This window comes from Streptomyces sp. NPDC050528 (assembly GCF_044457795.1).
Taxonomy (GTDB): Bacteria; Actinomycetota; Actinomycetes; order Streptomycetales; family Streptomycetaceae; genus Streptomyces.
On record NZ_JBITHH010000002.1, the window covers coordinates 795,052 to 850,094 of the forward strand.

The 55,043-nt window shown below is 70.9% G+C and carries 56 protein-coding genes and 1 tRNA gene (2 of these 57 only partly in view); 32 read left to right on the top strand and 25 right to left on the bottom strand.

From position 1 onward, the window contains the following. A protein-coding gene (locus tag ACIBK4_RS10900; RefSeq protein ID WP_398994200.1) for a DUF5336 domain-containing protein crosses the window boundary here: on the top strand, nt 1-567 show its 3' portion. 204 nt of this gene lie to the left of the window's left edge; only the last 567 of its 771 coding nucleotides appear in the window; its start codon lies beyond the left edge, outside the window; the stop codon is at nt 565-567. Between the two features lie 119 nt (nt 568-686). After that, complete coding sequence (locus ACIBK4_RS10905; RefSeq protein WP_398994202.1) at nt 687-1,691, top strand: LLM class F420-dependent oxidoreductase; 1,005 nt, start codon at nt 687-689, stop codon at nt 1,689-1,691. Between the two features lie 32 nt (nt 1,692-1,723). Here ACIBK4_RS10905 and ACIBK4_RS10910 read toward each other — a convergent pair whose 3' ends face one another. Further along, nucleotides 1,724-2,299, bottom strand: a complete 576-nt coding sequence (locus tag ACIBK4_RS10910; protein ID WP_393757011.1) for a hypothetical protein — start codon at nt 2,297-2,299, stop codon at nt 1,724-1,726. A 162-nt stretch (nt 2,300-2,461) separates the two neighbouring features. On the opposite strand from ACIBK4_RS10910, the gene ACIBK4_RS10915 reads away from it, so the two are divergent. Then, a complete protein-coding gene (locus ACIBK4_RS10915; RefSeq protein ID WP_033281865.1) occupies nt 2,462-2,752 on the top strand; it encodes a hypothetical protein in 291 nt (96 codons plus the stop codon). Nucleotides 2,753-2,854: 102 nt separating this feature from the next. On the opposite strand, the gene ACIBK4_RS10920 is transcribed toward ACIBK4_RS10915, so the two are convergent. The 3 genes from ACIBK4_RS10920 to ACIBK4_RS10930 are packed head-to-tail and all read right to left on the bottom strand — an operon-like array spanning nt 2,855 to nt 6,050. Next, nucleotides 2,855-3,922: a prenyltransferase/squalene oxidase repeat-containing protein gene (locus tag ACIBK4_RS10920; protein WP_398994205.1), complete on the bottom strand. Its 1,068-nt coding sequence runs from the start codon at nt 3,920-3,922 to the stop codon at nt 2,855-2,857. After that, nucleotides 3,919-4,653, bottom strand: coding sequence for a class I SAM-dependent methyltransferase (locus tag ACIBK4_RS10925; RefSeq protein WP_318016035.1), 735 nt, complete (start codon nt 4,651-4,653; stop codon nt 3,919-3,921). The genes ACIBK4_RS10920 and ACIBK4_RS10925 overlap by 4 nt, the downstream gene beginning before the upstream one ends. Continuing rightward, on the bottom strand, nt 4,647-6,050 hold the full coding sequence (locus ACIBK4_RS10930; protein ID WP_398994207.1) for a glycosyltransferase family 4 protein: 1,404 nt from the start codon (nt 6,048-6,050) through the stop codon (nt 4,647-4,649). The genes ACIBK4_RS10925 and ACIBK4_RS10930 overlap by 7 nt, the downstream gene beginning before the upstream one ends. 210 nt (nt 6,051-6,260) lie before the next feature. Between ACIBK4_RS10930 and ACIBK4_RS10935 the strand changes: the two genes are divergently transcribed. Together ACIBK4_RS10935 and ACIBK4_RS10940 are read left to right on the top strand one after the other, a co-directional pair. After that, nucleotides 6,261-6,893: a TetR family transcriptional regulator gene (locus tag ACIBK4_RS10935; protein WP_398994209.1), complete on the top strand. Its 633-nt coding sequence runs from the start codon at nt 6,261-6,263 to the stop codon at nt 6,891-6,893. A gap of 42 nt (nt 6,894-6,935) precedes the next feature. Beyond that, nucleotides 6,936-7,559, top strand: a complete 624-nt coding sequence (locus tag ACIBK4_RS10940; protein WP_398994211.1) for a 1,4-alpha-glucan branching protein — start codon at nt 6,936-6,938, stop codon at nt 7,557-7,559. Nucleotides 7,560-7,569: 10 nt separating this feature from the next. Here the strand turns inward: ACIBK4_RS10940 and ACIBK4_RS10945 are convergent, their stop codons facing one another. Together ACIBK4_RS10945 and ACIBK4_RS10950 are read right to left on the bottom strand one after the other, a co-directional pair. Beyond that, nucleotides 7,570-8,469: a hypothetical protein gene (locus ACIBK4_RS10945; RefSeq protein ID WP_398994213.1), complete on the bottom strand. Its 900-nt coding sequence runs from the start codon at nt 8,467-8,469 to the stop codon at nt 7,570-7,572. Further along, nucleotides 8,466-8,840 carry a peptidase inhibitor family I36 protein gene (locus tag ACIBK4_RS10950; RefSeq protein ID WP_398994215.1) on the bottom strand — a complete coding sequence of 125 codons (375 nt, stop codon included), beginning with the start codon at nt 8,838-8,840 and terminating at the stop codon, nt 8,466-8,468. The genes ACIBK4_RS10945 and ACIBK4_RS10950 overlap by 4 nt, the downstream gene beginning before the upstream one ends. A gap of 234 nt (nt 8,841-9,074) precedes the next feature. Here ACIBK4_RS10950 and ACIBK4_RS10955 point away from each other — a divergent pair, with 234 nt between their 5' ends. Beyond that, nucleotides 9,075-12,206 (top strand): AfsR/SARP family transcriptional regulator, encoded by a 3,132-nt coding sequence (locus ACIBK4_RS10955; protein ID WP_398994217.1) that lies wholly within the window; start codon nt 9,075-9,077, stop codon nt 12,204-12,206. A gap of 24 nt (nt 12,207-12,230) precedes the next feature. On the opposite strand, the gene ACIBK4_RS10960 is transcribed toward ACIBK4_RS10955, so the two are convergent. Further along, nucleotides 12,231-12,464 carry a ferredoxin gene (locus tag ACIBK4_RS10960; RefSeq protein WP_366436071.1) on the bottom strand — a complete coding sequence of 78 codons (234 nt, stop codon included), beginning with the start codon at nt 12,462-12,464 and terminating at the stop codon, nt 12,231-12,233. 7 nt (nt 12,465-12,471) lie between these two features. Next, a complete protein-coding gene (locus ACIBK4_RS10965) occupies nt 12,472-13,929 on the bottom strand; it encodes an aldehyde dehydrogenase (RefSeq protein ID WP_398994220.1) in 1,458 nt (485 codons plus the stop codon). Nucleotides 13,930-14,054: 125 nt separating this feature from the next. Between ACIBK4_RS10965 and ACIBK4_RS10970 the strand changes: the two genes are divergently transcribed. Beyond that, nucleotides 14,055-15,080, top strand: coding sequence for an MBL fold metallo-hydrolase (locus tag ACIBK4_RS10970; RefSeq protein ID WP_398994401.1), 1,026 nt, complete (start codon nt 14,055-14,057; stop codon nt 15,078-15,080). A 59-nt stretch (nt 15,081-15,139) separates the two neighbouring features. Further along, complete coding sequence (locus ACIBK4_RS10975) at nt 15,140-15,592, top strand: nuclear transport factor 2 family protein (protein ID WP_398994222.1); 453 nt, start codon at nt 15,140-15,142, stop codon at nt 15,590-15,592. On the opposite strand, the gene ACIBK4_RS10980 is transcribed toward ACIBK4_RS10975, so the two are convergent. After that, a complete protein-coding gene (locus tag ACIBK4_RS10980; protein ID WP_398994224.1) occupies nt 15,586-17,721 on the bottom strand; it encodes an ATP-binding protein in 2,136 nt (711 codons plus the stop codon). The genes ACIBK4_RS10975 and ACIBK4_RS10980 overlap by 7 nt on opposite strands. Before the next feature lie 289 nt (nt 17,722-18,010). Here ACIBK4_RS10980 and ACIBK4_RS10985 point away from each other — a divergent pair, with 289 nt between their 5' ends. Further along, nucleotides 18,011-19,054 (top strand): PP2C family protein-serine/threonine phosphatase, encoded by a 1,044-nt coding sequence (locus ACIBK4_RS10985; protein ID WP_398994226.1) that lies wholly within the window; start codon nt 18,011-18,013, stop codon nt 19,052-19,054. A gap of 67 nt (nt 19,055-19,121) precedes the next feature. On the opposite strand, the gene ACIBK4_RS10990 is transcribed toward ACIBK4_RS10985, so the two are convergent. After that, nucleotides 19,122-19,847 carry an alpha/beta hydrolase gene (locus ACIBK4_RS10990; protein WP_398994228.1) on the bottom strand — a complete coding sequence of 242 codons (726 nt, stop codon included), beginning with the start codon at nt 19,845-19,847 and terminating at the stop codon, nt 19,122-19,124. Nucleotides 19,848-20,019: 172 nt separating this feature from the next. Here ACIBK4_RS10990 and ACIBK4_RS10995 point away from each other — a divergent pair, with 172 nt between their 5' ends. The 4 genes from ACIBK4_RS10995 to ACIBK4_RS11010 all read left to right on the top strand — a co-directional run bounded on the left by ACIBK4_RS10995 (nt 20,020) and on the right by ACIBK4_RS11010 (nt 23,072). Next, nucleotides 20,020-20,889, top strand: coding sequence for a helix-turn-helix domain-containing protein (locus ACIBK4_RS10995; protein WP_398994230.1), 870 nt, complete (start codon nt 20,020-20,022; stop codon nt 20,887-20,889). 350 nt (nt 20,890-21,239) lie between these two features. Next, nucleotides 21,240-21,656, top strand: coding sequence for a transglycosylase SLT domain-containing protein (locus ACIBK4_RS11000; protein WP_398994232.1), 417 nt, complete (start codon nt 21,240-21,242; stop codon nt 21,654-21,656). 71 nt (nt 21,657-21,727) lie between these two features. Next, on the top strand, nt 21,728-22,420 hold the full coding sequence (locus tag ACIBK4_RS11005; RefSeq protein ID WP_398994234.1) for a YoaK family protein: 693 nt from the start codon (nt 21,728-21,730) through the stop codon (nt 22,418-22,420). Between the two features lie 67 nt (nt 22,421-22,487). Beyond that, nucleotides 22,488-23,072 carry a TerD family protein gene (locus ACIBK4_RS11010; RefSeq protein ID WP_033281848.1) on the top strand — a complete coding sequence of 195 codons (585 nt, stop codon included), beginning with the start codon at nt 22,488-22,490 and terminating at the stop codon, nt 23,070-23,072. A gap of 77 nt (nt 23,073-23,149) precedes the next feature. Here the strand turns inward: ACIBK4_RS11010 and ACIBK4_RS11015 are convergent, their stop codons facing one another. After that, entirely contained in the window at nt 23,150-24,385 is a 1,236-nt protein-coding gene (locus tag ACIBK4_RS11015) for a cytochrome P450 (RefSeq protein ID WP_398994237.1), read from the bottom strand. 252 nt (nt 24,386-24,637) lie between these two features. Between ACIBK4_RS11015 and ACIBK4_RS11020 the strand changes: the two genes are divergently transcribed. Then, nucleotides 24,638-25,807 (top strand): steroid 3-ketoacyl-CoA thiolase, encoded by a 1,170-nt coding sequence (locus ACIBK4_RS11020; protein WP_398994239.1) that lies wholly within the window; start codon nt 24,638-24,640, stop codon nt 25,805-25,807. On the opposite strand, the gene ACIBK4_RS11025 is transcribed toward ACIBK4_RS11020, so the two are convergent. Then, nucleotides 25,791-26,690 carry a LysR family transcriptional regulator gene (locus ACIBK4_RS11025; protein WP_398994241.1) on the bottom strand — a complete coding sequence of 300 codons (900 nt, stop codon included), beginning with the start codon at nt 26,688-26,690 and terminating at the stop codon, nt 25,791-25,793. The two genes, ACIBK4_RS11020 and ACIBK4_RS11025, sit on opposite strands and share 17 nt — an antisense overlap. Before the next feature lie 148 nt (nt 26,691-26,838). On the opposite strand from ACIBK4_RS11025, the gene ACIBK4_RS11030 reads away from it, so the two are divergent. After that, nucleotides 26,839-27,726 (top strand): SDR family oxidoreductase, encoded by an 888-nt coding sequence (locus ACIBK4_RS11030; RefSeq protein ID WP_398994243.1) that lies wholly within the window; start codon nt 26,839-26,841, stop codon nt 27,724-27,726. Here ACIBK4_RS11030 and ACIBK4_RS11035 read toward each other — a convergent pair. Together ACIBK4_RS11035 and ACIBK4_RS11040 are read right to left on the bottom strand one after the other, a co-directional pair. After that, complete coding sequence (locus tag ACIBK4_RS11035; RefSeq protein ID WP_398994245.1) at nt 27,705-27,836, bottom strand: hypothetical protein; 132 nt, start codon at nt 27,834-27,836, stop codon at nt 27,705-27,707. The genes ACIBK4_RS11030 and ACIBK4_RS11035 overlap by 22 nt on opposite strands. Nucleotides 27,837-28,097: 261 nt before the next feature. Then, nucleotides 28,098-30,161 carry a bifunctional glycosyltransferase 87/phosphatase PAP2 family protein gene (locus tag ACIBK4_RS11040; protein WP_398994247.1) on the bottom strand — a complete coding sequence of 688 codons (2,064 nt, stop codon included), beginning with the start codon at nt 30,159-30,161 and terminating at the stop codon, nt 28,098-28,100. A 218-nt stretch (nt 30,162-30,379) separates the two neighbouring features. Between ACIBK4_RS11040 and ACIBK4_RS11045 the strand changes: the two genes are divergently transcribed. After that, on the top strand, nt 30,380-31,519 hold the full coding sequence (locus tag ACIBK4_RS11045; protein WP_398994249.1) for a DUF2330 domain-containing protein: 1,140 nt from the start codon (nt 30,380-30,382) through the stop codon (nt 31,517-31,519). A 60-nt stretch (nt 31,520-31,579) separates the two neighbouring features. Next, nucleotides 31,580-32,260 (top strand): O-methyltransferase, encoded by a 681-nt coding sequence (locus tag ACIBK4_RS11050; protein ID WP_398994251.1) that lies wholly within the window; start codon nt 31,580-31,582, stop codon nt 32,258-32,260. Nucleotides 32,261-32,283: 23 nt separating this feature from the next. Here the strand turns inward: ACIBK4_RS11050 and ACIBK4_RS11055 are convergent, their stop codons facing one another. Further along, on the bottom strand, nt 32,284-32,676 hold the full coding sequence (locus ACIBK4_RS11055) for a hypothetical protein (RefSeq protein ID WP_366436088.1): 393 nt from the start codon (nt 32,674-32,676) through the stop codon (nt 32,284-32,286). Nucleotides 32,677-32,758: 82 nt separating this feature from the next. Between ACIBK4_RS11055 and ACIBK4_RS11060 the strand changes: the two genes are divergently transcribed. After that, complete coding sequence (locus ACIBK4_RS11060) at nt 32,759-33,175, top strand: DUF1992 domain-containing protein (RefSeq protein ID WP_033281829.1); 417 nt, start codon at nt 32,759-32,761, stop codon at nt 33,173-33,175. 18 nt (nt 33,176-33,193) lie between these two features. On the opposite strand, the gene ACIBK4_RS11065 is transcribed toward ACIBK4_RS11060, so the two are convergent. After that, nucleotides 33,194-34,021, bottom strand: a complete 828-nt coding sequence (locus ACIBK4_RS11065; protein WP_398994254.1) for a hypothetical protein — start codon at nt 34,019-34,021, stop codon at nt 33,194-33,196. A gap of 5 nt (nt 34,022-34,026) precedes the next feature. After that, a complete protein-coding gene (locus ACIBK4_RS11070) occupies nt 34,027-34,665 on the bottom strand; it encodes a hypothetical protein (protein ID WP_398994256.1) in 639 nt (212 codons plus the stop codon). Nucleotides 34,666-34,842: 177 nt separating this feature from the next. Between ACIBK4_RS11070 and ACIBK4_RS11075 the strand changes: the two genes are divergently transcribed. Then, entirely contained in the window at nt 34,843-35,478 is a 636-nt protein-coding gene (locus ACIBK4_RS11075; RefSeq protein ID WP_398994258.1) for a dihydrofolate reductase family protein, read from the top strand. Between the two features lie 4 nt (nt 35,479-35,482). Further along, the gene (locus ACIBK4_RS11080) at nt 35,483-35,977 is read left to right on the top strand and encodes a GNAT family N-acetyltransferase (protein WP_398994260.1); all 495 of its coding nucleotides are present in this window, start codon (nt 35,483-35,485) and stop codon (nt 35,975-35,977) included. 515 nt (nt 35,978-36,492) lie between these two features. On the opposite strand, the gene ACIBK4_RS11085 is transcribed toward ACIBK4_RS11080, so the two are convergent. Continuing rightward, a complete protein-coding gene (locus ACIBK4_RS11085; protein ID WP_398994262.1) occupies nt 36,493-38,574 on the bottom strand; it encodes a DHA2 family efflux MFS transporter permease subunit in 2,082 nt (693 codons plus the stop codon). Between the two features lie 157 nt (nt 38,575-38,731). On the opposite strand from ACIBK4_RS11085, the gene ACIBK4_RS11090 reads away from it, so the two are divergent. Further along, nucleotides 38,732-39,781 carry a peptidoglycan-binding protein gene (locus tag ACIBK4_RS11090; protein WP_398994264.1) on the top strand — a complete coding sequence of 350 codons (1,050 nt, stop codon included), beginning with the start codon at nt 38,732-38,734 and terminating at the stop codon, nt 39,779-39,781. A gap of 285 nt (nt 39,782-40,066) precedes the next feature. Here ACIBK4_RS11090 and ACIBK4_RS11095 read toward each other — a convergent pair whose 3' ends face one another. Continuing rightward, on the bottom strand, nt 40,067-40,726 hold the full coding sequence (locus tag ACIBK4_RS11095) for an HAD-IA family hydrolase (protein WP_398994266.1): 660 nt from the start codon (nt 40,724-40,726) through the stop codon (nt 40,067-40,069). Between the two features lie 203 nt (nt 40,727-40,929). Continuing rightward, nucleotides 40,930-41,511 (bottom strand): TMEM165/GDT1 family protein, encoded by a 582-nt coding sequence (locus tag ACIBK4_RS11100; RefSeq protein WP_033286912.1) that lies wholly within the window; start codon nt 41,509-41,511, stop codon nt 40,930-40,932. A gap of 399 nt (nt 41,512-41,910) precedes the next feature. Between ACIBK4_RS11100 and ACIBK4_RS11105 the strand changes: the two genes are divergently transcribed. The 3 genes from ACIBK4_RS11105 (at nt 41,911) to ACIBK4_RS11115 (ending at nt 46,314) form a co-directional block, all read left to right on the top strand. Continuing rightward, nucleotides 41,911-42,558: an HNH endonuclease family protein gene (locus ACIBK4_RS11105; RefSeq protein WP_327404398.1), complete on the top strand. Its 648-nt coding sequence runs from the start codon at nt 41,911-41,913 to the stop codon at nt 42,556-42,558. An 88-nt stretch (nt 42,559-42,646) separates the two neighbouring features. Continuing rightward, nucleotides 42,647-44,278, top strand: a complete 1,632-nt coding sequence (locus ACIBK4_RS11110; protein WP_398994269.1) for an alkaline phosphatase D family protein — start codon at nt 42,647-42,649, stop codon at nt 44,276-44,278. A gap of 89 nt (nt 44,279-44,367) precedes the next feature. Next, on the top strand, nt 44,368-46,314 hold the full coding sequence (locus ACIBK4_RS11115; RefSeq protein ID WP_398994271.1) for an FAD/NAD(P)-binding protein: 1,947 nt from the start codon (nt 44,368-44,370) through the stop codon (nt 46,312-46,314). On the opposite strand, the gene ACIBK4_RS11120 is transcribed toward ACIBK4_RS11115, so the two are convergent. Beyond that, nucleotides 46,286-46,828 carry a superoxide dismutase family protein gene (locus ACIBK4_RS11120; protein WP_398994273.1) on the bottom strand — a complete coding sequence of 181 codons (543 nt, stop codon included), beginning with the start codon at nt 46,826-46,828 and terminating at the stop codon, nt 46,286-46,288. The genes ACIBK4_RS11115 and ACIBK4_RS11120 overlap by 29 nt on opposite strands. 244 nt (nt 46,829-47,072) lie before the next feature. Between ACIBK4_RS11120 and ACIBK4_RS11125 the strand changes: the two genes are divergently transcribed. After that, nucleotides 47,073-47,714, top strand: coding sequence for a DedA family protein (locus tag ACIBK4_RS11125; protein WP_398994275.1), 642 nt, complete (start codon nt 47,073-47,075; stop codon nt 47,712-47,714). A gap of 370 nt (nt 47,715-48,084) precedes the next feature. On the opposite strand, the gene ACIBK4_RS11130 is transcribed toward ACIBK4_RS11125, so the two are convergent. Further along, the gene (locus ACIBK4_RS11130) at nt 48,085-48,315 is read right to left on the bottom strand and encodes a DUF2277 domain-containing protein (RefSeq protein WP_398994277.1); all 231 of its coding nucleotides are present in this window, start codon (nt 48,313-48,315) and stop codon (nt 48,085-48,087) included. Between the two features lie 116 nt (nt 48,316-48,431). On the opposite strand from ACIBK4_RS11130, the gene ACIBK4_RS11135 reads away from it, so the two are divergent. Next, the gene (locus ACIBK4_RS11135; protein ID WP_398994279.1) at nt 48,432-49,337 is read left to right on the top strand and encodes a ketopantoate reductase family protein; all 906 of its coding nucleotides are present in this window, start codon (nt 48,432-48,434) and stop codon (nt 49,335-49,337) included. A gap of 8 nt (nt 49,338-49,345) precedes the next feature. Here ACIBK4_RS11135 and ACIBK4_RS11140 read toward each other — a convergent pair whose 3' ends face one another. Further along, nucleotides 49,346-49,846, bottom strand: a complete 501-nt coding sequence (locus tag ACIBK4_RS11140) for a GNAT family N-acetyltransferase (RefSeq protein ID WP_398994281.1) — start codon at nt 49,844-49,846, stop codon at nt 49,346-49,348. Nucleotides 49,847-50,009: 163 nt separating this feature from the next. On the opposite strand from ACIBK4_RS11140, the gene ACIBK4_RS11145 reads away from it, so the two are divergent. Further along, complete coding sequence (locus tag ACIBK4_RS11145; RefSeq protein ID WP_398994283.1) at nt 50,010-51,122, top strand: hypothetical protein; 1,113 nt, start codon at nt 50,010-50,012, stop codon at nt 51,120-51,122. Nucleotides 51,123-51,187: 65 nt separating this feature from the next. Next, complete coding sequence (locus tag ACIBK4_RS11150; RefSeq protein WP_366436105.1) at nt 51,188-51,538, top strand: hypothetical protein; 351 nt, start codon at nt 51,188-51,190, stop codon at nt 51,536-51,538. Between the two features lie 114 nt (nt 51,539-51,652). Here the strand turns inward: ACIBK4_RS11150 and ACIBK4_RS11155 are convergent, their stop codons facing one another. After that, nucleotides 51,653-52,015, bottom strand: a complete 363-nt coding sequence (locus ACIBK4_RS11155; protein WP_398994285.1) for a hypothetical protein — start codon at nt 52,013-52,015, stop codon at nt 51,653-51,655. 113 nt (nt 52,016-52,128) lie between these two features. Here ACIBK4_RS11155 and ACIBK4_RS11160 point away from each other — a divergent pair, with 113 nt between their 5' ends. Further along, nucleotides 52,129-52,968: a hypothetical protein gene (locus tag ACIBK4_RS11160; RefSeq protein ID WP_398994287.1), complete on the top strand. Its 840-nt coding sequence runs from the start codon at nt 52,129-52,131 to the stop codon at nt 52,966-52,968. Between the two features lie 42 nt (nt 52,969-53,010). Continuing rightward, entirely contained in the window at nt 53,011-53,757 is a 747-nt protein-coding gene (locus tag ACIBK4_RS11165) for an HAD family hydrolase (protein ID WP_398994289.1), read from the top strand. A gap of 14 nt (nt 53,758-53,771) precedes the next feature. Here the strand turns inward: ACIBK4_RS11165 and ACIBK4_RS11170 are convergent. Continuing rightward, nucleotides 53,772-53,846, bottom strand: a tRNA-Val gene (locus ACIBK4_RS11170). Between the two features lie 212 nt (nt 53,847-54,058). On the opposite strand from ACIBK4_RS11170, the gene ACIBK4_RS11175 reads away from it, so the two are divergent. Together ACIBK4_RS11175 and ACIBK4_RS11180 are read left to right on the top strand one after the other, a co-directional pair. Beyond that, nucleotides 54,059-54,838 (top strand): DUF4097 family beta strand repeat-containing protein, encoded by a 780-nt coding sequence (locus ACIBK4_RS11175; protein ID WP_398994291.1) that lies wholly within the window; start codon nt 54,059-54,061, stop codon nt 54,836-54,838. A gap of 71 nt (nt 54,839-54,909) precedes the next feature. After that, nucleotides 54,910-55,043 carry the beginning of a hypothetical protein gene (locus tag ACIBK4_RS11180; RefSeq protein ID WP_398994293.1) on the top strand. It continues 1,261 nt past the right edge of the window, so the window shows 134 of its 1,395 coding nt (coding positions 1-134); its start codon is at nt 54,910-54,912; its stop codon lies off the right edge, out of view.

Below are 55,043 nucleotides of genomic sequence, written 5' to 3' on the forward strand. Positions count from 1 at the left end.
CAGCCGCGCAAGGTCGTGGGCCTGGATCTCGGGACAGTCGGCGTGGCGTTCACGGTCCTCACCGCGTGGACCCTGTTCTGGACGCTGGTGGACGTCGGCGACAACCTCAGCGCCGGCGCCGGCCTCATCCTCGGCTTCATCGCCGCCCTCGTCATGGCCGGCGGCGCGATCGCGACGCCCCTCGTCCCGGCCCTCCAGGCCGCCCTCGTCCCGGCCCCCAAGCCGGCCGCCCCGCAGCCCTACGGCGCCCAGCCGCCCAGCGGTTACGGCTACCCGGGTGCCGGTCAGCCGCAGCCGTCGTACGGCACCCCGCCCCAACAGGCGCAGGCCGCGCAGCCGTTCGGGCAGCCCGCGCCGGCTCCGGCCGCGGACTTCTCGCCGTTCTGGTTCGCGGTGCCGGTGGCCCGGCCGCTGTTCGCGGAGGACGGTTCGCCGTCGCCGATCGCCGAACTGGCGCCGGGTACCTGGTACTTGGCCGTGGAGCAGCGTGGTCCGGCGCTCGTGGCGCAGACCCAGGACGGCCGTCGTGGCGTCCTTCAGGACACGTCGGGGATCCAGCGCGGCTGAGTCTCCCGCCGGCGTTCACCGCGGCCCCTCGCCCTTCCGGGCGGGGGGCCGTTGTCGTACAGTCGCAGCCGTCCGGCGACGGACTGACGGTCCGTCACATTCTTGGCTGTGGAGGCGATATGCGGCTCGGTCTCGCACTCGGGTACTGGGGGCGCGGGCCCTCCGCCGACCATGTGCCACTGGCCCAGGAGGCCGAAGGGCTCGGCTACGACTCCGTGTGGACGGCCGAGTCGTGGGGCTCCGACGCCTTCACTCCCCTCACCTGGATCGCGGCCCAGACCTCAACGATCAAGCTGGGTACGGCCGTTGCGCAGATGGCGGCCCGTTCACCGACGACCACCGCGATGCACGCGCTCACCCTCGACCATCTCTCCGGCGGGCGCGTGCTGCTCGGGCTCGGGCTGTCGGGGCCGCAGGTGGTGGAGGGCTGGTACGGGCGTCCGTTCCCCAAGTCGCCGCTCACCGCGACCCAGGAGTACGTCGAGGTCGTACGGCAGGTGCTGCGGCGGGAGGCGCCGGTCGAGGTGGCCGGACGGTTCCACGCGCATCCGTACCGGGGGGAGGACGGTACGGGGCTCGGCAAGGCCCTCAAGTCCATTACCCACCCGCTCCGTTCGGACCTGCCGGTGTTGCTCGGCGCGGAGGGGCCGAAGAACGTGGCGCAGACGGCGTCGATCGCGGACGGGTGGCTGCCGTTGTACTGGTCGCCGAGCCGGCCCGAGGTCTACGGCACGACGGCCTTCCGGGACGGGTTCATCGTGGCGCCCATGGCGCAGGTGAAGGTCTGCGACGACGTGGCCGAAGGCCTGCTCCCCGTGAAGATGATGCTCGGCTTCTACATCGGCGGGATGGGGCACGCGGCCCGGAACTTCCACGCCGATCTGATGGCACGCATGGGGTACGAGGAAGAGGCCCGGCGGATACAGGAGTTGTTCCTCGCCGGGCGCCGGGAGGAGGCCGTGCTCGCCGTGCCGGACGCGTTCGCCGACGAGATCTCGCTCGTCGGGCCGCGTGAACGCATCGCGGAACGGCTGGAGTTGTGGCGCAAGGGCCCGGTGACGGATCTCCTGGCCCTTGCGCCCGACCCGCACACGCTGCGGGTCCTGGCCGAGCTGAACTCCTAGGAGCCGCTCAACTCCCGGCCTCCGAAGGGCTCTTACCCTCCGGCGAGCTGCCCTGCCGATGGCACCTTGTCGGTCACCTCGGCGCCGGCGCTCTTACCGGCGTCCTTGACCTTGTTGATGATGTCGTCGAACGAACCCGCCGTGGCGTCGGTCGAGTCGCCCTTGCGGAGCTTGGACGGCAGGTCCTTGAGGGAGTCGATGCCGGCGCTGAGCGGCGCGACCGCCTTGGCGAGCGTGGGGTCGCCCTTGGCGTTCTTGGTGGCCGCCTTGAGCCGGTTGTACGCGAACGCGCCCGCGAGGCCCGCCTTGATGAGCGCGAACCTGCGCCCGCTCGCGCCCTTCTTGAACTTGCCCGCCTTCCAGGGCTTCACGATCCACTGGTAGGTGGCACCGGCGGCGAGACCCGCGTTCGCGACGAAACGGGTCTTGGCGAACTTCTGCCGTTCGGCGGAGGTACTGGGGCTCGGCGTCGCTGCGGCGGCCGCGGCAACGACGGCCGCGGTGTCCTGCGTGGCGTCATCGGTGGCGCTGCCGCAGGCCGTGGCTCCGGCGAGCAGGGCGCAGCACAGAGTGAGCGCCACGAAGAGGCGCCGTATCGGTACGGGCACGGGGTCCTCCGGGGTGTTCTCCCCGAGTGGGTGTCCTTACCCCGGCAGCCTCACCCGACTCGGCCACACGCGCCACCCGGCGGGGCCGTTCGGGTGCTGCGCGGCCGATTCGGGTTTCGACCGGCCGGGTTTCATCCCGTCGGAAGCGGCAATCCGCTTGGCATGTCCCCCTACTACCGACGCGGTTCGAATTCAGTCGGCAACGTCATCGTGATCATCGCCGACATCATGGCCCTCATCCTGGCCCTCTGGATTCTGATGTACCTGTTGGACGCCAACCGCGCGAACGACCTCGTGCAGTTCGTCCACCGCTCGGCCAACTGGCTCGCCGGCTGGTCCCGCGACCTGTTCACCTTCGACGAGGCGTGGGCGCGAGTCATTTGCGGCTACGGTCTGGCAGCGGTGGTGTACCTGTTCATCGGCCACGCGATCGCCAACAAGGTCCACCGTTAAGCGCAGGCCCGGTGGGGCAGTTCCCCGCGCCCTAAAGATACAGCGAGCCCGGGTTTTTAGGGGCGCGGGGAACTGCGCGACCAGCCCCCACCGGGCCCGCGCCTAACAACAATCCGGATCCAGCCCCAACGGCAAATGCTCGGCCCCGAACACCGCACAGGTGGCGTCATGCCCACCCAACGCCGCCACCGCAAGCAGCAACGACCCCGCAGTCCACGTGGTCAACTCCCGCGGCCACACCGCATCGTCGTCGAAGACGTACCCGGTCCAGTACAGCCCGCTCTCGGAATCACGCAGATGCTGAATGGACTGCAGAATCTCCAACGCCCGATCGGACTCCCCCAACACCCAGAGCGCCAGGGCGAGTTCAGCGGACTCACCACCGGTCACCCACGGGTTGGGAACGACGCACCGCACACCCAGCCCCGGCACGACGAACCGGCTCCAGCCCTCCTCCACCCGGGACTTGGCCTCCGCACCGGTCAACGCACCGCCCAGCACCGGGTAGTACCAGTCCATCGAGTAACGGTCCTTGTCCAGGAACCGTTCAGGATGCCGACGAATAGCGTGCCGCAACGCCCCGACCGCCAACTCCCAGTCCGGCTGCGGCTCTTCACGCTGCTCGGCGATGGCAAGCGCACACCGCAACGCCTGGTGGATCGAGGACGACCCGGTCAGCAGCGCATCCGCCGTGTCCGAACCGTCGTCCTCCCGCTTCCACCCGACCTGCCCACCCGGCTGCTGCAACCGCAACACGAACTCGACCGCGGCGAACACCGTGGGCCACAACCGGTCCAGGAACGTGTCGTCACCGGTGGCGAGGTAGTGGTGCCACACGCCTACGGCTATGTAGGCGACGAAGTTGGTCTCACGCCCCCGGTCGGTCACATCCTGCGCGTCACCGTCGGCGTAGGCCGCGAACCACGACCCGTCCTCGTTCTGGTGCCGCGCAAGCCAGTTGTACGCCCGCTCCGCCGCCTCGTGCTCCCCCGCCGCGTCCAGCGCCATCGCGGCCTCGGTGTGGTCCCACGGGTCGAGATGATGACCCCGGAACCACGGAATCGCCCCGTCCTCCCGCTGCACGGCGAGGATGCCGGCGACGGTCGCGGCGGCCTGCTCGGCGGTGAGGACCCCGGGCAGGACGAGGTGTTCTGTCCGGGGAGTGGTCACTTGGCTTCCGCCAGGGGCAGGTGCGGCTTGGTCGCGTAGGCCACGAAGCTCTTGCCGATCAGCGGGTTCAGCGCCTGTTCGGCGACCCGGGTGGCGAGGGGTTTCTTCATGATGTCCCAGACCAGGAGCTTGTGGTACGCCTGCACCGGCAGCGCCTTGTCGTTGTCCACGCCGAACGCGCACTTCAGCCACCAGTACGGCGAGTGCAGCCCGTGCGCGTGGTGCGTGCCGTACGGCTTGAGGCCCGCCTCGCGGATCTTGGCGAGGAGTTCGTCCGCCTTGTAGATGCGGATGTGGCCGCCCTCGACCTCGTGGTAGGCGTCGGACAGGGCCCAGCAGATCTTCTCGGGGCCGTAGCGCGGGACGGTGATGGCGATACGGCCGCCGGGCTTCAGCACCCGGACCATCTCGGCGAGCACTCCCTTGTCGTCCGGGATGTGTTCCATGACCTCGGAGATGATCACGACGTCGAACGACTCGTCGGGGAAGGGGAGTTGGAGCGCGTCGCCCTCCATCGCGGTGGCGGTGGCGCCGGCCGGGGCCTCGCCGGCCTCCTTCATCGCCGCGAACCACTTGGCGACCTCGCGGATCTCCTCGGCGTTCTGGTCGAGGGCGACGACCTGTGCCCCTCGCCGGTAGCACTCGAACGCGTGCCGCCCGGCACCGCACCCGAGGTCCAGGACACGGTCGCCAGGGGCGAGCGGGAACCGGGAGAAGTCGACGGTCAGCACGTGGCCCTGCTTTCGGGATAGACGCCGGTATCACTGGTCGAGCTGGGGGAAGGAGTGGGCGCGGGCGACAACGATGCCGAGGACGCGTTGCCCGTCGAGCCTGCGGCGATCGCCTCGCGGTAGCGGGCCGCCGTACCCTCGGCCGCCTTCGCCCAGGTGAAGCGGGCCAGGACGCGTTCCCGGCCCGCCGCGCCGAGCCGGGCCCGGAGCGCCGGGTCGGCCAGGAGTCGGCTCAGGGCGGCGGCCAGTGCACCCGGGTCCCCCGGCGGCACCGCCAAGCACGTGTCCCCGTCGCGCCCGGCGACTTCCGGGATCGCCCCGCCCGTCGTCGCGACGAGCGGCGTCCCCGTGGCCATCGCCTCCGCCGCCGGCAGCGAGAACCCCTCGTACAGCGAGGGCACGCACGCGACCTCCGCCGAGCGGACCAGGTCGACCAGTTCGGCGTCCGAGATGCCCTTCACGAACTCGACGGCTCCTTCGAGGCCGTAGCGCTCGACGGCTTGGGCGACCGGCCCTTCGGTGGGGCGCTTTCCTACGACGATCAGGTGGGCGTCGGGGTGTTCGGTGCGGACCTTCGCGAGGGCCTCGACCAGGAACACGAGGCCCTTGAGGGGGACGTCCGCGCTGGAGGTCGTGACGATCCGGCCCGGTACCTGCGGGACCGCAGGGTTCGGGGAGAACAGGTCGGTGTCGGCGCCGATGTGGACGACGTGGATACGGTCGTCGCGGACGCCGAGGTGGTCGATGATCTCCTGGCGCGAGGTACCGGAGACGGTGAGCACGGAGGGCAGGCGGCGGGCGACGCGCTTCTGCATCTGCGTGAACGCGTACCAGCGGCGCTTGGACATCCGCTGGCGCCAGTTCTCGGCCGCGTCCAGCTCCAACTGCCGGTCCACGGTGATGGGGTGGTGGATCGTGGTGACGAGGGGGGCGCCTACATCCCCCAACAACCCGTACCCCAGCGTCTGGTTGTCGTGCACGATGTCGAACTCGCCCTGCCGGGCGCGGAGATGGCGGCGGGCGCGGAGCGAGAACGTGAGGGGCTCGGGGAAGCCGCCGGTCCACATCGTCGCCACTTCGAGGGCGTCGACCCAGTCCCGGTACTCGTCGCGCTTAGGGGTGCGGAAGGGGTCCGGTGAGCGGTACAGGTCGAGCGAGGGCAGTTCGGTCAGGGAGATGCCGTCGTAGCCCTCGTCGAGGACCGGGTAGGGCTGCGAGCCGATGACCTCGACGCGGTGCCCGAGGCGGGCCAACTCGCGGGAGAGATGGCGGACGTAGACGCCCTGCCCGCCGCAGAACGGGTTCCCCTTATAGGTGAGGAGTGCGATACGGAGCGGTCGCTCGCCGTCGGCTGCCGAGTCCTCCTGGGGACCCGCCTGACTGGCCTCAGCGGTCACTCTGAGCCCCCTTCTCCCTGCACTGTCCCGCGAGATTACGCCGGGACGCTAATCTAGAACAAGTTTCAGACTTGATCGTCCAGGAGGTTCTGAATCTACCGGCCGGTACGGGCGCTCGGAGAAGTGGATCAGGTGATTCACACCACGGCCGCAGCCCTGCCATGATCGGTGCGATCACCCACCCTCACCGACAGTCACGGATCGGGAGCCATGCCAGCGCAAGCCAAGCCCGAAGCCACTGCGCGGACCTCGCCGCCCCTCACCGAGCGGCAGGAGGCCCGGCGGCGCCGCATCCTGCACGCGAGCGCGCAGTTGGCGAGCCGGGGCGGTTTCGACGCGGTGCAGATGCGGGAGGTCGCGGAGTCCTCGCAGGTCGCGCTCGGCACGCTGTACCGGTACTTCCCGTCCAAGGTGCATCTCCTGGTCGCCACGATGCAGGACCAGTTGGAGCACATGCACGGCACGCTGCGGAAGAAGCCGCCGGGCGGTGACACGGCGGCCGAGCGGGTCGCGGAGACCCTGATGCGGGCCTTCCGCGCGCTCCAGCGCGAGCCGCATCTCGCCGACGCGATGGTCCGCGCGCTGACCTTCGCCGACCGCAGCGTCTCCCCCGAGGTCGACCAGGTCTCCCGGCAGACCACGGTGATCATCCTGGACGCGATGGGCCTGGACGACCCGACCCCGGAGCAGCTCTCGGCGGTCCGCGTCATCGAGCACACCTGGCACTCGGCGCTGATCACCTGGCTCTCGGGGCGGGCGTCCATCGCGCAGGTGAAGATCGACATCGAGACGGTGTGCCGGTTGATCGATCTCACGGAGCCGGACGCCACCGGGGACCGATGATTCTCACCGGGCCGGGCGGGGCCAGGGGCCGATAATTCCCCCATGGCTGTCATTCACCAGACCTACGTCAGGCCCACCAAGCTCGAACTCCTCACCCCCTGGCTGCCCACCCGCCCCTGGTATCACGGCTCCCCCGAACCGGAGTTGACGAAGGCCGGCGGGTTCCGCCTCGACGACCCCGAGGGCGAGGTCGGCATCGAGTTCATGGTCGTCACCGACGGCAAGGGCGCCTACCTCGTGCCGCTCACCTACCGCGCCGCCCCGCTCCCCGGCGCCGAACACGCCCTCGTCGGCACCATGGACCACGGTGTGCTCGGCCCGCGCTGGGCCTACGACGGCTGTCACGACCCGGTGCTGACCGCCGGGTTGGCGGCGCTCATCGAGGGGCGCGTGGAGGCGCAGGCGCAGAGCGTCTCCCACACCCCGGACCGGGAGGTCGCCCGCTCCTGCGCCGACACGGCCCGCGTCCCCGCCCTCGGCACCCCGACCGACACCGCCGAGGCCACCGAGTTCGCCGCACCGGACGGCCCGACGCTGCGGCTGCACCGCGTGCTGACCCCCGGCTCCACGGCTCCCGAGGACGCGCTCGGCCAGGTCACCGGCGCCTGGACACAGCCCGACGGCACCCGGGTCCGAGCGCTGTTCGCCGCGCTCCGGCCGAGCTAGTCCCGGTGGCTCACGCGGTGGCGGAGGCCAGTGCCTTGTGCCGGTCCGCCACGTAACTCGCCACGGTCTTTCGGTCAGCGGCCGTCAACAGCCGTTTCTCGACCGCCTGTTGGACACCCCAGACGGCTTCGGACAGCCCGGTCCGCGTCTGGCACTCCGCGTCGGCGCGCGCGGTACGGATCTCGTCGTTGCCGAGCGCGCGGAGGGCCTTCTCGTCCGACGCGGCCTTGCGCAGGCGGGAGTTGACGGCCTCCCGGGGTGCCTGGAGGTCCTTCGCCGGGTGCCCCGCCTTCGTCATGCACGACGACCAACGGCGGACGGCGGCAAGGTAGTCGGGATCCTTCTCCACGGCTCCGAGGACGCGGTTCGCCAGGCCTATGGTGCGGGGTTCCACCGTGTTCCAGTCCGCGCCGTAGAGCTCGGTGCGGGCCCGGGCCACGCAGCCGTCGGTGGAGTAGGCGAGGGTGACTCCGTCGGGCAGGCGCAGGCTCACCCGGTGGGCCGGGGTGCCGGTCAACGCCCTTTGCCAGGACGCCTGGTGGGGTTCGCTCGCCGGGACGGGGGTGGACCGCTGGTAGAGGTACTCGCCGACGATGCCGTAGCCGTCCTGGGTCGCCTTCCTGACGGTGAGCAGGCCGTAGGGGTTGGTCTCCTCGCCGCGCGCGGACGCGGTGCGGGGCTCGGCCGTGTACGTCTGGCCGCGGGCGCGCATGCAGACGGCGACGGCGTGTTCCTCACGGTCGTGCAGGCGTACGGCGTCGGCGTAGGTGGACGCGGTGGCGCCCGCCAGGGGACGGACGTCGAGCGCCTCGGGCCCGCGGGCCGACTGCTCACCCCCGTGGGAGCAGCCGGCCGCGGACAGCACAAGGAACACCGCGAGCAGTGTCCGCCGCGCCGTGGTTGTGCTCACACGCACCAGTCGTTGGAGGCGACGTTGTGCCAGTACACGGTGTTCGCGAGCGAGCCGTTGTAGTAGCCCTTGGCGAGGATGTAGCTGGACCCCGTGTAGCCGGTGCCGGAGTAGATCCGGACGTTGCAGCTGTTGCCGTTGTTGTAGAGCGACTCGGCGTTGTTGAACTTGTTGTACTGGAGCAGGTTGGTGTTGTCGCCGTAGACCACGCCGGGGTCGCCCGCGCCGTTGACGCCGAGGTAGGCGCAGAGTCCTCCGGAGGGGCAGTCCGACAGTGCCGCGTTCGCGGGGGCGGCGGTGATGAACGCGCCGGTGGTGGCGAGGGCAACGCCCCCCAGGGCGATGCCGGCCTTGGCCAGGATCCGCTTCATTCTCGTGTTCCTCCATCACTCAAGGCGCCGCCCACGGGACGGAAGTCGTCCGTGGTGCGGGCGAGTTGCCGTGTCCAAGGTGGCGGAGGGAGGTGGCTGGGGATCTTGCGTAAACCTTGTCCCGCAGGTGGGCAGGTGATTGGGTGCGCGGTGGAGAACCTGTGGAGCGCGTGGGGTGGGACGGTGGAGACGGGCGTGAGGGGATTTCGGCTGCTGGGGCCCGTGGAGTTATGGGTGGCGGGCCGTCCGGTCGATCTGGGCCCCACCAAGCGGCTTACGGTCCTGGCGGCACTGCTGGTGGACGCGGGCCGCTGGGTACCGGCCGAGACGTTGATCGACCGGGTCTGGGGCGAGGACCCGCCGACGCAGGTGCGCGCCACGCTCTACGCCCACATCGCCCGGATCCGCCGGGTCCTGACGGAGACGGGGCCGCTGCTCGCCCAGGACGATGAGTCCTCTGAAGTCCCCTTGCTCTCCCCGGAGTTGGTACGCGGCCCTGCGGGCTATCGGATCGACATCGCGCCCGACCTGGTCGACATACACCGCTTCCGGAGCCTCGTCGCGCGGGCCCGTCGGGCCGAAGACGCCGATGCGGCAAGGGTGTTGACTCTGCGGGAGGCGATGGGGCTGTGGCAGGGAACGCCGTTGGCCGGGTTACCCGGTGAGTGGGCGGCGCGGACCCGGGAAAGCTGGCTGCGCCAGTACGTCGATGCCGTGCTCGGCTGGGCGGAGGCCGAACTCCGGGTCGGTGGGCACCTGGTGGTGGTCGACACGCTGTCCGTTCTCGTCGCCGAGCACCCGCTGGTCGAGCCGCTCGCCGTGGCGCTGATCCGGGCGCTCGCCGCCGCCGGGCGTGCCCCGGAGGCGCTCGCCTGCTACGCCGCCCTGCACAAGCGGCTGGCCGACGAACTCGGCACCGCTCCGGGGCCGGAGGCCCGACGGGCACACCAGGATGTCCTCGGCGGGAAGGCCGCCCCGCGCCCGCCGTTCGGCACCGGCGCCAGTCCCGGCGCCGGGCGCGGCAAGGTCGTACCCGCTCAGCTCCCCCTGGACCCGGCCGGGTTCACCGGTCGCGAGGACGAACTGGCCCGGCTGGAGAAGGCCTTGGGTATGGGCGCCGGCGCCGCGCGGCCGACCGCGATGGTGGTGTCGGCGGTGTCCGGGACGGCGGGCGTGGGCAAGACGGCTCTGGCGGTGCACTGGGCGCACCGGGCCCGGGACCGGTTCCCCGACGGCCAGTTGTATGTGAACCTGCGCGGCTACGACCCCGGCCGGCCGATGACCGCCCCCGACGCGCTGGTCCGGTTCCTGACCGCGCTCGGGGTGCCCGAGCAGGACATCCCGCCGGAGCCGGACGACCGGGCGGCGCGCTACCGCACCGAGGTCGCGGACCGGCGGATGCTGATCGTGCTGGACAACGCCGCCACGGTGGAGCAGGTCCGTCCGCTGCTGCCCGGCACCGGTTCCTGCGCGGTGCTGGTGACCAGCCGCGCCAGTCTGGCCGGGCTGGTCGCGCGGGAGGGCGCCCAGCGTCTCGACCTCGACCTGCTGCCGGCCGACGCGGCCCGCACCCTGCTGCGCCGGCTCATCGGCCCGCGCGCCGAGGCCGAGCCCGACGCGGTGGACACCCTCGCAGCACAGTGCGCCCGGCTGCCGCTCGCGCTGCGGGTCGCCGCGGAACTCGCCGCCGCCCGCCCCGGCACCCCGCTGACCGACCTCGTCGCCGAACTCGCCGACCAGCAGGGCCGGTTGTTCCTGCTCGACGCGGAGGGCGACCCCCGGGCCGCCGTGGTCACGGTGTTCTCCTGGTCGCTGCGGCACCTGTCCCCGGAGGCGGCGCGTACGTTCCGACTCCTCGGCCTGCACCCCGGCCCCGACCTCGACGCGTACGCCACCGCGGCACTGACCGGCAGCACGGTGGCAGACGCCCGCCACGCCTTGGAGGTCCTCGCCCGCGCCCATCTGGTGCAGCGCGCGGACAGCGCCCCCGCGCCGGACGCCCCCACCCGCACCCGACCCGTCCAACGCGCGGACACCGCCCGCTACGGCATGCACGACCTGCTGCGCGCCTACGCCGCCGGGCTCGCCACGGCTCAAGACCCGCCGGAGGAGCGGGAGTTGGCGCTGGAGCGGCTCTTCGACCACTACCTCGCGACCGCTGCCGTCGCCATGGACCGGCTCCACCCGGCCGAGGCCCACCGGCGCCCCGCCGCTCCCGAGACCTCGACTCCCGTGCCCGATCTGTCGGATCCGGACGCCGCGCGCGCCTGGCTGAGCGCCGAGCGCGCGTGCCTGACGGCGATGTCCGCGCACACCGCCGCTCACGGCCGCCCCACCCACGCGATCCGCCTCTCCCAGACCCTGTACCGCCATCTCATCAGCGGTCACCACACCGACGGCCTCACGATCCACGGCCACGCCCGTGACGCCGCCCGGCTGCTCGCCGACCCGGCGAGCGAGGCCCTCGCGCTGCTCGGCATCGGCACCGCGCACTACCAACTGGCCCGGCACGAACCGGCCCGCCAGCACCTGCAAGAGGCGCTGACGCTGTTCCGGCAGGCCGCCGACCCCACCGGCCAGGCCCGCGCCCTGACCAACCTCGGGCTCGTCGACGAACGCCTGGGCCGTTTCCTGTCGGCCGTCGAGTACCTCGAACAGGCGCTGCTGCTGTACCGGAGCGTCGACGACACGTCGGGCGAGTCGATCGCGCTGAAGAATCTCGCCCATGTCGAGGGCCAGTTGGGCCGCTACGACCAGGCCGCCGACCACCTCCAGCAGTCCCTGACCCTGCTGCGCCGCACCGGCAACCGGTACCTGGAGGCCCACGCGCTCATGGACCTCGGCACGGTCGAGACCTCCCTCGACCGCCTGGACGAGGCGGCGCACCACCAGGAACAGGCCCTGGCGCTGCTCAGGGAGGTGGGCGACGGGTACGGCGAGGCAGGCGCCCTGCACGGCCTGGGCCTCGTCCACTCCCGCCGCGACCGGCATACGGAGGCCGCCGAGTGCCACCGCCAGGCGCTAGCCCTGTACTCGCGGAACGGCGACCGCGACGGCGAGGCCAGGGCCCTCAACGGCCTCGGCGAAGCCGCCCACGCCGCCGGCCGTCCGTCCGACGCCCTCGCCCACCACACCGAGGCCCTCAGCATCGCCGAGGACATCGGCAGCCCGGGCGAACAGGCCCGCGCCCACACGGGTTTGGCCGAGGCTCACCACACCCTCGCCGACACCACCGCGGCCATCCAGCACTACGACCGCGCACTCGCCCTGTACACGGAACACGGCATGCCGGAGGCGGACACGGTCAGAAGGCGACTGGCCTCGGTGACCCCTGGAGTTCATCCCCCCGGGGCCACCAGTCCCTGAACCAGGGCGAGTTACTCCTCCGGCCTACTCCTCCGGCGGGAACACCGGTTCCCCGCTCCCCAGCAGCGTGATCATGATGGCCTCCACCGGGCAGCCCTCCGCCGCCGCGAGGATCCTCTCGTTGGCGTCGGTCTCCGGTTCGGCCGGGTGGGACTGCATGGCCGAGTCGAGGTGGAAGCGGTCGGGGGCCTGGTGGACGCACTGGGCCGAGCCGATGCAGATGGAGCGGTCGACCTCTACCTGCCAGCGGTCGCCCATCGTCCGGTCACCCCTCCCAGCCGGCGGGCAGGTGGATCATCTTGTGTTCGAGGAACTCGGAGTAGCCCTCGGGCCCGAACTCCCGTCCCAGACCGCTGTTCTTGTAGCCGCCGAACGGGCCGAGCATGTCGAGGCTGAAGGTGTTGACGGAGTAGGTGCCGGTGCGGACCTGGCGGGCGATGTCGATGCCGTGCGCCACATCTCCCGTCCAGACGCTGCCGCTGAGGCCGTAGTCGGAGTCGTTCGCGATCTTCACGGCCTCGGTCTCGTCGCCGTACGGGAGGAGGCAGACGACCGGGCCGAAGATCTCCTCGCGGGCGATGCGCATCGAGTTGTCGACGTCGCCGAAGAGGGTCGGCTCGACGTACCAGCCGTGGTCGAGGCCGGGTGGACGGCCGCCGCCCGTAAGGATCTTGGCGCCCTCCTCCTGGCCGATGCGGATGTAGTCGAGGTTGCGCTGCTGCTGCCGCTTGGCGACCAACGGGCCCACCTGGGTGGCCGGGTCGAGCGGGTCGCCGACGACGAGGGCACTCGCCGCCGCCGCGAACGCGTCCGCGAACTCGTCGTAGCGCGAGCGCGGTACGAGGATGCGGGTCTGGGCGACGCACGCCTGGCCGTTGTTCATCCAGGCGGCCGAGACGATGCCGGGGACGGCGGTCGCGATGTCCGCGTCGGGCAGGACGATCGCCGCCGACTTGCCGCCCAACTCCAGTGTCACGCGCGTGAGATGACGGGCCGCGACCTCCATCACGCGCTTGCCGGCCGGGACCGAACCGGTGAAGGAGACCTTGTCGATGCCGGGATGCCCGACGAGGTACTCACTGACCTCGCGGTCGGCCGGGAGGATCGACAGGACACCCTCCGGCAGCCCGGCCTCCTTCGTTATCTCGCCCAACAGATAGGCGTCCAGGGGCGATTCGGGCGACGGCTTGAGGATCGCCGTGCAGCCGGTGAGCAGCGCGGGCGCGAGCTTGGCGGCGGCCACGAACTGCGGGACGTTCCACGGGACTACGGCCGCGACCACCCCAACTGGCTCTCGCCGTACGAGGATCTTGCCGAGGACTCCGTCGCGCCGCTCCTCGTAGGTGAAGCCCTTCGCGACGGTGATCGCCGCGTCCCACACCATCATCGCGCCGAGGGCCTGCCCGAGGATGCTCCAGGAGTACGGCGACCCGTTCTCGGAGGAGATGACGCGGCCGATCTCCTCGTACCGGGCGGCTATCGCGTCCTTGATGCGGGTGACGACCGCGATCCGTTCGTCGAGGGACATGCGCGGCCAGGGGCCCTCGTCGAAGGCCTTGCGGGCCACGGCGACCGCGCGGTCCACGTCTGCGGTCGACGCGTGCGGGACGCGGCCGATGACCTCCTCGGTGTGCGGGGAGATCACCTCGATGACGTCCTTGCCCAGGGGATCGGTCAACTCCCCGCCGATGAACAGCTGTCGGTGTTCCACGAGCTCCGTCATGGCCGATTGCCTCCCCGGTACCGCTGTCTGACGATCCATCAGATACGAAGACTGAATACCAGTTCCGGTCGATGGAGTCCACGTATAGTGGCCGGAAGGCGGCGATTGGGGAGTCCATGACGTCCATGGGGCAGGTCCACGACCACGGCGGCGGCGTCCGCTCCATCGAAGTCCCCATCCCTGACAACCCACTGGGGACCACGCTCGTCTACGTCGTCGACACCGACCGCGGACCGGTCCTGGTCGACACGGGCTGGGACGACCCCACTTCCTGGGACACCCTGGTCCAGGGCCTGTCGGCCTGTGGCACGTCGGTCGGCGAGGTCCACGGCGTGATCATCACCCACCACCACCCCGACCACCACGGTCTGTCCGGGCGGGTGCGCGAGGCGTCCGGGGCGTGGCTGGCGATGCACGCGGCGGACACGGCGATCGTCCGGCGGGCCCGTTCGACCCAACCGGGCCGCTGGCTGGCGTACATGACGGCGAAGCTCGCGGCGGCCGGCGCCCCCGAGGAGCACCTCGCACCCCTGCGCGCGACCCGCCCCCGCAGTGTGCCGGGCCTGGCCCCCGCCCTCCCCGACCGCGAGATCGTCCCCGGCGAGCTCCTCGACCTGGCGGGCCGCCGCCTGCGCGCGATCTGGACCCCGGGCCACACCCCCGGACACGTCTGCCTGCACCTGGAGGAGCAGCACCCGGCCCAACTCCCGGGCCACGGGCGCCTGTTCTCCGGCGATCACCTGCTCCCCGAGATCACCCCGCACATCGGGCTGTACGAGGATCCAGACGACGACACGCTCCCCGATCCGCTCGGCGACTACCTCGACTCGCTGGAACGGATCGGGCGGCTGGGCGCGGCGGAGGTGCTCCCGGCCCATCAGCACACGTTCACCGACGCGGCCGGCCGCGTAAGGGAGTTGCTCGCCCACCACGAGGACCGCCTGGCCGACCTCCTCTCCCTCCTCTCCGAACCCCTCACGCCCTGGCAGGTCGCCGAGCGGATGGAGTGGAACCGCCCCTGGGCCCAAATCCCTTACCAGTCAAGGAACATCGCGGTCTCGGAGGCCGAGGCGCACCTCCGCCGACTGGTGAAACTGGGCCAGGCGGAGGAGATGACGGGGAGCGAACCGGTGATGTACGTGGCGGTGTAGTCCGGTCACGGGTGTAATTCGGTCGTGGCCCGGGGTGTGCCGCTGGTACCAACGACCGCATGGACCTTGCCCTTGACCCCTTGCAGCGCCTCCTCGCCGAACGTGCCTGTGAGCGCGTGATCCTGGACTTCGTGCGCCGGCTCGATCTCGGTGACCCCTCCTCCGTCGCCGAGTTGTTCACGGAGGACGGCATCTGGGAGTGGCCGGACGGCGACCGGCTCGTGGAGGGGCGGGGAGCGTTGCGGAAGTACTTCGGTTCCCGGCCCGCCGGGCGGCTCTCTCGGCGGCTGATGTCGAACGTCCTCGTCACCCTCACCTCCCCCGGCACGGCGATCTCGACGGCGTACTTCACGACGTACCGCGTCGACGGCTACCACGGCGGCCTGGTCCCCGCCGGTCCCCCGGTCCAGGTCGGGCACTACGAGGACAACTTCCGCGTGGTGGACGGGAGTTGGCTGATCGCGAGCCGGACGCTGTTCCTGCCGTTCGGTGGTTCCACTCCCCGTCACTGAACGCTCGTCGCGTAGGCGATTCCCTCGTCGTACGACATCGCCAGGCCCGCCCCGTATCCCGACGCGTACGCGGTGTCGCCCAGGCGTTCGCGGACGCGGAGTTCGCAGGTGCGGCGGGTGGCGATGAGGTCCGGGGAGTCCATCTGGGCGCGGCCGGTGAGTTCCCAGAGGCGGGTGCCGATGCCGAGGAGGCGGGCGGCGCGGTGGGCGTCGCCGGTGGTGACGATCGCGGCGGCCAGGAGGTCGAGGGACATGGCGGCGCCGACGGTGTTGTGGAGGAGGGCGTGACCGGCGATGGAGGTGCGGGCGCCGTTCACCGCGGCCGGTGTGTCGCCGTGGGCCAGGTCGGCCTGGGCGATGAGGTAGTCGGCGAAGGCGCCGCACCAGTACTCGCCCTGTTTGCGGCTGGCCGTCCGCACCTCGTCGGCGACTTCACGGCCGCGTTCGTACTCGCCGAGCAGGACGTGCGCGAGGGAGAGTGCGAGTCTGACCTGGAGCTGGGCCGCCCCGAACGCGTCGTCCTGTATGGGGAGTTGGGGTGCGGCGGCGAGGACCGCGATCGCTTCTGCCTGTCGGCTGGTGAGGGCGAGCTGGCCGCCCCTGAGGTAGACGGCGGCGACCGCGGCGACCGGGGAGCCCTGGTCGCGGGCCGCGTCGGCGCAGCGGACCGCCCAGTTGGCCGCCGCCTCCTGGTCGCCCTGGAGGATGGCGACGGCGCCGCGCGACCACAGGGCGAGGGTGCGGCCGTGTCCGGGGGGCGGGTCGGCGGCGAGGGCCTGGTCGAGGCAGTGCGCCGCCTCGCGGAGGTAGCCGCAGTGCCGCCACAGGAATCCGACATGGCCCGCCATCTCCACGGCGGCCTCGCGATCCGGTTCGGCCAGCGCGCTCTCGACGGCCGCACGGAAATTGGCGTGTTCGCTCAACACGCGCTCGCACCAGGCGACTTGCCGTCCGGTGTTCCACTCGGCGCAGCCCTGGTGGGCGAGGCGGGCGTAGTGCTCTCGGTGGCGTCGCCGTACGGCGCGTTCCTCGCCGAGGGCGTACAGCCAGTCGGTGCCGTACTCGCGGACGGTGTCGAGCATCCGGTAGCGGGCCGAGATGACGGGGTCGGGCAGCACGATGGACTGCGCGACGAGCCGGGCCAGCAGCCCGGGGATCCGCTCCGGGGCCAACGGGCCGCCCGCGCACACCTGTTGGACCGTCTCCTCGCAGAAACCGCCGGTGAAGACGGAGAGCCGTGCCCACAGCAGGCGTTCGAGGGGCGCGCAGAGTTCATGGCTCCAGCCGATGGCGGTGCGCAAGGTCTGGTGACGGGGCGGGCGTTCGCCGGGCGCGGAGGTCAACAGGTCCAGGGGCGAGGGCAGTTCGGAGGGTGAGGGCAGGCGTTCGCCGAGTCGGGCGTGAAGTTGATCGAGGGTGAGGTCGGCGAGGCGGGCGGCGGCGAGTTCGAGGGCGAGGGGGATGCCGTCGAGGCGACGGCAGACGGCGGCGGCGGTCGCGCGGGCGGCCGGGTCGTCGTCGGCCAGCGGGCGTCCGGCGGCCGCGGCGCGCTCGGCGAACAGGGTCACGGCGTCACCGACCGGGGCGCTGTCGCCGGTGCGGCCGTCCACCGGCAGCGGTTCGAGGGCGAGGACCTCCTCGCCGGGCAGGGCGAGGCGTTCGCGGCTGGTGACGAGGATGCGCAGGCCGGGCACGCGGGACAGCAGCGCGGCGGCGACCTTGGCGCAGTCGGCGAGGAGATGCTCGCAGGAGTCGAGGACGAGCAACAGCCGTTTGCCGTGGGCCCATTCGATGATGACGTCGAGGACCGGGCGGGTCGACTGGTCGGCGAGCCTAAGGGTCTCCATGACGGCGAGGTCGACGAGTCCGGGGGTGTGCAAGGGGGAGAGTTCGGTCAGCCAGACCCCGTCGGGGTAGGCGTCCCGGACCTCCGCCGCCGCGCGCAGGGCGAGCCGGGTCTTGCCGACCCCACCGACCCCGACCACGCTCACCAGCCGGGCCGCCGAGCCGCCCTCCGGGTCCAAGGCGGCCTGGAGCCGGGCGAGTTCGGCACGCCGCCCGACGAAACTGTGGGTCTCGGGCGGCAGATTCCCGAGGTTCCCGGGGTTCGGGTGAGTCGTGTCCGGCACGAGGCCCAGTGTGTCCGTACGTCGTCGACTCCATGCGCGGGTCCTGCGACGCGGTCCACGGCTGCCCGGAACAGTAGTGATGCCGATGAAATGGCCGCCTTTTGCGACCACTTACAGGCTCGTATCGACGCATCATGATCGAGAGGTGATCAACTCCCGGTTGGCGCAGGTGGGGAGGGGGAAATTCGGCGATCGTCGTGGCGTGAACGCGATGGATGGGGGACGCCGAATCCGCACGGCACCGGGTTTCCGCACGGCACCGACCCGTTGCCGTGCGGTCGGTGCGCCCGTGGGTTTTCTCGTCGCGCCCGTCGGCTGTCTGCTGGCGGCGACGCCGGGGCTGCTGATCGGGCGGGTGCAGCCGGTCCTGCCGTTACTGGCGATCGGGCCGCTGATGGCCGCGACCTTCCTGGGCGCCCGCCGTACGTTCCTGGTCTGCTGCTGGACCGTTCTGCTCGCGCTCGCTGCGGGGCTCGGCGAGAGCGAGAGTACGCATGTCACCGCCGGGTTCGCCGTCCGCTGGGCGGGGCTGCTGCTGGGCTGCGCGTGCAGCGTGTACGCGGCGTGGCAGCGCGGGCGGCTGCGGGAGCGGCTCGCGGAGGCGCGGGAGGTGGCCCGGATCACCCAGGAGGCGATCCTGCGGCCGGTCTCCCGCACCCTCTCCGGCACGCATGTCTCCACCCGCTACCACTGCGCGAGCCGCGAGTCGTCGGTCGGCGGCGATCTGTACGACGTGGCGGTGACGCCGTACGGACTGCGGGTGTTGGTCGGTGACGCGCGCGGGCACGGGCTCGACGCGTTGCGGACGGCGGCCGACACGGTCACCGCGTTCCGTGAACTGGCCTACACCGCGCCGGACTTGACGACGATCGCGCGGGCGCTGGATGCCCGCCTCTCCCCCCGGCTGGCCCCGGAGGACTTCGTCACGGCGGTGCTGGTGGAGTTCGGGCCGGGTGAGGTGCGGCTGGTCAACTGCGGTCACCCGGCGCCCCTGCGCTCCGGCCGGCGTCTGGAACTCCTCGAACCCCGGGTCCCCGCCCTGCCGTTGGGCCTGCACCCGGAGCCGCGCCAGTACCGGGTCCGGCTCCAGCCCGGTGACCGTCTGCTCCTCTACACGGACGGTCTCACCGAGTCCCGCGCTCCCGACGGCACCCCGTTCGCCCTGCTCACCGAGTCCGCGACGGCCCTCGGCGAACCGACGCCGGACGCGGCACTGCACGCCCTGTACGAGCGGCTGCTCGCCCACGCTGGCGGGCCGCCCACCGACGACCTGGCGCTCGTGCTCTGCCAGCCGACGGGGGTGACGGCGCCGGTGCGGGTCCAGGCCACGTAGAACACGCGGGCCACCCGGGCGCGGGGTCCGGTCGGCCCGCCTCTCAGCCCGACCTTCAGTCCGCCTCTCAGCCCAACTTGAGCAGCAGGTCGGTGAGTTCGGCCGGCTTGGTGATCATGCAGTCGTGGCCGGTCTCCAGTTCCCACACCTGGGCCGGGGTGCCGTTGGGCTGGATCGCCGGGACGGGCCGGCGTTCGAAGCCCTCCGGTTCGCTGCCGGCGCAGTGGATGTGGGTGCGGGGAATGGCGTTCGCGGCGGGGTTGTCCAGGTGGACCGGCTGCTGCAGGCAGAGCGCCGGCTGGTCGGAGACCATCGTGCGCAGCCAGGCCACGTCCGCCGGGTCGGTGACCCCGAACAGGCCGCCGGGCGGCGGGAGTTCGGGCAGCGGCGGAATCCGCCAGGGGGTGTCGGACCGCGCGGCGAGGTCGATCAGGACCTGGGTCACGGGCATGATGTCGGTCGCGCTCTCGCCGTCCACCGGGACCATCGCGTCGAGGTAGACGAGCCGGGCGATCCGGTCCGGGAGCCGGTTGGCCGCGCCCGAGACGACCAGCCCCGCGTAACTGTGCCCGACCAGGACCACATCGGTGAGGTCCTCCTCGGTGATCAGTCCGAGGACGTCCTCGACGTGGGTGTCGAGACCCACCTCGGGGCCGAGCAGCCGCGCCTTGTCGCCGTACCCGGTGAGGGACGGCGCGAACACCCGGTGCCCGGCCGCCGTCAGCAGCGGGACCACCCGGTCCCAGGCCCGCCCGCTGTGCCAGGCGCCGTGTACCAGCAGATACGTGGACATGAGTGTCGCTCCTTGGTGTGGTGGCCGGCGTCCCTGATCAGCACGCCGTGGGTCGGCTCCCGACCGGCCACCGCCGACGCTGCCGCCCGCCCCGCACCCCAACCAGGGCCCCACCGACCCTGGGGGTGACAGGACCAGGCACGCGCCCGGCCCGCCGATCTACAGTGCGGAGATGGCCGACGAACCGAATCCGCTGGGCGAGTACGTACGCGCCCGCCGTGAACTCGTCACGCCCGAACAGGCCGGCATCCCGGCCTTCGGGGTCCGGCGGGTGCCGGGCCTGCGCCGCGAGGAGGTCGCGATGCTGGCCGGCATCAGCGCCGACTACTACCTGCGCCTGGAGCAGGGCCGCGACCGCAACCCCTCCGCGCAGGTCCTCGAAGCGATCGCCCGCGTGCTGCGGCTCGACGCCACCGCGACGGCCCACCTGCTGCGCCTCGGCGCCGACGGCCCCCGCAGACAGCGCGCCCGCCCCCAGCGCCGTAGGGAGACGGTCCCGCCGAGCATCACCAAGCTGCTCACGACACTCCCGCTCCCGGCCCTGGTCGAGGGCCGCTACTTCGACGTCCTCGCGGCGAACGCCCTCGCGACCGCCCTGTCACCACGCTTCACAACGGGAGCCAATCGCCTACGGTCCCTGTTCCTCGACCCCGCCGAACAGGCGCTCCACCCGCAGTGGGAGAACTCCAGCGGAGGCATGGTCGCCGCCTTCCGTGAGGCGGTCGGCACCGACACCGACGACCCCCGGTTCATCGAGCTGGTCGGCGAACTCTCCCTCGCCAGCCCCCTGTTCAGCAGGCTCTGGGCCCGTCACGACGTCCAGTCCTGCGAGGGCGCGCCCAGGTACCTCGACCACCCCCAGGTCGGCGCCCTCCACCTGAACCGCGAACGCCTGAGCATCGACGGCGCCCCGGGCCAGACCCTCGTCATCTACCACCCGGACCCCGGCACCGACGCGGCCGACAAACTGGCCCTCCTGGCCGCCTCCATCGCCACACCCGGGGCACGGGACAGCCGTAGGCCCGCACGGCCGGAAATCTGACCCCTGCGTGAGCCGGCGCGCACCGGCCGTCACGAGGGCGGTGAAGCGGCCCACATGACCCATGTCACGAACTACCGGGATTAGTAGTGTTTAGGCATGACATGTACGCGCCCCAAACAGCCTCTGACCTGGGGTTTGAGAGCCACGTCACACAGTTCACCTTTCACCCACATGCGACCACAACTAGTAAAAGGGGTCTTTGCGGACACGGATCGAGAGTGCTTCTCTGGAGCAGTCGCACGGCGCCGACGAGTCCTCACGGGCCTCGGCGCCGACGCATTGCCACCGCCGCGCACCGCGTGACACCGGCAGGCGTACGACGCCTCTGTCCCCGAAGAAACAGGTTCTCCGTGTCCGTCTCCCGCATCGTCGCTCGCATCGCCTCCCCGAAGAAGGCCCTGACCGCCGCCGCTCTGGCCGCCGCCACCACCGGTCTCGTGCTGACCTCGGCGCCCGCCCAGGCCGCGACGACCTCCGCCTCCTCCGCGCAGTCGATCGCGCACAAGATGATCCCGAGCGCCACGCAGTACAACGCGTTCAGCAAGATCGTCGAGCACGAGAGCGGCTGGAACGTCACCGCCACGAACTCCTCCTCCGGCGCCTACGGCCTGGTCCAGGCCCTCCCGGGCTCGAAGATGGCCTCGGCCGGCTCCGACTGGAAGACCAACGCCGCCACGCAGATCAAGTGGGGCCTGGACTACATGAACTCCCGCTACGGCAGCCCCGCCGCCGCCTGGAGCTTCTGGCAGTCCAACGGCTGGTACTGATCACCGGCCCCACACACGCACCACACAGCGGCGGTCCCCGGCACACCGGGGGCCGCCGCTACATTGCGTTCATGGCCGAGAACACACCACCCCAGCCCTACGATCCTGAAGCGCGCGGGGTGCGGCTGGTGGCCGTGCTGCTCGGTCTCACCGTGGTCAGCGGGCTCATCGACGCCGTCAGTTATCTGGGCCTCGGGCACGTCTTCACCGCGAACATGACCGGCAACGTGGTGGTGCTGGGCTTCGCCGCCGCCGGGGCGCCCGGCTTCTCGGTGCCGCACACCCTCACCTCCCTCGGCTTCTTCGCCGTGGGCGCGATGGCCGGCGGCCGGCTCGTCGCCCGGATGGACACCGGCTCGCGCCGCACCTGGGCCCGGGTGAGCCTGGGCGCGGAGGCGCTGCTGGTCGGCGTCGCGGCGGTGATCGCCTTCGCGGCACCGGACGCGCACGCCACGACATACCCCTTGATCGCCCTCACCGCCTTCGCGATGGGCCTGCGCAACGCCACGGTCCGCAAGCTCGGCGTCAGCAACTACTCGACCACCACGGTCGTGACGATGACCATGACCGGCCTGCTCTCCGACACGGTCACCGGCGACACCTCGGGCCCCGCCACCCGCCGCCGCGCCGCCGCCCTGGTGGCGATGCTCGTCGGCGCGTTCCTGGGCGCCTGGCTCACCCTGCACCACGGCCTGCGCTACCCGCTCCTGCTCGCGGCCCTGGCCGCCGGAGTGTTCGCGATGACCGCATCTGGCCGGGAGTAGCCCAAAGGCCGGTCAAGAAGGCAGAATTCGTGCGTCTGAGTCCCACGATCAAGAGGATCGATCACGCATGATCACGCTCACGAAGGAAGACGGTCCGGCGGATCTGGACGGAGTGACCCATCTGGAGATCGGGGCGTCCTGGGACCCGACCGTCGGCAGCAGCGGCGGCTTCGTCGGGAAGCTGCGCCAGAAGGCCGGTACGGACCTCGACCTGATCGCCATCGCGATGCAGGGCCAGGACCCGGTACGGCTCGCGGGCCTCGACTCCGTGGACCCGCTGGGCAACGGCTCGCTGGTGCACAGCGGTGACAACCAGACCGGCAAGGGCGAGGGTGACGACGAGACGGTGACCGTCGACCTCGCGCGGATACCCGGCAACATCACGTCGATCGTCTTCGTCGCCGCCGCCTACAAGAAGGGCAGTTCCTTCCGGAAGGCCCGCAACATCGCCTTCAAGGTCTACGACGCGACGGGCGGCAGCACCCAGCAGGTGGCCGAGATCTGGCCCAACCTGCTCAGCGACCACAACGGCTGCGCGGTCGCCAAGGCGATCCGCGAGGGCGGGAGTTGGAAGCTCCAGGTCATCAATGAGACCGGCAACATCAAGCAGGGCGACGAGCGGGAACTGATGAAGTTCGCCGTACGGAAGTAAGCCGGACGTATGTGCTGGAGACGGGCCGGCGGCGCCGGGATGCCGCCGGCCCGAGCTGTGCGTTCACGTGGGGCACCTCAACCGGCGGTCACCTGAAGCTCTTTGACCCCGTTGATCCAGGCGGAGCGCAGCCGGCGCGGGTCGCCCGTCAGAGTCAGGCCGGGCATCGCGTCGGCGATCGCGTTGAAGATCAGGTCGATTTCGAGCACCGCAAGGGACTTGCCGAGGCAGTAGTGCGGGCCCCCGCCGCCGAAGCCGAGGTGCGGGTTCGGGTCGCGCATGACGTCGAACTCGTCCGGGTTCTCGAAGACTTCGGGGTCGTGGTTGGCGGAGGCGTAGAAGATGCCGACGCGGTCGCCCTTCCGGATCGACTTGCCGCCCAGCTCGGTGTCCTGGGTCGCCGTGCGCTGGAAGGCGTTGACCGGGGTGGCCCAGCGGACAATCTCCTCGGCGGCGGTCGACGGGCGTTCCCGCTTGTACAGCTCCCACTGCTCGGGGTGGGTGAGGAACGCGTGCATGCCGTGGGTGATGGCGTTGCGGGTGGTCTCGTTTCCGGCCACCGAGAGCATCAGCACGAAGAAGCCGAACTCGTCGGAGTTCAGGTTGCCTTCGTCCTCGGCGGCGACCAGGGTGCTGACGATGTCGTGAGCCGGGCACTGCTTGCGCTCGGCGGCCATTCCCATGGCGTAGGCGATGAGTTCGGCGGCCGACTCGGCGCCGACCTGCTCCGTGATGGCGTACTCGGGATCGTCGTACGCGATCATCTTGTTGGACCACTCGAAGATCTTGACGCGGTCGTCCTGCGGGATGCCGATGAGTTCGGCGATGGCCTGGAGGGGCAGTTCGCAGGCGACCTCGGTGACGAAGTCGAAGGGGCCGGAGTGGGCGCGGGCGCCCGCCACGATCGCGTGGGCCCGGTCGCGCAGGCGGTCCTCCAGTGCGCGGATCGCCCTTGGGGTGAAGCCGCGTTGGACGATCTGGCGGACGCGGGTGTGCTCGGGCGGGTCCATGTTGAGCAGGATCAGCCGCTGGGCGTCGATCGAGGCGCGGTCCATGTGCTCGCCGAAGCGGATGATCGCCGTGTTGAGGGTCGAGGAGAAGATCTCCGGGTGCGTGGAGACGTACCGGACGTCGGCGTGCCGGGTCACGGCCCAGTAGCCCTCGTCCTGGAACCCCGCGATGTTCAGGGGCTGCGGTATCCAGCGCACCGGCTCGGCCGCGCGCAGTTCGGCGAACTCCGGCAGCGGGACGCGGTGGTGGAGCAGGTCCGGGTCGGTGAAGTCGAACCCGTCGGGGAGAGCTGGACAGGGCATGAGTGACTCCGGCTGAGTACCGATGGGCTTCCGATGGCTTCTGACGGTCCATCAGGAACGTGGGACGCCCGTGAAGGTAATAACGGGTTCTACAAGTCGCAAGAGGCATGGCAAGTCGAATTCCCTGCACGACCCTTGCGGTTGTGGACGGCCTGTCAGCAGACTGCACACAGAACTAGAACGCGTACTAGTTTGCGTGGCGGGTGGCCGGGACGCCCGCGCCGCGCGGTGTACGAGGAGAGGACGTGTCCCATGGTCGCGGAACCCGTCATCGTGGAAGCCGTACGCACCCCCATCGGCAAGCGCGGCGGAGCGCTCGCCAACCTCCATCCCGCCTATCTCCTGGGCGAGACCTACCGTGAACTGCTGGGCCGCACCGGCATCCACGCCGACTGCGTCGAGCAGATCGTCGGCGGCACGGTGACCCACGCCGGCGAACAGTCCATGAACCCCGCGCGCAACGCCTGGCTGGCCATGGGCCTGCCGTATGAGACGGCGGCGACGACGGTCGACTGTCAGTGCGGCTCCTCGCAGCAGGCCTCGCACATGACCGCCAACATGATCGCGGCCGGCGTCATCGACGTCGGGATCAGCTGTGGCGTCGAGGCGATGTCACGGGTCCCGCTGGGGTCGGGGTCGAAGCACGGACCGGGGAAACCGTTCCCGGACGAGTGGAACGTCGACCTGCCCAACCAGTTCGAGGCCGCCGAACGCATCGCCCGCAACCGGCGGTTGACCCGCGAGAACGTCGACTCGCTCGGCCTGATCTCGCAGGAGCGGGCGGCGATCGCCTGGTCCGAGGAGCGGTTCAAGAAGGAGACGTTCGCCGTCCAGGTGCCGACGACGGAGGACGAGCAGCGCGCGGGCCACGGCATGTGGCGGCTCGTCGACCGCGACGAGGGCCTGCGCGACACGTCGATGGAGGCGCTGGCGAGGCTGAAGCCGGTGATGCCGACTGCCGTTCATACGGCGGGCAATTCCTCCCAGATCAGCGACGGCGCCTCGGCGATCATGTGGGCGTCGAAGCGGATGGCGCGGGCGCTGAAGCTGCGGCCCCGGGCGCGGATCGTGGCTCAGGCGCTGGTGGGATCGGACCCGCACTTCCACCTCGACGGGCCGATCGACGCGACGCGTGCCGTGCTCGGCAAGGCGGGCATGACACTCAAGGACATCGACATCGTCGAGATCAACGAGGCGTTCGCGTCAGTGGTGTTGAGCTGGGCGCAGGTCTTCGAACAGGACCTGGAGAAGGTCAACGTGAACGGCGGCGCGATCGCCCTCGGTCATCCCGTCGGGGCGACGGGCGCGCGGCTCATCACCACGGCCCTGCATGAACTGGAGCGCTCCGACAAGGAGTTCGCGCTGATCACGATGTGCGCGGGCGGGGCGCTGGCGACGGGGACGATCATCCAGCGTCTGTAGCAAGCCGGTTGGCGGGGTGCAGGTGCTCCTCGGCGCAGGCGCGGAAGGCCGCGAGCAGGGGGCGGCGCTCCTCGCCTGCGCGGACGGCCAGGACGACCGGGATGGGGTCGACGCCCTCGATCGGGACCGTGGTCACGTCGGCCCGCAGCCCCTTCGAGACGGCGCCGGCCGGAGCGAGCGCCACCGCCTCACCCGCGGCGATGAGTTCGAGCTTGTCCTCCAGTTCCCTGATGAGCGGACCGTCCGGCGCCGGGCGGCCGTCCGGGCGGGGGTCGACGCGCCAGAACGCGCTGAACTCTGGGTCGGGGAACCGGGGTACGGGCTCGTCCGCGATGTCGTCGAGGGTGACGTACTGCTTGCCCGCCAGCCGGTGAGTGACCGGCAGCATCAGCACACGGGGTTCTTCGTAGAGGACGCTCACGCTCAACTCCTCGGTGGGGAACGGGAGTCGGCCCACCACCGCGTCCACCCGGTGCTCCACCAGGGCGGACGGCAGCTCGCCCCAGCCGAGGAAGCAGCTGTGCACGTCGGCGTCCGGGTGGGCGGCCCGCAGGGCGAGCACTGCCGGGGTGACGATGATCCCGGTCATGAACCCGATGACGACCCGGCTCGGCCGCCCGGCCGCCCGCGCCACGGCCGCCGCCTCCTCCGCCGACCGCAACAGCGCCCGGGCCCGGGGCAGGAACGCGGCCCCCGCTTCGGTGAGTTGGGTGCCCTGCGTGGTCCGGTCGAAGAGCCGCACCCCCAACTCCCCTTCGAGCCGCCGCACATGACGACTGAGGGATGGCTGCGCGAGATGCAGGGCGGCGGCGGCCCGGCCGAAGTGCAGTTCCTCGGCGACGACGGTGAAACAGCGGACGAGGCGCAGGTCCAGGTCACTCATACACCGACTCTACGACGGTACGAGCTGCGCTGATACCGGAAATGAATCACGTCTTCCGGAGTCGGTCTTGGACGGCCGGGGCACGGCGGGCGCACGCTGGAAGCACACCACTTCCGAACCCGTCAAACCCACCTGGGGTGATTTCGTCATGCGTGTTTTCGTCACCGGAGCGACCGGATTCGTGGGCAGTGCGGTCGTCCGCGAACTGCTCGACTCGGGACACCAAGTGCTGGGCCTGGCCCGCTCCGACGAGTCGGCGGACCGGCTCGCGAAAGCCGGGGCCGAGGTGCACCGGGGTTCGCTGGAGGACCTGGACGCACTGCGCGCGGGCGCTTCCGCCGCCGACGGCGTGATCCACACCGGCTTCATCCACGACTTCTCGAACTACCCGGCCTCCGTAACAACGGACCTGAGCGCGACCAAAACCCTGATCGGCGCACTCTCCGGCTCGGACCGCCCCTTCGTCCTCAGCTCCGTCATGAGCCACGGCCGGACCGAGGACGACGTACCCGACCCCGCCGAACGCCCCGACCTGCCGCGCCTCCCCGCGGAGGTCACGGCCCTGGCGGCGGCAGCGCGGGGTGTCCGCGCCTCGGTGATCCGCCTTCCGCAGGTGCACGGCGAGGGCGACCACGCCTTCGTCCCCGCCGTGATCGACATCGCCCGCGCCAAGGGCGTCTCCGCGTACGTCGGCGACGGCAGCACCCGCTGGGCCGCCGTCCACCGCGACGACGCGGCGGTGCTGTACCGGCTCGCTCTGGAGAACGCGCCCGCGGGCACGGTCCTGCACGCGGTCGACGACGAGGGCGTACCCGGACGCGAGATCGCCGAGGTCATCGCCAGGCGACTGGACCTACCGCTGACCAGCGTGCCGGCGGAAGAGGCCGAGACCCACTTCGGCTGGCTGGGCCACTACGTCGCGTCCGACCTGATCGGCACGAGCACACTGACCCGGGAACGGTTCGGTTGGACCCCGACCCGGATCGGCCTGCTCGCGGATCTCGATCACGACTACTACTTCAACGCGGCGTCGTAGCGGTCCGGTTGACGAGGGCGAACAGCGATCACCGAGGCATCGACGGCTCCGAGCGGGAAGTCGGCGTATTGGAGGATGAGTTCGCTGACGCGGCGCAAGAAGAACTCCACGCACCGGTCGTGATGCTTGTCGTTGGCGTTGAACGCTGCGAGTTGGTCGTCGTGCCGCTCGGCGTAGTCGGCGGGTGCGTTGATGCTGCCGAACAGAGCCAGGAAGTCGTCAGGTAGCGCGTCTCCCCCGTCGCCTCGCTCCTCGGCCGCATCCGGGACGTCCCGGTCGACCTTGGAGAGTTCCTCGCACGCATCTGCTCTGTCCTGGCCCTCCGACCCAGGCCCCGGGCGGCCTGGCGTCAGACATCCGGCTCGCCCTCGTCAGCTCCGGATACGGTCGCCCGTCGCCGGCTCCAACTCGGTGCTGATCTCCGGCTGTTGGGGCCGTAGCGACCGTGCCCTCGGCCCCTGGAAGAGGTACGCCAGGCCGAAGCCCGCCGTGACGACCGCCGCGCCGCCTGCCGCGTCCAGGACCCAGTGGTTGCCCGTTGCGACGATCGCCGAGACGGTGAAGAAGGGGTGCAGGAGGCCCAGGGCCTTCATCCACCACTTGGGGGCGAGGGCGAAGATGACGACGCCGCACCACAGGGACCAGCCGAAGTGCAGGGACGGCATCGCCGCGTACTGGTTGGTGAGGGCGGTGAGCGTGCCGTAGTCCGGCTTGGAGAAGTCCTGGACGCCGTGGACCGTGTCGATGATGCCGAGGCCGGGGAGCAGGCGGGGCGGGGCCAGTGGGTAGAGCCAGAAGCCGATCAGGGCGAGGAGGGTGGCGAAGCCGAGGGCCGAGCGGGCCCAGCGGTAGTCGACCGGGCGGCGCCAGTAGAGGACCGCCATCACCGTCAGCGGGACTACGAAGTGGAAGGACTCGTAGTAGAAGTTGAAGAAGTTCTTGAGGAAGTCGACCTTCACGACCCAGTGGTTGACCGCGTGCTCGATGTCGATGTGCAGGAACCGCTCGATCGAGAGGATCTCGTGGCCGTGGTGTTCCGCCGTGGCCCGGCCGCCCGCGTTGGTGCCGCCGGTCGCCGCGAGGCGGACCTGCTGGTAGGCGGCGTAGGTGACGCGGATCAGGAGGAGTTCGAGGAGGAGGTTCGGGCGGGTCAGGACGCGGCGCAGGAACGGGAGCAGCGGGACGTGCTTCCAGCGGGTCGGGACCGGCTCGGCGTACTCCGTGGGGATCGGGCGCCGGTAGTACTCCGAGGTGCGGGACAGGAACGGGATCGCGGTCGCGGCGGCGAGGGCCGCGAGCAGGACGACGTTGTCACGGATGGGGTACATGGCCGGCATGTTCGGCAGCATCATCTTCGCGGGCAGCGTGACGACGAGGACGACCGCGACCGGCCACACGTACCGGTCCGAGGCCCGCTTGCCGACCCGGCCGACCACCGCGAGGAGCACCCACAGCAGCTGGTGCTGCCAGGTGGTCGGCGACACGGCGATCGCCGCGCAGCCGGTCACCGCGACGGCGAGCAGCAGCTGCCCGTCACGCGCGTACCGCACGGCCCGGCGCAGGCCGAGGTAGGTGACGGCCGCGCCCAGCGCCAGGAAGACCCCGATCTCCAGCGGCCCGGTGAGACCGAGCCGCAGCAGCGCGCCGTGCAGCGACTGGTTGCCCAGCCCGTCGGCCGCGCCGCCGAGACCCGCGCCGGCCATGTGGTGCACCCAGTAGGTGTACGAGTCGTGCGGCATCGCGGCCCACGCGATCGCCACACTCGCGGCGAACGTCAGCACGGAGGTGATCGCGGCCCGGCGCCGGCCGGTGAACCACAACAGCGGCGCGAAGAGCAGCACGGTCGGCTGGAGCGCGGCGGCGAGCCCGATCAGCACCCCGCTGGCCCGCTCGCCGCGCACGGTGAAGCACCCGAGGAGCACGAGCAGGACCGGGATGATGCTGGTCTGGCCGAGCCAGAGCGTGTTGCGCACCGGCAGCGACAGCATGAGGAGGCTGATCGCGACGGGCGCGGCGAGCAGCGAGGCACGGCGGGTGACGGGCTGGGGCAGGGCGCGGGAGACGACCAGGCCGAGCGCGACGACCAGCAGCAGCGTGCCGAAGGTCCAGCCCCAGCCGAGGGCCTGCTCGGCCGCGCGGGTCAGCGGTTTGAGGACGAGCCCGCCGAAGGGGGTGCCGGTGAACTGCGTCGAGTCGTACAGCGAGCCTTTCACATGCAGCACGCCGTTCGGTCCTACCCAGGTCTCCAGGTCCGTCAGCCGTTCCCCCTGCGGGGTGCTGAGGACCACGGCCACCTGCCGTACGGCGAGGACCGCGGCGACCAGCCACAGACCCAGGCGCGCCACGCGCAGCCGTGCCCTGGCCGTCTGGGCGGCACTCGACCCGAATGCTCCCGCGGCTCCCGCCGGTCGCCCGCTGTGCTCCACGTTCGCCACGCCTCGTAGGCCTCCCGCCCCGCTCGTCCCACGCGTCACACGCGCGGCTGTTCCCTCTGCGAACCCTATGAGGTTCGCACCCCCTGCGGGAGAGACGCAGGCAACCCCCCCTTCACCTGACGTCCGCCTCCTTTTGTCCGGATGACGATAGTCGGCCTCCGGTTGCCTGGGCACGGCAAATAACTGCGCGCTTACTTCGGGCCCGCTAGCTTGTGAACATGATCGGTTTACCGCGGGGGCGGGCTCACGCGCGCGTGCTGGCCGTCGTCCTGGCGCTGTTCGCCCTGCAGCTCGGATCGCTGGTGGCACCGGCCTGGGCCTGCGGCTGCGGCGCCCTGGTGCCGGGCTCGGCGCAGCAGGTGGCGGTGGGGCGGGAGGCGTCCGTGGTGCGCTGGGACGGGCGCCAGGAACAGATCGTGATGCGGCTCACCGTCTCCGGGGACGCGCGGCAGGCCGCGTGGATCATGCCGGTGCCGCACCGGGCGACGGCCACCCTCGCCGACCCCGCGCTCTTCGACGCGCTGAACACGATCACCGCGCCCGTGCACCGCGACCGCTCCCACTTCTGGCCCCAGGACGGCGACTGGCCGCTCGTCTCCGGCAGCGCGGACGGCGGCGCCCCGCCCGGCGCCGTGACGGCCCCCGGAGTGGCCGTGGTCGGCCGTGAGCGGCTCGGCCCCTTCGATGTGGCCCGGCTGACGGCCACCGACCCGGACGCCCTCGGCGACTGGTTGCACACGAACGGGTTCGTCCTGCCATCCCGCCTTGACCAGGCCCTCCAGCCGTACGTCGACCAGCGCTGGGAGTACGTGGCGATCCGCCTGGCCCCCGCGACCGCGGGCACAACCTTGACCGGCGCCCTCGACCCACTGCACCTCACCTTCGCCGCCGAGTCCCCCGTCTACCCGATGCGCCTCTCCCGCCTGGCCCGCACCCCGCAGTCGCTGGGCCTGTACATCCTCGCCGCCCACCGCATGGAACCCAGCAGCACCATCGGCGGCGACCCACCGCAGATCGCCTACGCCGGCCGCGTCACCACCACCTCGGGCCCGCTGGCCGCCCTCGCCAAGGGCACCCCGTTCCTGACCGCCGTGAACCAGGAGTTCCCCGACCCGTCCCGCATCACCGGCGACCACCTCCTGCGCCGCACGGCGACCGACGCGACGTTCCAGCAGGTGATCTACGAGGACCACCTGAGCGAGGTGGCGGGCATCCCGGCATGGCTGCTGACGATCGGCGGGGCCCTGGCCGCGCTCGCCACGACCGCTGTCCTGCTGACCGTACGGCGGTCGCGGCGGGCGGTGGTCCCGGCGCCGCCGACGTTCCCGCCGCCGCCCCCGCACCCACCGCGTAGTTGACTTGGGTGGCCGGCGCGGTAGGCCGGCATCTGCCACTGCACATACGAAAGGCACGAGCACATGAGCGAGGCGCAGCTGTGGGACGACGTCGACGACTACTTCATCGGTCAACTCGCCCCGGACGACGAGGTGTTGGCGGCGGCCCTGCGCGACAGTGAGGCCGCCGGGCTCCCGCAGATCGCCGTGAGCGCGACCGCGGGCAAGCTGCTGCACCTGCTGGCCCAGATCCAGGGCGCCTCCCGCATCCTGGAGATCGGCACCCTCGGCGGCTACAGCACGATCTGGCTGGCCCGCGCGCTGCCAGCCGACGGCCGGCTGGTCACGCTGGAGTACAGCCCGAAGCACGCCGAGGTCGCCACCCGCAACCTCGCCCGCGCGGGCCTCGACAAGATCGTCGAGGTACGGGTGGGCCCGGCCCTGGAGTCACTGGCCGAACTCGCCGACGAGACCGCCGAGAATCCGGCCCCCTTCGACCTGGTCTTCATCGACGCCGACAAGGTCAACAACCCGCACTACGTGGAGTGGGCCCTCAAGCTCACCCGCCCCGGCAGCCTGATCATCGTCGACAACGTGGTCCGCGGCGGCCGGGTCGCCGACCCGGCCAGCACGGCACCCGACGTCCAAGGCACGCGCACCGCCATCGAGTTGATCGGCTCGCACGCGCGCCTGTCCGGCACGGCGATCCAGACGGTGGGCAAGAAGGGCTACGACGGTTTCGCGCTGGCGCGGGTACTGGCCTAGCCCTTCCAGCTCTCCCTGTCCTCTCAACTCTCGTGATAGAAGCCGACGTTGACGCTGCGCGGCCCGGTGCGGTCCTGGATGACGATCTCGCCGCTCCCGCCGCGCGGCAACGGCACGCTACCGCCGTAGCCGACGGTCTGGGCGTACTCGCCGACGATCAGGCGTACTTCGGAGGACGGGTCGGGCTGGGAGCCGCGCAGCCAGCTCACCTGCCAGACGCCCTCGGGTCCGCACAGGAACTCCAGATGGACCCGCGAGATGAACAGCCAGTCGTCCGGTGTCACCAGCCGGCACACCGATTCGTCCCGGCCCACCCGCAGCACCGCGCCCGGGTCACTGGGCGCGTCGGCCATCAGCATGCCGGCCGTGGCGCCCTCTTCCGTCCCGGAGACCGAGGCCATGGTGAGTTCGAGCACGTGCGCTCCCCTTGAAGTGTCCTTACAGCAGCGGGCGCATGATAAATCGCCCGGCGCCACCGCGTCCGGCACAATTGAAGTCATGACCGAGCGAAAGCCACCGGGTGTGTCCTTCGAGTCCTGGGTCGACAAGCAGATCCGGGACGCCGAGCAGGCCGGAGAGTTCGCCCAACTCCCGGGCGCGGGCAAGCCGTTGCCGTCCGGCGCCGACACGACGTACGACGAACTGTGGTGGATCAAGCAGAAGATGGCCCGCGAGGGCATCTCCGTGCTGCCGCCGACGCTGGCGCTGCGCAAAGAGGCCGAGGACGCCCTTGCTGCGGCGTACTCGGCCCCTTCGGAGCGGATCGCACGGCAGATCATCACCGAAGTCAACGTGAAGATCCGCGAGATGATGTTCAAGCCGCCGCCCGGCCCCCCGCTGGGAATGAAGCCGTACGACGTGGAAGAGGTCGCACGGGAGTGGCGGGAACGCCGGGCGGTTGACGGACAGGGCTGAACAGGCAGCCCCCGCCGGTCACATGTGGAGGAGCCGCTCCGTCAGTTCGCGGTAGTCCCGCAGGGCCAGGCGGAGTTGCTCGGTGTCGTCCGAGCCGTCGGTGCCCTTGGACTCCCAGGAGCCGTGCAGGGTGGCGCGGCGCTTGGTGACGGCCTCCGTGAAGCGGTTGGCGACCTCTTCCAGGACGTGGTCGGCCTCCTCGACGGCGGACCGGGGCTCGTCGACGAACCCGGTGACCGCGTGCTGCAGCCGCAGGCTGAACTTGTCGCTCTCGTCGTGCGGCAGCAGGCTCCCGTTCTCGGCGTCCTGCGGAACACGCCGTCCGTTGCCGGAGGCGGCACCGGAGCCGACGCCGGGGGCGGGCTCGGGCGCGTGGACGGAGCGGGACGACTGCTCGGTGCGGTCGGCACGGTCGGAGCGCTCGGTGCCGGTCGTGTCGCCGGTGCGCGGACTCGGGATCGCCCGGTCGGCGTCGCGCGACGAGGTCGTAGCTGACGTGGACGACGTGGACGAGCCAGACGAAACAGCCGGGGTCGATGCCGTCGGCGTCCGCTCGGACGACCCGAGCGGAGTCACCTTCTCAGACCCGAGCGGCGCGGACGTGTCGTCGGCGCCCCTACGGTCGGCGGCCCTGCTCTCGAACCCCTTGGTACCGGACCCGACCCCGGCCCCGGCCCCGGCGTCACGCGAAACCTTCTCGGCATCCCGCTGCTCGGTGGTCTTGTCCGTGGTCTTGTCCCCGGTCCTGTCCGTGGTCTTGTCGGTCTCCTTGCGGTCGGCGCGCTCCGCGTTGGTGCGTGCGTTGGCGTCCGTGTTGTCGCCGGTCGGCCGTATAGCGTCGGACATATAGCTCAACTCCCCTTCAGTGCCTGCTTGTTGAATGCGCCGATCGAGTGGCGGCCGCCGCGTCCGTGGCCACTGCCGTTGCGGTTGTCGTCGCTCATCAGGTCGTCGAAGAGGGCGCGGGCTTCGAGCATGGCCTCACGCATCTCCTCGGTACCGGCCTGACTCTCCGGTGTGCCGTTCGTGCGCGTGGTGACGACGCGGTGCACGCGCCGGTAGCCGTGGACGTGGTCCGCGTGATGCACGGACAGCGCGTCGAACTGCTTGTCGTACTCCTGGACGTCGGGGAAGCCCCGGGCGCCGGCGACCTCTCCGAGCAGCTGGTCGACGTCGGCCATCGCCTGGCGCGGCGAGTCGACGAAGAGCTCCTGGGCGGAGGCCCAACGCGCCTGGTACTGCTCGCGGGCTGCGGGCTCCAGCGGCCGCTCCTGCAGCGAACCGTGCTCCTGGACGCGCGCGCCGAGCTCCTGCTCGGCGGCCTTCGCGTCGCCGTCGTGCCGGGCCACGGTCCGGTCGTACTCCGGCCCGAAGCGGCGCTTCAGGCCCGAGCCGCCGGTCGCGCCTCGGGCACGCAGCGCCAGGGCGGCCGCGGCAGCGACCACGCCGACCACGATCACGATCAAAACGATGATCACGCCTGTGGACATGAGTGCCTTCCGGGTTTTGGGCCAACCGGCTCTCGTAGTCGGTCGGTTCCCCTACCGGGTTGCCTCAAAGGCCCTCTTCAAACGACGGCCACACCTCGGCGGAATTCATGGTGCCGGTGTGTCGATTCCGCCCCGCCCCGTTCGACACACGGGTAAGGACCGATCGAGGAGGTAGTCATGGGTGAGGTCATCGCACGGCTGGCGATGTCGCTGGACGGGTACATCGCGGGCCCGGAGTCGGGGCGGGAGCATCCGCTCGGAATCGGCGGGGAGCGGCTGCACACGTGGGTGTTCGGGCTGCGGAGCTTCCGCCGTATGCAGGGCATGCAGGGCGGGGCCACGGGCCCGGACGACGAGTTGCTCGCCGAGTGGATCGAACGGCTGGGGCCGGTGGTCATGGGCCACGGCATGTTCGTCAGCGGCGAGACCCCGTGGGGCGACGAACCGCCGTTCCACGCCCCGGTGTTCGTGGTCACCCACGAGCCGCGCGAGTCGGTGGTGAAGAAGGGCGGTACCACGTACCACTTCGTCACCGAAGGCCCGGCCCGCGCACTGGAGTTGGCCCGCGAGGCGGCGGGCGACAAGGACATCTCGCTGGCCGGGGGCGCCGAACTGGTCCAACAGTTCATCAGCGCCGGTTGGTTGGACGAGTTGCTCCTGCACGTCGTACCAGTCCTGGTGTGCGGCGGACGACGGCTGTTCGACAACGTGGGCGACGCACACATCGAGTGGCGGAAAACCCAGGTCCTGGACGCCTCCCCCGAGGTGACACATATCCGGTTGCGCCGCGCCCCCACCGCGTCCCGACAATGACGGCATGACCTGGACGATCACCCCGGAACCCTACGACTCCCCCGTCGCCGCCGCGCTCTGGCGGGCGTACTACACCGAGGTCAGCGACCGCTGGTACCTGCTGCACGAGAACCGTCGCACGGACCCCGCGGAACTCGAACGCGAGATCGCCGCCCACACCGGCGCCGAACTCGCCCTCCCCAGCGGCCTGTTACTGGTCGCCCGCTGGCAGGGCGACCCGGCCGGCAGCGCGGGCGTACGCCTCCTGGACGCGACGACCGCCGAGCTGAAAAGGGTCTTCGTCCACGAGGAGATGCGTGGCCGGGGCGGCGCCCCGAGGCTCGTGACAGCCGCCGAGGACGCCGCCCGCGAGCTGGGCGCCAAGGTGATGATCCTCGACACCAGAAACGACCTGGTGGAGGCACGCGCCCTGTACGCACGCCTCGGCTACGAGGAAACAGACCGGCACAACGACGCCCAGTACGCAGAACACTGGTTCCGCAAAAACCTCCTCAACTGACCCGGCACCCAACAACCCCCGGCACCCACCTACCCCCGGCGCCCAACAACCCCCGGCAGAGAAGCGAACGGCGTCAGACAAACAAGCAGTGCGGGCCCACCAACTCCAACTTTCCCCACGCGGACGGCCGAGAGGGAGCCGTAGGGGCGCGCCGGTGTCGAGAGCCCCAGCGCGCGGAGGCGCGCAGCGCCGAGCACGGTGGGGCTCTCGACACCGGCTCCCAGCGCCCCGAAGGCGACCGAACCAATAAGAGGTGCGCGCGGGGTACCTGACCAACACCGGCACACTCCCGCACGGCACCCGACCAACACCAGCACGTATCGCCACCCGGCACCCGACCAACACCGCCACGTATCGCCACCCGGCACCCGACCAACACCGACCCACCCGCGCGGCACCATCCCAACACCGACCCACCCACGCGGCACCAACTCAACACCGACCCACCCCGCGCGGCACCAGACCAACACCGCCCCAGAAACCCGTCACCCCTCAAGCACCGCCCCCAAAAGACCTCAACTGACCCTCTTCACCACCCCATTACGCGGCTGCTCCCCATCCGACCCACACAACTCCCCATTCAGTTCCTTGACCAACTGAACGAGATCCGTAGGCCGATCCGCCCCCCACCAGTCCCCCAGCGTCTCCGCGAGAGATTCCTCACGAGCCTGTGACAACTTCTCGGCCACTTCCCGCCCCTGGTCGGTCAGTTGAAGGTCGAGGCCCTCGCGCACGGCCAGCCGCCGCTCCTCAACCTGACGAACCGCAGCGAGGATGACGGGCAACGGCACGGTACTGCGCTCCGCCAACACCCCCGGTTCCGCCCACCCGTCCCGCTTGATGCGCAGCAACAACCAACTCGCCGCAGGCTGAAGGTCGTAGCCCGCCTTCTCCGTGATGGTCCGATAGATCTCCCGCCGCCCTTCCCGCGTCCCCAGCACGGACAGCGCACGGCACACCTCGTCGTAGGAAGACCGTTGGACGGGGTTGCTGGCAAGGGTCTCGGTGACATCCGGCGCCGTAACGGAGCCCCGCAGCTTGTCCTCCTTGAGGAACCAGGCCAGGACGAAGCCGACGAGGGCGACGGGAGCGGCGTACAAGAACACGTCGGTGATCGAAGAGGCGTACGCGTGGAGGGCCTCCGGCCGTACCGCGACCGGCAGTTGGGAAATCCCCCGCGGATCGGACTCAAGCCCGTCCGGGGTGACACCCGCCGGCAACGCGGTCCCCCGGAGCGCATCCGTGAGCTTGTCGCCCAGCCGGCTCGCGAAGATCGTGCCGAAGATGGCGACGCCGAACGAGGCGCCGATGGAGCGGAAGAAGGTCGCACCGGAGGTGGCGACGCCGAGGTCCTCGTACGAGACGGCGTTCTGGACGATGAGGACCAACACCTGCATGACCAGGCCGAGTCCGAGCCCGAAGACGAAGAAGTACGCGCTCATCTCGGCGGTGGAACTGCCCTCGTCGAGCCGGTGGAGCAGCAGCAGGCCGAGCGCGGTGATGCCGGTGCCCGCGATGGGGAACACCTTCCAGCGGCCGGTGCGGCTGACGATCTGGCCGGAGGCGGTGGACGAGATCAGCATGCCGAACACCATCGGCAGCATGTGGACGCCGGACATGGTCGGGGTGATGCCCTGCACGACCTGGAGGAAGGTCGGCAGGTAGGTCATCGCGCCGAACATCGCGAAGCCGACGATGAAGCTGATGACGGCGGCGAGCGTGAAGGTGCGGACGCGGAACAGCTTCAGCGGGAGGACGGGTTCGGCGGCCCGCCGCTCGACGGCGACGAACGCGACGATCAGCACCACGCTCAGCACCGCGAGCCCGATGATCTGCGGTGAGCCCCAGCCCCAGGTGGTGCCGCCGAGCGAGGCGACGAGGACCAGGCAGGTCGCGACGGCGGCGATGAGGAAGGTGCCGAGGTAGTCGATGACGTGGTGGGTCGACTTGCGCGGGATGTGCAGGGCGGTCGCGATGACGGCGAGGGCGACGACGCCGACGGGGAGGTTGATGTAGAAGACCCAGCGCCAGCTCAGATGCTCGGTGAACAGCCCGCCGAGGAGCGGCCCGAGAACACTCGTCGCACCGAAGACGGCCCCGAAGAGCCCCTGATAGCGCCCGCGTTCACGCGGCGAGACGACATCGCCCACGATCGCCATCGACAGCACGATCAGCCCGCCGCCGCCGAGCCCCTGCAACGCCCGGAAGCCGATCAGCTGGGGCATGTTCTGCGCGGCCCCGCACAACGCCGACCCGATCAGAAAGATCACGATCGCGATCTGGAAGAGCCGTTTCCGCCCGTACTGGTCGCCGAGCTTGCCCCAGAGCGGGGTCGCGGCGGTCGAGGCGAGCAGATACGCGGTGACGACCCACGACAGATGCTCCAGCCCGCCGAGATCGCTGACGATCGTCGGCAGCGCGGTCGACACGATGGTCTGGTCGAGGGCGGCGAGCAGCAGCCCCAGGAGCAGCGCCCCGATCGAGACGAGGACGTTGCCCGACACATGTTCCTGCGCGGAACTGCCCCGCTGCGGGGGCCCCTCCGATGGCTGCGCGTCGTGCACATTCCCTGTCATACCGTGCGCATCGTCGGCCATGAAGACCTCCTGCGGCTCTCGTTACACATCCATGGTGATCGGTATGGCCGGTTACGGCCTGTCGAGTCCGAGTGGAAGCTCGCATTCCGGGGGTCGGAGGAGACGGCGTGAAGGAGATCCGCATAACCTCTGGAGTTCGACGGGGAGGAACGAACACGTGAACGAGGCGAAGGGCCACATATGCCCGCAGTGCGGGGCACCCCGGGCAGCCGACGGCTCCCCGTCCTGCGCCTGCACCCAACGGGCGTCCGACGCGCTGCGCGACGCGCGCACGGCGGAGGCGGCAGCGGCGGAGGACTTCGACCCGCTGCGGATCAGGCCGTATGTGGAACTGGACAGCACCTCGCAGGAGCAGCCGACCGCGCAGCCGCCCGCGCCGGTACCACCGACGACACCCGAGGGTGAGACCCAGCAGCTGCCGGCGGTCGAGGAGACGATGCTGCTGCGAGCGGTGACACCCTCACCGACCGCACCGGCTTCTCAAGAGGAGACGTCGGTCCTCCCGGCCCCGACGGACCTGAGCCTGTTCGCGGACGGCGGCAACGGCAGCGGGGGCGGGGGCGGGGACACCCCGGAACACCCCACGGACGACGAAGCCTCCCCGCCCCGCCGCAGCCGCCGCACCGTCCTCCTCGCCGTCACGGGAGCCGTCGTGGCGGTGGCGGCGGTCGCGGGTTTCGCGAGCGGCATGTTCTCGTACGAGCCCCCGTCGCGGGACGAGGCGGCCCCTCAGGACGTACGGGGGAGCGTCCCGACGGCTTCGAAGAGCGCGGGATCCGCGACCCCGTCCACAAGCGGCTCCACATCCCCACCCCCGACGTCGGCGTCCCCGACCCCGTCACTCAGCGAGCCCCCGTCTCCGACGGCATCGTCGACCCCGTCGGCTACGGCATCCAAGCCCGCGACCCCCAGCACAACCCCGACCCCCACCTCCACCGCGTCAACGGCCTCCGCCACGAACCGCCAGAGCAGCAGCACCCCCAGCCCGGTCCTCCAACGCGGCGACGAAGGCCCCGAGGTGACCGAACTCCAGCTCCGCCTAACCCAGTTGAGGCTCTACACCGGCCCCGACAACGGCATCTTCGACAAACAGGTCCAGACGTCGGTACGCACGTACCAAGTGGCCCGAGGCATCACATCCGACACGCTGGGGGTGTACGGGGCGGCTACGCGGGCGAGGCTGGAGTCGGAAACGACCGAGCCGTGACGCTGCGCTGGCTGGCGTGGTGGGGCCGGGTCGGGGGTGGGTGGTTTGGGCTGTGTGCGGGGTGCGGGTGGGTGGGGGCTGGGCGCGCAGTTCCCCGCGCCCCTGGGGGGTTGGGATGGGGGGAGCTAAGAGGCACCGAGCCGTGCGGGGAGAGCCAGCGTCACACACGGCCCGCAGGACACACCCCGAGGAGCAGCCCCCAAAGGGGCGCGGGGAACTGCGCGACCAGCCCCCACACCGCAGCACCCGCGACACAACCCAAGGCGGCACCACCAACGGCGCCCCTCACCCCACGTGCAGCCGAATCCCCCCACCCCCCAAATCCTCAACCCGCACCGCACGCAAATCCCGCACCACCACATCCGCCCGATGGAACCCGGCCTGCGGCCCAACCCCCACCACCCGCATCCCAGCCGCCCGCCCCGCCGCGATCCCCGCCCCGGAGTCCTCGAAGACAATGCAGTCAGCCGGAGCAACACCCAGCTCGGCGGCCCCCTTCAAGAACCCCTCCGGATCAGGCTTGCTCGCACCGACGGACTCCGCCGTGATCCGAACCTCCGGCAACTCCAACCCCGCCGCCCCCATCCGCGCCGTGGACAACGCGACGTCCGCCGACGTGACAAGCGCATGCGGCAACCCCCGCAACGACGCCAGAAACTCCCCCGCACCCGGAATCGGCACGACACCCTCGACGTCGGCGGTCTCCTCGGCGAGCATGCGCGCATTCTCGGCGTAGTTCTGCTCCATAGGCCGGCTGGGCAGCAGCAGCGCCATCGACGCATACCCCTGCCGCCCATGCACGACCTTCATGACCTCATCCGCGTTCAGCCCGTGCCGCTCGGACCAACGCCGCCAGATCCGCTCGACGACGGCATGCGAGTCGACGAGGGTGCCGTCCATGTCCAGCAGCAGGGCACGGGCGGTGAGCACGGTGGTGGCCGTCATCGGCAGGCTCCAAGGAACGGGAGAGAAAAACGCGGGTCAACCCCCGGAGGGACAAGGTGGCCCCGCCCGCCGGTCAGGGAGAACGGACGGGAGCCACTTTGTTTCTCTACGGTACAAAACCGGACCGGCATCGCGCCACCGCCCCCCGGAACAGTTCACTCACCGTTCAGCTCACCCGCCCGCACCAGACCCCCCTCACACGATCAGGCGGTCACGGCCTCCCACAAACTCCACGCCCCCAGCGCCAGCATCAGCACCGCCGCGATCCGCGTGATCAACTCCAACGGCACCCGCTTCATCAGCGCCTTCCCGCCCACGATCCCCAGCCCGGCCACCGCCCACAACGCCAGCACCGCCCCAAGCCCCACAGAGAACGGATCGTCGTAACGCGCCGCGAGGTTCGCCGTCATGATCTGGGTCAGGTCACCGAACTCGGCGACCAGGATGAGCATGAACCCGGCACCGGACACCCGCCAGAAGGACTGGTCCTTCGGCGCGCGGACCTCCTCGTCGTCGTCACCCTTCTTGAAGAGCAGCACCGCGGCCCCGCCCAGGAAGAGCACACCGGTCACCGCGGCCACCAACTGCTGCGGCAGCAAGGTCAGTACACTGCCCGCCGCCACCGCGAGCACGACATGCAGAAGGAACGCGGCGGCCACGCCCGCGAAGACGTACGACGCGCGATAACGGGTGCCGAGGACGAGTCCGGCGAGCGCGGTCTTGTCGGGGAGTTCGGCGAGAAAGACGACGCCGAAGACGAGCGCCGTCACGCTGATGCTGATCAAAATTCCTCAATCGGTCGGGGCTGCCCCACCGAGAGTGTGATTGCTGTCCGCGGACACCTCGGCACGGCAGCGCACACGAAAAACGACTAGTGCACTGCTTTACCGAAGGTCTCGCTGGCCGATCCCCCGCGTATCCACGCGATGGGACCTGCCTCCGGGCGCCGGCTCAGACGAGCTGAGCAGTATGTCGACGGTCCGGCGAAGAGCTACTCCCCTTCTGCGCCATCCACTGTACGCGAGGACCGACCCTGCCCACCCGTGAGGAAAGTCTCGTCGCGGCCCTTGTTGTGTCATGAGCACGTCACTAGCTTCTTACCGAACGCACACCTCCCCGCAACACGGCACCGCGAGCATTTCCCCGCTCGCACTCCAACACCCCCACACCACAAGGGAGTTCGCATGCCGAAGTTCTACGCGCGTCGACGACGGCTCAGCATACTCGCGGCTCTTACCGGACTCATAGCCTTCGCCGGACTCTTCAACGGCCCGACCGCCTCCGCCGCCCTCCCCACCCCGGTCAGCGCCGCCACCGCCCGCACCTACCTCGCCTCGCTCACCGTGGCGACCGAGGTCAGGACCGGCTACGAGCGTGACCTGTTCCCGACCTGGGACACCATCAGCGGTACCTGCAACACCCGTGAGTGGATCCTCAAGCGCGACGGTACGAACGTCGTCACCACCTCCGCCTGCGTCGCCACCAGCGGCAGCTGGTACTCCCCCTACGACGGTGCCACCTGGACCGCCGCCTCCGACGTCGACATCGACCACCTCGTCCCGCTGGCCGAGGCCTGGGACTCCGGTGCCCGCAACTGGACCACCGCCCAGCGCGAGTCCTTCGCCAACGACGTGACCCGCCCGCAGCTCCTCGCGGTCACCGACAACGTCAACCAGTCCAAGGGCGACAAGGACCCGGCCGAGTGGATGCCCTCGCTCACCTCGTACGCGTGCACCTACGTGCGTGCCTGGGTCCAGGTGAAGTACTACTACGACCTCTCGGTCGACACCGCCGAGAAGGCCAAGCTCACCTCGGTCCTCAGCGGCTGCTGAACCCCGCAACCAAGTGGTGATCCCCGGAACCTAGTCGCTGACCTCCGTCGTTCCGTACCGTACGGGGCGACGGAGGAAGGTGATCAACGTGGCCGCCGGACTGAGTCTTGGACCACTGCTTCGCTACGCCGACGGCTCGTCCGCGACCGTATGGGTCGAGGCGAGCCGTCCGTGCACCGCCGAGGTGCGCTGCGCCGACGGCGCCCGGGGCAGCACCCGCACCTTCCAAGTGGCGGGCCACCACTACGCGTTGGTGCCGGTGGAGGGCCTCACGCCCGGGACGTCGACGCCGTACGAGGTGTTCCTGGACGGCGCGCACGTGTGGCCGCTGCCCGAATCCCCCTTCCCGCCGTCCGTGATCCACACCCCGGACGCCGACGGCACCGTCCGCGTCGCGTTCGGCTCCTGCCGCTGGGCCGCGCCGCCCGCCGACGACCACGATCCGGTGGGCCCGGACGCCCTGGACACACTGGCCTCGCGCATCGCCCGCGAGCCGGAGTCCGAACGCCCGGACGTACTCCTCCTGTTGGGCGACCAGGTCTACGCCGACGAGGTCTCCGACGCGACCCGCCGCTGGCTCTCCGCCCGCCGCGACCTGAGCGAGCCGCCGGGCAGCGAGGTCGCGGACTACGAGGAGTACACGCGCCTCTACTACGAGTCCTGGCTGGACCCGGAGATCCGCTGGCTGCTCTCCACGGTGCCCTCGTGCATGGTCTTCGACGATCACGACGTGATCGATGATTGGAACACCAGCGCCGCCTGGCTCGCGGACATGCGCGAGACCCCGTGGTGGCGCGAACGACTGCTCAGCGGCCTCATGTCGTACTGGGTCCACCAGCACCTCGGGAACCTCTCCCCCGCCGAACTCGCCGCCGATCCCCTCTACTTGGCGGTCCGCTCCGCCCCCGACGGCACCGACGAACTCCGGGCCTTCGCCTGCCGCGCCGACGCCGACCCGGCCTCCGTCCGCTGGAGCTACCGGCGCGACTTCGGCCGCGTCCGCCTGCTGATGGTCGACAGCAGGGCGGCCCGCGTCCTCGACGAACAGAACCGCGCGATGCTCGACCCCGGCGAGGCCGACTGGCTACGCGCGGAGGCGCTGAAGGACCCCGGTTCCTACGACCACCTCCTCATCGGCACCTCGCTCCCCTGGCTGCTGCCACACCTCGTCCACGACGCCGAGTCCTGGGACGCGGCCCTGTGCCGGGGTGAACGGGGCACCCGCTGGGCCGAGTTCGGCGAGAAGCTGCGCCGCGCGGCCGACCTGGAGCACTGGGCGGCGTTCCCGGACTCCTTCGAGCAGCTGGCGGACCTGATCGCCGAGGTGGGGTCGGGGGACGCGGCGCCGGCGTCGGTGCTCGTGCTGTCGGGCGACGTACACCACGCGTACGTCGCGGAGCCCAAGTGGCGGACCGGCAGCCCGAGTTCACGCGTCCTGCAACTCACCTGCTCCCCCGTCCACAACTCCATCCCCCCTTACATACGCGTCGGTTTCCGCTTCGGGTGGAGCGCGGTCGCGCGCGGACTGGGCCGCCGCCTTGCCCGGCACGGCCGTTGCCCGGACCCGTCGGTCAAGTGGCGTAAAACGGGCGGGCCTTGGTTCGGGAACCAGCTCATGACCCTGACCCTGCGCGGCCGTTCGGCCCGGCTGCGGCTGGAGCAGGCGCGGAGGGACGGGACGCTGAAGACGGTGGAGGAGTCCCCCCTGACACCCCCGTGACCTCGGTGCGGGCATGATGAGGCGGGCCGTCCGCTTTCCCGGTGGGCGGTCTGCTCCATTGCGCCCCCACACGCCCGGGAGTCACCCCTTTGTCTGCAGTGAACGCGTCCGACGGTGAGCCGGCGACCCCCGTCCCGGGCTCCGTCTCGGTCGCCGTGGTCGGCGCCGGTCCGCGCGGCACCAGCGTCCTGGAACGCCTCTGCGCCTCCGCGCCGGAACTCCTCCCGCCCGGCACCCGGCTCACCGTCCACGTCGTCGACCCGGCGCCCCCGGGGCCCGGCCGCGTGTGGCGCTCCGCGCAGTCGCCCGAGCTGCTGATGAACACCGTGGCCTCCCAGGTGACCCTCTTCACCGACGCCAGCGTCGACTGCTCGGGCCCGGTCCGCCCCGGCCCGAGCCTGCACGAGTGGGCACCCGCCGAACTGGGCCCGGACGACTACCCCACCCGCGCGCACTACGGCCGCTACCTGGAGTGGGTGTTCGCCCGCACGGTCCGCGAGGCCCCCGACTCCGTCCGGGTCGCGACACACAGGGCACGCGCGATACGCCTCGACGACACGGCGGACGGCCACCAGTCCCTCACCCTCGACAACGGCCGTACCCTGTCCGCCCTTTCGGCCGTGGTCCTGGCCCAGGGCCACCTCCCGACGGCCCCGGACCCCACCCACCGCCGCCTCTCCTCCTACGCCGACCACCACGGCCTGCGCCACATCCCACCCGCCAACCCGGCCGACATCGACCTGTCCGCCGTACGGCCGGGCGAACCCGTCCTGTTGCGCGGCCTGGGCCTCAACTTCTTCGACCACACAGCCCTGTTGACGACAGGCAGAGGCGGCCGTTTCGTCCGCACGGAGAACGGGACTCTGCGCTACGTCCCCTCGGGCAACGAGCCCCGCCTGCACGCCGGTTCACGCCGAGGCATCCCGTACCAGGCCCGCGGCGACAACGCGAAGGGCCCCTACGGCCGTCACACCCCCCTCGTCCTCACCCCCGAGGCGATCTCCGCCTTCCGCAAACGCGCCGACTCCGCCGAGCCCCCCGAATTCCTCACGGAGATATGGCCGTTGGTGGCGAAGGAAGTCGAGACGGTCTACTACACCGCGCTGCTACGCCCCTCCCGCCGCCCGGAGTTGACGGACTTCACCGAGCGCTTCCTCGCCGTCCCGCACCGCGACCCCCAAGAGGCCCTGATACTCGACGAGTTCGGAGTCCCGGCCGCCGACCGCTGGAGCTGGGACCGACTGTCCCGCCCGTACACGGAGGCCGATCTCGCGTATCCCACCGCCTGGCGGAACTGGCTGCTGTCGTATCTGCGCGAGGACGCGGAACACGCGGCGCTCGGCAATGTGGACGGCCCGCTCAAGGCGGCCCTGGACGTGCTGCGCGATCTGCGCAACGAACTCCGGCTGGTCGTCGACCACGGCGGCCTGGCCGGCGCCTCCCGCCGCGACCATCTGGACCGCTGGTACACCCCGCTCAACGCGTTCCTGTCCATCGGCCCGCCCCGCCGCCGTACCGAGGAACTGGCCGCGCTGGTGGCGGCGGGTGTGGTGGAGGTGCTCGGACCGCGCCTGGAGGTGCGGGAGGCGGACGGCGCCTGGGTGGCCCACTCCCCGGAGATACCGGGCTCGGCGGTCCGCGTCACCACGCTCATCGAGGCGCGCCTCCCCGAACCGGACCTGCGCCGCACCGCCGACGAACTGCTGGGCCGACTGCTGCGGACGGGCCGGTGCCGGCCGCACACGGTGGACGGTTACGAGACGGGCGGGCTGGACGTGACTCCGCGCCCGTACCGTCTGATAGACCGTCAGGGAGGCGTCCACGCACGGCGGTTCGCGTTCGGGGTGCCCACGGAGGGCGTGCACTGGGTGACCGCGGCGGGCGCCCGCCCTGGCGTGGACTCGGTCACGCTGTCGGACGCGGACGCGGTGGCACGAGCGGTTCTCCGTGCGGCGACCACGGAGCGGGCGCCGGTCGCAGCCGCCCGCTCCTGGACGTATCCGCAGGTCAGGGAGCCCAGCCGAACGGCACGGTGAAGCAGGCGGCGCGGACCTTGCTGCCCGGCATGTCGTGGATCACGACGGAGGACGCCTCGCCCTGCCGGAAGCCCCAGTCGTGCTGGGCACTGGCCTCGGCGGCGCCGTGCTCGTCGGCCGTGAAGTCGAGCCAGACCTCGTTGTCGGCGGTGACGTCCGCCGGGTCCGTGGACGGCTTGTGCTGGAAGTGGCCGCCGGCCGCGGCCGGGTCGGCGCCGCACGGCTTCTGATGCACATGGACGGCGTACGCGTGCCCCGGCACCATCCCGTCGACCTTGAGCCGCACAGTCGTGGCACCACCGACCGCGGTGTGCTGACTCACCTGGATCCAGGCGGCGGCCGGGACCAGTTTGTTTTCGTACGTCACCGCCGCCGACGGGACGAGGGCGCCGACCGGCGCGAACCGCGCGTCCGTCCGCATCCAGTAACCGTCCGGAGCACTGGCCCCGGCACCGCCCGTACCGCTCGCCAGTACGGCCGCGACGACGGCGCCCGCGCATATCCCTACCACCATGATGTGTACCGTTCCTAACGTCTTGTCCCGCTCACATCCCCTTTACGTTGCTACGGGATACGGACGCGGGCCGCCCCCTGGGACGGGGCAGCCGGGTGAACACACTGTGCGGATCACACGTGCCCCCCGTGAATCTCCTGTCCCCACCCAGGCGTACGCTGTATGGCTGTCACTGGCCGCCCCTGCCGCTCCCTCGCGACACCGCGGCAGGTCCGGCCCACGGGGGAGTTCACGGGGAGATGCGTTGTTCGAGAGTGTGGGGTCGCTGACCGGCAGCCCATGGATCTACGCCTTGGTCGCCCTGTCCGTACTCCTTGATGTGTTCCTGCCGGTTCTGCCGAGCGGTGTCCTGGTCATCGCGGCGGCCACGGCGGCGGCAGCGGGCACCGGCGCGGCGGCGGACGCGGTTCCCGTCCCGCACGAGGTGCCCAGCATCCTGGCGCTGATCGCGTGCGCGGCCACGGCCTCGCTTCTGGGCGACCTGGTCGCCTACCGCCTCGCCTGGCGCGGCGGCGCCCGCCTGGACCGCGCGATCTCCCGCTCCCGCCGCCTCACCAACGCGCAGGAACGTCTCGGCCTGGCCCTCGCCCGCGGCGGCGGAGCCCTGGTCATCCTGGCCCGCTTCGCCCCCGCCGGCCGCTCGGTGGTCTCCCTGGGCGCAGGCGCGGCCCACCGCCGAGCCCGAGACTTCCTCCCCTGGTCAGCCCTGGCGGGCCTCTCCTGGGCGGCATACAGCGTGGCCCTGGGGTACTACGGCGCCCAGTGGCTGGGCACGACGTGGCTGGCAACGGGGGTATCGCTGGTGGCGCTGTTCGGGGCGGGCGCGGGGGCGGCGTATGTGATGCGAAGGCAGCCGGGGGCGACGGCGGAGGTCAGCGCGCCGTAGGGCGCGGGATGGCTATGGGCGGGCGTCCGTTGCAAATCGGGGCCGCGCGTCCGTTTTGGACCAGGGGCGCGCGTTGGTTTCTTAGGGGCGCGAGGAACTGCGCGACCAGCCCCCACCCGACCCGCAGACTCACGACGAACCAAAGGCACACGTCCGCTGCGAACCGGGGGCACGCGCCCGTCTCTTAGGGGCGCGAGGCTGCATCAATCTGCGGCTCCGCCGCGCGGGCGCGACCAGCCCCCACCGGCCCGCAGACTCACGACGGCCCGAAACAAAGGCACACGTCCACTTTGAACCGGCGGCACGCGCCCATCTTTTAGGGGCGCGGGGAACTGCGCGACCAGCCCCCACCGGGCCCGCGCTTTGATGACTACGCCCCCCGCGGAGCGCCCGCCCCCCTCACCTCAAGGCCCGCCAACAACTCAGCCGTGGCCTCCGCGATCACATCCACCGCGCGGTCGAAGACCTCGCGATTGTGCGCGGCCGGCGCCCGGAACCCGGAGACCTTGCGCACGTACTGCAACGCGGCAGCGCGAATCTCCTCCTCCGTGGCCTCGTCGGGCAGAACAGGCGGTCGAAGCGTCTTGATACTGCGGCACATACATCCAGTCTCGCGCGCCGGAGGAGATACCGCCGGAACTCCCCCGAACACACCTGCGATGATCGCCCCGAGGCGGCCACCGTTCACGGGGCCGACCGACGAGAGGACACAAGAACATGGCGAACAACAACCTCACCGTGGCGATCCTGGGCCCCGGCGGCGTGGGCGGCCTGCTCGCGGCCCTGCTGTCCCGGGCCGGCCACCGCGTGATCTGCCTGGCCGGAGAAGACACGGCCACCACCCTCCGCACCAACGGAATCCGGGTCCACAGCACCCCCTTCGGCGACTTCACCGCCCCCGTGGAGGCGGACACGGAACTCCGCGAACCGGTGGACGCCTGCCTGATCACGGTCAAGGCGACAACCCTGGACGCGGCCCTCACCCGCGTCCCGGCGAAGACTCTGGGAGACGCCCTCCTCGTCCCGTTCCTGAACGGCGTAGAACACCCGGCACACCTCCGCGCCCACTACACCCCCGCCCAAGTCGCCCCCGCGATCATCCGGGTCGAGTCAACTCGCACCGCCCCAGGCGTAATTGAGCACGGCAGCCCCTTCGCGGAGATCGACCTGACCGGCGACACGGTCCCCCACGACCGCCTGGAGACACTCGCCGCAGCCCTCCACGCGGCCGGCCCCAAGACCCAGGTCCTGCCCGACGAAACGGCCGCACTCTGGGCCAAGATGACATTCCTGGCCCCCCTCTCCCTCCTCACCACCCGCTACGCCCTCCCGCTGGGCGACGTACGCACGCGCCACCGCGAGGAGTTGACGGCCCTGCTGGAGGAGACCGTGGCGGTGAGCCGTTCGTACGGCGGCCCCTCGGACGCGGCCGGCGCACTGGCCCGCTACGACGCGTTCCCGCCGGGGACCAAGTCGTCGATGCAGCGCGACGCGGAGGCGGGCCGTCCGCTCGAACTGGACGCGATCGGCGGGGCGTTGCTTCGCGCGGCGGAGCGGCAGGGCATCGCGGTGCCGGTAACGGCAAGGTTCGTAAGGGAGTTGGGGACGCCGACCGCCAACTGACCGCCCGCTCACGCCTGGAGGTCGATCCGCCAGTCGTTGGAGGTGATCCAGCGCCCCTTGGGGTACTCGAACTCCGCCTCACCGAGCAGGGTGAACCCGGCCTTCCGGCACACCGAGTTCGACGCGGGATGGTCGACGCTCGGAAACGCGTGCAGATACCGGTGCCACCCGGCGACCCGCGCCTCCACGACGACGGCGCGGGCCGCCCGGGCGGCGAGCCCGCGCCCCTGGAACTCGGGCAGCACTCCCCACCCGGTCTCCCACACCGGCTCGCCCCGCCACTCCCGCGCCCAGAACCCGATCGAGCCGACGGTCTCCGCACTCGCCGCCAACTCGACCCGGTACATGCACCCCGGCTCCGGTTCGAGATACCGCCGATGCCGGACGGCGAGCTTCTCCTCGCTCTCGGGACCGCCCAAGTGCTCGGTCATCTCAGGGGCGTTGAGCCGCTCCAGCAACCAGAAGTCACCGTCCGCCCAGGGCCGAAGCCTCACATGTTCCACGTCCATGCCGAGCACCCTAGGCGGCCCCACCGACATACGACTCGCCCCGCACCCGGCCGGACCCGTGCCATGAGGTGAACGCGGGACGGTCCCCGGAGGTATGGCGGATGACTGCCGTATGCCTGTTCCGCGCAGACCCCGGCCGGGCAACCGAAGGCGACGGGCCGCCGTGGTGGCCGGTGCGGTCGGCATCGCGCTCGTCGGGGCGGCCGGGGCGCTGCTCGGCCCCTGGGGCGACGGCGCACCCGGCGCGCGAGACTCCCCCGCGACACCGACGTCCGTCCCCACGTCCCGGGCCGACCTGGTCGCCGCGCTCAAGGCCCTGCTGCCCGAGGGCAGGGTCACCGAGCAGGAGGCGATGGGCGCGGAAACCGGTCCGGACGCGGAGGTCGTCCACGACGACGGCAGGGGCCCGGCGGCCATCGGCATCGGCCTCACCAGCCTCGAACCGGGCGTCCAGGCCGAGATGTCCATCGGCTGCCCGGACACGACCCAGACCGAGTCCGACAGCTGCGTCACCGGCGAGCCGCCCGACAAAGCACGGGTCACGTTGCTCAAGAGGTACGCGTTCCCCGACGACCGACGCCTGGACACCAAGGTGTGGTCGGCCTCCCTGCTCACCCCGAGCGGACAGTACATCTCGGTCACCGAGTGGAACTCCACCGCCGGATCGGGCGCTCCGATCACCCGGGCCGAACCGCCGCTGTCCGGCGCCCAGTTGAAGAAGCTGGTCACGGCCGAGGTGTGGCGGCGCACCGTCCACCCCTATGCCGAGGGCAAGAGGCAGGAATGGACGGCGCCGCCCCCGCCCAGCGCGGACGCCGGACTGACCGGGACCGGCGTCCTGAGCACCCTCGTCCCGCTCCTCCCCCAGAACGTCCATGTGCTGTACGACGACCCGGACTACCCGTGCGTCTTCGTCAACGCCGGCCGGACCACCGACATGGCCGCGATCGACAGCACGGTACGGGTCGACCTCCGGCACATCACACCGGCCGCCGCCGACGGACTGTACGACGCCGACGCCGAGACCCTGCCCGACGGCACCAGGGTCGCCACCCGCCAGGAGCCCGGCGCCAAGGGCGTAGCCGCCAGCGCGCTGTGGACCGTCGACACGCTGCGGACCGACGACCTCCGTGTCGCGATCGGCGCCTACAACCCCGGCCACCGCGGCACGCCACGCCTGCCGCCCCCGGCGCCGGCCATGGAACAGCTCCGAAAGATCGCCCTCAGCCCGCGGTGGGACCAGTACCGCCAGTCGCTCCGGACACCGGCTCCGTAAACCCGATCGTGTGAAGTCCCTGAAGGAACTCGCGACTCAAATTCGAACAGGCGTAGCATTAGCGCGTGGCTACGACCTATGACTTCCCGAGTGACCTCCTCGCCGGTCAGGAGGAGCTGCATCAGGTCCGGGCCGAGCTGTCGGCCCTGCTGAAGCGGCTGCCCTGGTCGGTCGAGCCCCTGGACGGGTTCAGCGACACGGGAGGCTGGCGCAAGGTGGAGCGCCCGGCCTCCCCCGGCTGGACGCCCGACGAACAGGCCGAGGTGGAGAAGCTCCGACAGCGCGAACACGAACTCGCGGTCTTCGTCAGCGGCCACCGCTTCTGGACGGAGGTCGCGGCGGCGGAACGCGTGGAGACACGGATGAAGCTGAAGCACGCCCACGAGACGCCTCCGGCGGACGACCAGGGCGACTGAGGCGGCCGAGGCGGCTGGAACGACCGGGGCGACACGAGCTGGCGTAAGGCTTGGGTCGGCGACGCCGCCGCGAGGCGGCGATCACGATCGCAGGTACGGCGGTTCTGCCCTCAACTACGCCTTGCGCAGCGCCCGTTGGGCCACCATCAGGACCGTCACAGCCCCCAGGGCACCGACACCGACGGACCGGAAGCCCCGCGTGGACCGCCACGACAGCACCGACCACCGCGACTGCGCGGACAGGACGGATCCCGTGCTCAGCCACGACCCGGCCGAGACCAGCGACAGGGCCGAGCCGATCGACCCGACCGACAGCGCGCTCCCGATGGACCCGACGGACAGGCTCGACCCGACGGACCCGATGGACAGCACCGACCCCACCGAGCCGATCGACAGCACCGAGTCCTTCGACCACAGGGACAGCACGGAGCCCGAGGGGGTGATGCGGTGCGCCGCCGGTGCGAGGGGTTCGCTCATGAACCCATCCTGCCCACGACCGAGGGAAACCGCGACACGTCGCACCGTGACCGCCCCAACCCGCCCCAACTTCCCTTCCCGGCAAGGCAAGTGTCAGGGTTAGCCTGACGGGCATGACCGATGCCGAAGACGCGTCCTCCGCACCCGTACCGGCCTCACCCGAGCTGCACCGGCTGTCACCGCGCGACGAGTCCCGCGTGGCCTTGGCCCTGACGCTCCGTCAACTGGCCGACGCGGTCCTGGACGCGGTACCGGTCGAGCCGGACCCCGCGCCGGGCGACCTGCTCCGGACCGCGCTGAGACTTCAGCGCCGTATGGAGGACGTGGTGCGGGAGGCGGTGGTCGCCGAGCGCGAACGCGGCACCACGTGGAACCAGATCGGTGACGCGGCCGGGATCACGCGGCAGTCCGCCCACGAGAAGTGGTACAGCGACGTGCACGGCTGGGCGGCCATCGGGCGCAGCGCGCTGCCGCCGGACTTGAAGACGCTGGAGGTGGCGGCCGAGGCGGACGCCTGCTACGCCAGGCTGCGCCCCGACCGGCCGCACGCGGTCACCTCGGGCCTGGACGCGATCCGCTTCCCCGGCTCCCACGCCTACGAGGCCAGCCTGCGCGCCCGCGGCTCCGCCCTCCACCTCCGCCGCACGGACCTGGACGCACGCGCCACCCAACTCAACGACGAATACAGCGACTTGCACGCCCACGGCCCGACCTCCGCCCCCATCGGAGACGACCCGCTCCTGATAGAAACCCACCGCGGCCACGCGGACGCCGTACGCGCCAACCGCCTCGCGATCGCCGCGGTCCACGACGAGATCGCCACCATCTACGACGAACTCACCACCGCGGAGCCCTCGTTGGCGGACGAACACCACACCCAGTCCACCTGGCACCACAACGCGGCCCAACAGGCCCGCAGTTACGCCGATCTCCTCAGCGGCAAGAAGAGCTAGCCGTCTACAGATCCGGGCGGCGCGCTTCGTAGGATGCCGTACATGACCAAGAGCGTCGTGCTGTGGGACTTCGACGGGACCTTGGCGTTCCGGGGCGACAGGTGGCGTGGGTGTTTGGTGGAGGCGCTGGACGAGGTCGCGCCCGGGCACGGTCTGGTCGCTGCCGATATGGCTCCGGGGCTGCGGGACGGTTTTCCCTGGCATCGCCCCGAGAGCGGGCATCCCGAGCTGAGCACACCTGACGCGTGGTGGGGTGCTCTTCAGCCGCTCTTCGTGAAGGCGTACGTCGGGGCAGGTGTCGAGGCCAAGTTGGCCGACCTCGCCGCGAGCAGGGTGCGGGCCCGCTACACCGATGTGAGTCGCTGGACCGTCTTCCCCGGCAGCGTTGCCGCGCTGGAGGAACTCGCCGCCGCCGGCTGGCAGCACGTCATCGTCAGCAACCATGTGCCGGAGCTGGACGGTCTGCTGCGCGATCTCGGGCTCGACCGGTACTTCGCGGCCGTCGTCAACTCCTCGCTCGTCGGCTGGGAGAAGCCGCACCGGAGGATCTTCGAGGTGGCGTTGGACCGGGCCGGGCGTCCCGAGCGGGTCTGGATGGTCGGTGACAACCCGGTGGCCGATGTCGCCGGCGCCCGGGCCCTCGGAATCCCCGCGATCCTCGTCAGCCCGGGAGAAAGTGGGCTGCGGGCTGCCGTGCGGCGCATCCTCGACGGGGATGCGGACTCCACGTGGACTTCGACGGCCGACACGGAAAGAGGCCTCCCGGAGATTCCCCCGGAAGGCCTCTGACCTGCTGTTTATCCTGGTGGGCGCGGACGGTTTCGAACCGCCGACATTCGCCTTGTAAGGGCGACGCTCTACCCCTGAGCTACGCGCCCAGGACGAGTCGACAGCCTACATTGCCGGGGGGCCTGTCCTGCAAACCCGTATCCCCACGGAGAGATCCCGGGGGATCCCGGAGGTTCCCGGGGGTTTTCCCCACCCCGGGTCCGGGAGTGCGCCGGATGCCCCCGGCGGGCGCCGCTCTCTACGGTCGAGGGGAGCCGTAGGAGTCACCGGGACTCCGCGACCGTCCCAGGGGGAAATCACCGTGACCCGCACCGCTGCCCGCACGCTCACCGCCACCACCGCCGTCGCCCTGCTCCTCCTCGGTGCCACCGCCTGCGGTACCGCCTCCGCCGGGGACGACAAGCATCCCGATCACCGCACCTTCGCGCTGACCGGCCGTACCCTCACCATCGACTCGGACGACTCGGCGCTCGAAGTCGTCGCCGGGGACGCGAACCCGGCGGGGAAGATCGAGGTCACCCGGTGGTGGGAGGGGAGCGTGGCGATCGGGTCTGACCCCAAGGTGACCTGGGCGATGAAGGGTGACCGGCTGGTGCTGCGGACTAAGTGTTCCGGGGTGATCGCCGACTGTTCGGTCAAGCACCGGATCGAGGTGCCGCGCGGGGTCGCCGTGAAGGTGGAGGACGGGGACGGGAGTGTGCGGGCGCGGGGGTTCGCGGACGCGCTCAGCATCCGTACGCACGACGGGTCCGTCCATGTCACCGACTCCACCGGGCCGCTGGTGCTGCGCAGCGGGGACGGGTCCGTGCACGCCGAGGTGGCGTCCCGGCAGGTGCGGACGACGACCGGTGACGGGTCGGTGCACCTCGAACTCGGCGCCGTACCCGACCTGGTGGCGGCCGACAGCGGCGACGGGTCCGTGACGATCGCGCTGCCCAAGGACGGCGGGGCGAAGTACCGAGTGACGACCAGGACGGGGGACGGATCGGTGGATGTGTCGGTGCCCCGGGACTCGTCGAGTTCCCATGTGGTGACCGCGCACACCGGCGACGGGAAAGTCACGGTGCGGAACGCGAACTGACCGGCCCGTGTGTTCGTCCTCTACCGGTGGGAGAATGACAGCGGTCAGGATGGAAGACACGGGAGAGGGATGTGACGGCGACACCAGCGCAGCCGTATTCGCCGCTCACACGGCCCCGGCCCGGGCGCGGTTCCGCCGTCGGCCGTGCCGCCCGCGACACCCTGACGCTGGTGGGTCTGCCGCTGCTCGCCGCGCTCACCCTGTC

What these genes read in the sequence shown, in the direction of transcription:
- ACIBK4_RS10935 (WP_398994209.1), top strand. Translation starts at nt 6,261, where the DNA reads ATGCCAGCGCAAGCCAAGCCCGAAGCCACTGCGCGGACCTCGCCGCCC.
- ACIBK4_RS10990 (WP_398994228.1), bottom strand. Translation starts at nt 19,847, where the DNA reads ATGTCCACGTATCTGCTGGTACACGGCGCCTGGCACAGCGGGCGGGCC.
- ACIBK4_RS11045 (WP_398994249.1), top strand. Translation starts at nt 30,380, where the DNA reads ATGATCGGTTTACCGCGGGGGCGGGCTCACGCGCGCGTGCTGGCCGTC.
- ACIBK4_RS10970 (WP_398994401.1), top strand. Translation starts at nt 14,055, where the DNA reads ATGGGGCAGGTCCACGACCACGGCGGCGGCGTCCGCTCCATCGAAGTC.
- ACIBK4_RS11165 (WP_398994289.1), top strand. Translation starts at nt 53,011, where the DNA reads ATGACCAAGAGCGTCGTGCTGTGGGACTTCGACGGGACCTTGGCGTTC.
- ACIBK4_RS10975 (WP_398994222.1), top strand. Translation starts at nt 15,140, where the DNA reads ATGGACCTTGCCCTTGACCCCTTGCAGCGCCTCCTCGCCGAACGTGCC.
- ACIBK4_RS11120 (WP_398994273.1), bottom strand. Translation starts at nt 46,828, where the DNA reads ATGGTGGTAGGGATATGCGCGGGCGCCGTCGTCGCGGCCGTACTGGCG.
- ACIBK4_RS11160 (WP_398994287.1), top strand. Translation starts at nt 52,129, where the DNA reads ATGACCGATGCCGAAGACGCGTCCTCCGCACCCGTACCGGCCTCACCC.
- ACIBK4_RS11025 (WP_398994241.1), bottom strand. Translation starts at nt 26,690, where the DNA reads ATGAGTGACCTGGACCTGCGCCTCGTCCGCTGTTTCACCGTCGTCGCC.
- ACIBK4_RS11030 (WP_398994243.1), top strand. Translation starts at nt 26,839, where the DNA reads ATGCGTGTTTTCGTCACCGGAGCGACCGGATTCGTGGGCAGTGCGGTC.
- ACIBK4_RS11105 (WP_327404398.1), top strand. Translation starts at nt 41,911, where the DNA reads ATGCCGAAGTTCTACGCGCGTCGACGACGGCTCAGCATACTCGCGGCT.
- ACIBK4_RS10940 (WP_398994211.1), top strand. Translation starts at nt 6,936, where the DNA reads ATGGCTGTCATTCACCAGACCTACGTCAGGCCCACCAAGCTCGAACTC.
- ACIBK4_RS10965 (WP_398994220.1), bottom strand. Translation starts at nt 13,929, where the DNA reads ATGACGGAGCTCGTGGAACACCGACAGCTGTTCATCGGCGGGGAGTTG.
- ACIBK4_RS11080 (WP_398994260.1), top strand. Translation starts at nt 35,483, where the DNA reads ATGACCTGGACGATCACCCCGGAACCCTACGACTCCCCCGTCGCCGCC.
- ACIBK4_RS11095 (WP_398994266.1), bottom strand. Translation starts at nt 40,726, where the DNA reads ATGACGGCCACCACCGTGCTCACCGCCCGTGCCCTGCTGCTGGACATG.
- ACIBK4_RS10960 (WP_366436071.1), bottom strand. Translation starts at nt 12,464, where the DNA reads ATGGGCGACCGCTGGCAGGTAGAGGTCGACCGCTCCATCTGCATCGGC.
- ACIBK4_RS11010 (WP_033281848.1), top strand. Translation starts at nt 22,488, where the DNA reads ATGATCACGCTCACGAAGGAAGACGGTCCGGCGGATCTGGACGGAGTG.
- ACIBK4_RS10950 (WP_398994215.1), bottom strand. Translation starts at nt 8,840, where the DNA reads ATGAAGCGGATCCTGGCCAAGGCCGGCATCGCCCTGGGGGGCGTTGCC.
- ACIBK4_RS11135 (WP_398994279.1), top strand. Translation starts at nt 48,432, where the DNA reads ATGGCGAACAACAACCTCACCGTGGCGATCCTGGGCCCCGGCGGCGTG.
- ACIBK4_RS11075 (WP_398994258.1), top strand. Translation starts at nt 34,843, where the DNA reads ATGGGTGAGGTCATCGCACGGCTGGCGATGTCGCTGGACGGGTACATC.
- ACIBK4_RS11065 (WP_398994254.1), bottom strand. Translation starts at nt 34,021, where the DNA reads ATGTCCGACGCTATACGGCCGACCGGCGACAACACGGACGCCAACGCA.
- ACIBK4_RS11005 (WP_398994234.1), top strand. Translation starts at nt 21,728, where the DNA reads ATGGCCGAGAACACACCACCCCAGCCCTACGATCCTGAAGCGCGCGGG.
- ACIBK4_RS11085 (WP_398994262.1), bottom strand. Translation starts at nt 38,574, where the DNA reads ATGGCCGACGATGCGCACGGTATGACAGGGAATGTGCACGACGCGCAG.
- ACIBK4_RS10905 (WP_398994202.1), top strand. Translation starts at nt 687, where the DNA reads ATGCGGCTCGGTCTCGCACTCGGGTACTGGGGGCGCGGGCCCTCCGCC.
- ACIBK4_RS11050 (WP_398994251.1), top strand. Translation starts at nt 31,580, where the DNA reads ATGAGCGAGGCGCAGCTGTGGGACGACGTCGACGACTACTTCATCGGT.
- ACIBK4_RS11020 (WP_398994239.1), top strand. Translation starts at nt 24,638, where the DNA reads ATGGTCGCGGAACCCGTCATCGTGGAAGCCGTACGCACCCCCATCGGC.
- ACIBK4_RS10915 (WP_033281865.1), top strand. Translation starts at nt 2,462, where the DNA reads ATGTCCCCCTACTACCGACGCGGTTCGAATTCAGTCGGCAACGTCATC.
- ACIBK4_RS11130 (WP_398994277.1), bottom strand. Translation starts at nt 48,315, where the DNA reads ATGTGCCGCAGTATCAAGACGCTTCGACCGCCTGTTCTGCCCGACGAG.
- ACIBK4_RS10995 (WP_398994230.1), top strand. Translation starts at nt 20,020, where the DNA reads ATGGCCGACGAACCGAATCCGCTGGGCGAGTACGTACGCGCCCGCCGT.
- ACIBK4_RS11140 (WP_398994281.1), bottom strand. Translation starts at nt 49,846, where the DNA reads ATGGACGTGGAACATGTGAGGCTTCGGCCCTGGGCGGACGGTGACTTC.
- ACIBK4_RS11070 (WP_398994256.1), bottom strand. Translation starts at nt 34,665, where the DNA reads ATGTCCACAGGCGTGATCATCGTTTTGATCGTGATCGTGGTCGGCGTG.
- ACIBK4_RS11155 (WP_398994285.1), bottom strand. Translation starts at nt 52,015, where the DNA reads ATGAGCGAACCCCTCGCACCGGCGGCGCACCGCATCACCCCCTCGGGC.
- ACIBK4_RS11060 (WP_033281829.1), top strand. Translation starts at nt 32,759, where the DNA reads ATGACCGAGCGAAAGCCACCGGGTGTGTCCTTCGAGTCCTGGGTCGAC.
- ACIBK4_RS11015 (WP_398994237.1), bottom strand. Translation starts at nt 24,385, where the DNA reads ATGCCCTGTCCAGCTCTCCCCGACGGGTTCGACTTCACCGACCCGGAC.